This is a genomic window from Pseudoalteromonas sp. P1-26, from assembly GCF_001401795.1.
GTDB lineage: Bacteria > Pseudomonadota > Gammaproteobacteria > Enterobacterales > Alteromonadaceae > Pseudoalteromonas.
Genome location: NZ_LKDX01000006.1, coordinates 1 through 57,671 on the forward strand (window position 1 = coordinate 1; position 57,671 = coordinate 57,671).

At 41.8% G+C, this 57,671-nt stretch carries 48 protein-coding genes, 1 tRNA gene and 1 other RNA gene (1 of these 50 running past the window's edge); 32 read left to right on the forward strand and 18 right to left on the reverse strand.

The features are described from left to right. Positions 1-120: 120 nt before the first annotated feature. Positions 121-195: transfer RNA gene (locus AN394_RS04895), tRNA-Gln, on the forward strand. Positions 196-357: 162 nt separating this feature from the next. Here the strand turns inward: AN394_RS04895 and AN394_RS04900 are convergent. Continuing rightward, complete coding sequence (locus AN394_RS04900) at positions 358-1,527, reverse strand: FAD-dependent oxidoreductase (RefSeq protein ID WP_055020913.1); 1,170 nt, start codon at positions 1,525-1,527, stop codon at positions 358-360. Positions 1,528-1,785: 258 nt separating this feature from the next. On the opposite strand from AN394_RS04900, the gene miaB reads away from it, so the two are divergent. From miaB to lnt, 5 genes are read left to right on the forward strand one after another with little or no spacing between them, the layout of a single operon-like run. Continuing rightward, entirely contained in the window at positions 1,786-3,231 is a 1,446-nt protein-coding gene (gene miaB, locus AN394_RS04905; protein WP_054551657.1) for a tRNA (N6-isopentenyl adenosine(37)-C2)-methylthiotransferase MiaB, read from the forward strand. A 49-nt stretch (positions 3,232-3,280) separates the two neighbouring features. Further along, positions 3,281-4,333: a PhoH family protein gene (locus AN394_RS04910; protein ID WP_055020914.1), complete on the forward strand. Its 1,053-nt coding sequence runs from the start codon at positions 3,281-3,283 to the stop codon at positions 4,331-4,333. Beyond that, positions 4,330-4,785: an rRNA maturation RNase YbeY gene (ybeY, locus tag AN394_RS04915; RefSeq protein WP_054561820.1), complete on the forward strand. Its 456-nt coding sequence runs from the start codon at positions 4,330-4,332 to the stop codon at positions 4,783-4,785. The genes AN394_RS04910 and ybeY overlap by 4 nt, the downstream gene beginning before the upstream one ends. Before the next feature lie 22 nt (positions 4,786-4,807). Further along, complete coding sequence (gene corC, locus AN394_RS04920) at positions 4,808-5,692, forward strand: CNNM family magnesium/cobalt transport protein CorC (RefSeq protein ID WP_054551660.1); 885 nt, start codon at positions 4,808-4,810, stop codon at positions 5,690-5,692. Then, on the forward strand, positions 5,673-7,226 hold the full coding sequence (gene lnt, locus AN394_RS04925) for an apolipoprotein N-acyltransferase (RefSeq protein ID WP_200910009.1): 1,554 nt from the start codon (positions 5,673-5,675) through the stop codon (positions 7,224-7,226). Before corC ends, lnt begins: the two co-directional genes overlap by 20 nt. Positions 7,227-7,277: 51 nt before the next feature. On the opposite strand, the gene AN394_RS04930 is transcribed toward lnt, so the two are convergent. The 4 genes from AN394_RS04930 to AN394_RS04945 form a co-directional block, all read right to left on the reverse strand. Further along, complete coding sequence (locus AN394_RS04930) at positions 7,278-8,192, reverse strand: hypothetical protein (protein ID WP_055020916.1); 915 nt, start codon at positions 8,190-8,192, stop codon at positions 7,278-7,280. Positions 8,193-8,547: 355 nt separating this feature from the next. Beyond that, positions 8,548-9,024 (reverse strand): FKBP-type peptidyl-prolyl cis-trans isomerase, encoded by a 477-nt coding sequence (locus tag AN394_RS04935; RefSeq protein ID WP_055020917.1) that lies wholly within the window; start codon positions 9,022-9,024, stop codon positions 8,548-8,550. Continuing rightward, complete coding sequence (locus AN394_RS04940; RefSeq protein ID WP_055020918.1) at positions 9,021-11,423, reverse strand: Lon protease family protein; 2,403 nt, start codon at positions 11,421-11,423, stop codon at positions 9,021-9,023. The genes AN394_RS04935 and AN394_RS04940 overlap by 4 nt, the downstream gene beginning before the upstream one ends. 69 nt (positions 11,424-11,492) lie before the next feature. After that, positions 11,493-11,951, reverse strand: a complete 459-nt coding sequence (locus tag AN394_RS04945; RefSeq protein WP_054551664.1) for a zinc ribbon-containing protein — start codon at positions 11,949-11,951, stop codon at positions 11,493-11,495. Positions 11,952-12,137: 186 nt separating this feature from the next. Between AN394_RS04945 and leuS the strand changes: the two genes are divergently transcribed. The 13 genes from leuS to lipA all read left to right on the forward strand — a co-directional run bounded on the left by leuS (position 12,138) and on the right by lipA (position 24,847). After that, positions 12,138-14,726, forward strand: a complete 2,589-nt coding sequence (gene leuS / locus AN394_RS04950; RefSeq protein ID WP_055020919.1) for a leucine--tRNA ligase — start codon at positions 12,138-12,140, stop codon at positions 14,724-14,726. A gap of 1 nt (position 14,727) precedes the next feature. Next, positions 14,728-15,216: an LPS assembly lipoprotein LptE gene (lptE, locus tag AN394_RS04955; RefSeq protein ID WP_054561826.1), complete on the forward strand. Its 489-nt coding sequence runs from the start codon at positions 14,728-14,730 to the stop codon at positions 15,214-15,216. Continuing rightward, on the forward strand, positions 15,216-16,256 hold the full coding sequence (gene holA, locus AN394_RS04960) for a DNA polymerase III subunit delta (RefSeq protein ID WP_055020920.1): 1,041 nt from the start codon (positions 15,216-15,218) through the stop codon (positions 16,254-16,256). The genes lptE and holA overlap by 1 nt, the downstream gene beginning before the upstream one ends. Positions 16,257-16,268: 12 nt before the next feature. Next, a complete protein-coding gene (gene nadD, locus AN394_RS04965; protein WP_055020921.1) occupies positions 16,269-16,904 on the forward strand; it encodes a nicotinate-nucleotide adenylyltransferase in 636 nt (211 codons plus the stop codon). A gap of 56 nt (positions 16,905-16,960) precedes the next feature. Next, positions 16,961-17,278: a ribosome silencing factor gene (rsfS, locus tag AN394_RS04970; protein ID WP_054561829.1), complete on the forward strand. Its 318-nt coding sequence runs from the start codon at positions 16,961-16,963 to the stop codon at positions 17,276-17,278. Positions 17,279-17,305: 27 nt separating this feature from the next. Continuing rightward, positions 17,306-17,776, forward strand: a complete 471-nt coding sequence (gene rlmH / locus AN394_RS04975) for a 23S rRNA (pseudouridine(1915)-N(3))-methyltransferase RlmH (RefSeq protein ID WP_036967350.1) — start codon at positions 17,306-17,308, stop codon at positions 17,774-17,776. An 8-nt stretch (positions 17,777-17,784) separates the two neighbouring features. Next, positions 17,785-19,665 (forward strand): penicillin-binding protein 2, encoded by a 1,881-nt coding sequence (gene mrdA, locus AN394_RS04980; protein ID WP_054561830.1) that lies wholly within the window; start codon positions 17,785-17,787, stop codon positions 19,663-19,665. After that, complete coding sequence (gene rodA / locus AN394_RS04985) at positions 19,662-20,768, forward strand: rod shape-determining protein RodA (RefSeq protein ID WP_054561831.1); 1,107 nt, start codon at positions 19,662-19,664, stop codon at positions 20,766-20,768. Before mrdA ends, rodA begins: the two co-directional genes overlap by 4 nt. Beyond that, positions 20,768-21,535, forward strand: a complete 768-nt coding sequence (locus tag AN394_RS04990) for a septal ring lytic transglycosylase RlpA family protein (protein ID WP_055020922.1) — start codon at positions 20,768-20,770, stop codon at positions 21,533-21,535. Before rodA ends, AN394_RS04990 begins: the two co-directional genes overlap by 1 nt. 54 nt (positions 21,536-21,589) lie before the next feature. Beyond that, on the forward strand, positions 21,590-22,750 hold the full coding sequence (locus AN394_RS04995; protein ID WP_054551673.1) for a serine hydrolase: 1,161 nt from the start codon (positions 21,590-21,592) through the stop codon (positions 22,748-22,750). A 183-nt stretch (positions 22,751-22,933) separates the two neighbouring features. Then, the gene (gene ybeD, locus AN394_RS05000; RefSeq protein ID WP_054551674.1) at positions 22,934-23,212 is read left to right on the forward strand and encodes a DUF493 family protein YbeD; all 279 of its coding nucleotides are present in this window, start codon (positions 22,934-22,936) and stop codon (positions 23,210-23,212) included. Positions 23,213-23,231: 19 nt separating this feature from the next. After that, complete coding sequence (gene lipB / locus AN394_RS05005) at positions 23,232-23,885, forward strand: lipoyl(octanoyl) transferase LipB (protein ID WP_082389180.1); 654 nt, start codon at positions 23,232-23,234, stop codon at positions 23,883-23,885. Further along, positions 23,882-24,847 (forward strand): lipoyl synthase, encoded by a 966-nt coding sequence (gene lipA / locus AN394_RS05010; protein WP_054551675.1) that lies wholly within the window; start codon positions 23,882-23,884, stop codon positions 24,845-24,847. Before lipB ends, lipA begins: the two co-directional genes overlap by 4 nt. Positions 24,848-24,905: 58 nt before the next feature. On the opposite strand, the gene AN394_RS05015 is transcribed toward lipA, so the two are convergent. Beyond that, positions 24,906-25,499, reverse strand: a complete 594-nt coding sequence (locus AN394_RS05015) for a TetR/AcrR family transcriptional regulator (RefSeq protein WP_054561833.1) — start codon at positions 25,497-25,499, stop codon at positions 24,906-24,908. 175 nt (positions 25,500-25,674) lie between these two features. Between AN394_RS05015 and AN394_RS05020 the strand changes: the two genes are divergently transcribed. Together AN394_RS05020 and AN394_RS05025 are read left to right on the forward strand one after the other, a co-directional pair. Then, entirely contained in the window at positions 25,675-26,694 is a 1,020-nt protein-coding gene (locus AN394_RS05020; RefSeq protein WP_235576241.1) for an MBL fold metallo-hydrolase, read from the forward strand. A gap of 127 nt (positions 26,695-26,821) precedes the next feature. Then, positions 26,822-28,447 (forward strand): M28 family metallopeptidase, encoded by a 1,626-nt coding sequence (locus tag AN394_RS05025; RefSeq protein ID WP_055020924.1) that lies wholly within the window; start codon positions 26,822-26,824, stop codon positions 28,445-28,447. Positions 28,448-28,508: 61 nt separating this feature from the next. Here AN394_RS05025 and AN394_RS05030 read toward each other — a convergent pair whose 3' ends face one another. The 4 genes from AN394_RS05030 to fabB all read right to left on the reverse strand — a co-directional run bounded on the left by AN394_RS05030 (position 28,509) and on the right by fabB (position 37,044). After that, positions 28,509-33,206, reverse strand: coding sequence for a FimV/HubP family polar landmark protein (locus AN394_RS05030; RefSeq protein WP_055020925.1), 4,698 nt, complete (start codon positions 33,204-33,206; stop codon positions 28,509-28,511). Positions 33,207-33,526: 320 nt separating this feature from the next. After that, positions 33,527-34,543, reverse strand: coding sequence for an aspartate-semialdehyde dehydrogenase (locus AN394_RS05035; RefSeq protein ID WP_054551679.1), 1,017 nt, complete (start codon positions 34,541-34,543; stop codon positions 33,527-33,529). A 32-nt stretch (positions 34,544-34,575) separates the two neighbouring features. Further along, entirely contained in the window at positions 34,576-35,697 is a 1,122-nt protein-coding gene (locus AN394_RS05040) for a 4-phosphoerythronate dehydrogenase (protein ID WP_055020926.1), read from the reverse strand. A 132-nt stretch (positions 35,698-35,829) separates the two neighbouring features. Continuing rightward, the gene (gene fabB, locus AN394_RS05045) at positions 35,830-37,044 is read right to left on the reverse strand and encodes a beta-ketoacyl-ACP synthase I (protein WP_055020927.1); all 1,215 of its coding nucleotides are present in this window, start codon (positions 37,042-37,044) and stop codon (positions 35,830-35,832) included. A gap of 179 nt (positions 37,045-37,223) precedes the next feature. On the opposite strand from fabB, the gene mnmC reads away from it, so the two are divergent. After that, positions 37,224-39,272 (forward strand): bifunctional tRNA (5-methylaminomethyl-2-thiouridine)(34)-methyltransferase MnmD/FAD-dependent 5-carboxymethylaminomethyl-2-thiouridine(34) oxidoreductase MnmC, encoded by a 2,049-nt coding sequence (gene mnmC, locus AN394_RS05050; RefSeq protein ID WP_055020928.1) that lies wholly within the window; start codon positions 37,224-37,226, stop codon positions 39,270-39,272. 26 nt (positions 39,273-39,298) lie between these two features. Here the strand turns inward: mnmC and AN394_RS05055 are convergent, their stop codons facing one another. Further along, positions 39,299-40,756 (reverse strand): OmpA family protein, encoded by a 1,458-nt coding sequence (locus AN394_RS05055; protein ID WP_055020957.1) that lies wholly within the window; start codon positions 40,754-40,756, stop codon positions 39,299-39,301. A gap of 142 nt (positions 40,757-40,898) precedes the next feature. On the opposite strand from AN394_RS05055, the gene AN394_RS05060 reads away from it, so the two are divergent. From AN394_RS05060 to AN394_RS05070, 3 genes are all read left to right on the forward strand, one after another. Next, on the forward strand, positions 40,899-41,534 hold the full coding sequence (locus AN394_RS05060) for an SDR family oxidoreductase (RefSeq protein WP_055020929.1): 636 nt from the start codon (positions 40,899-40,901) through the stop codon (positions 41,532-41,534). A 93-nt stretch (positions 41,535-41,627) separates the two neighbouring features. Beyond that, positions 41,628-42,464, forward strand: a complete 837-nt coding sequence (locus tag AN394_RS05065; RefSeq protein ID WP_055020930.1) for an ABC transporter substrate-binding protein — start codon at positions 41,628-41,630, stop codon at positions 42,462-42,464. Between the two features lie 7 nt (positions 42,465-42,471). Further along, positions 42,472-43,950 (forward strand): methyl-accepting chemotaxis protein, encoded by a 1,479-nt coding sequence (locus AN394_RS05070; protein WP_055020931.1) that lies wholly within the window; start codon positions 42,472-42,474, stop codon positions 43,948-43,950. On the opposite strand, the gene AN394_RS05075 is transcribed toward AN394_RS05070, so the two are convergent. After that, on the reverse strand, positions 43,940-44,713 hold the full coding sequence (locus AN394_RS05075; RefSeq protein WP_055020932.1) for a sulfite exporter TauE/SafE family protein: 774 nt from the start codon (positions 44,711-44,713) through the stop codon (positions 43,940-43,942). The two genes, AN394_RS05070 and AN394_RS05075, sit on opposite strands and share 11 nt — an antisense overlap. A 205-nt stretch (positions 44,714-44,918) precedes the next feature. Between AN394_RS05075 and AN394_RS05080 the strand changes: the two genes are divergently transcribed. The 3 genes from AN394_RS05080 (at position 44,919) to AN394_RS05090 (ending at position 47,529) form a co-directional block, all read left to right on the forward strand. Next, positions 44,919-45,635 carry an enoyl-CoA hydratase/isomerase family protein gene (locus tag AN394_RS05080; protein WP_055020933.1) on the forward strand — a complete coding sequence of 239 codons (717 nt, stop codon included), beginning with the start codon at positions 44,919-44,921 and terminating at the stop codon, positions 45,633-45,635. Positions 45,636-45,903: 268 nt separating this feature from the next. Continuing rightward, positions 45,904-46,908: an alpha/beta hydrolase gene (locus tag AN394_RS05085; RefSeq protein ID WP_082422947.1), complete on the forward strand. Its 1,005-nt coding sequence runs from the start codon at positions 45,904-45,906 to the stop codon at positions 46,906-46,908. A 69-nt stretch (positions 46,909-46,977) separates the two neighbouring features. After that, entirely contained in the window at positions 46,978-47,529 is a 552-nt protein-coding gene (locus AN394_RS05090) for a hypothetical protein (protein ID WP_055020934.1), read from the forward strand. Positions 47,530-47,630: 101 nt separating this feature from the next. On the opposite strand, the gene ssrA is transcribed toward AN394_RS05090, so the two are convergent. Further along, positions 47,631-47,989, reverse strand: a transfer-messenger RNA (tmRNA) gene (gene ssrA / locus AN394_RS21615). Between the two features lie 277 nt (positions 47,990-48,266). Between ssrA and AN394_RS05095 the strand changes: the two genes are divergently transcribed. Next, on the forward strand, positions 48,267-49,892 hold the full coding sequence (locus tag AN394_RS05095) for a FapA family protein (RefSeq protein WP_055020935.1): 1,626 nt from the start codon (positions 48,267-48,269) through the stop codon (positions 49,890-49,892). Here AN394_RS05095 and rnt read toward each other — a convergent pair. Continuing rightward, positions 49,876-50,556: a ribonuclease T gene (rnt, locus tag AN394_RS05100; RefSeq protein WP_054561849.1), complete on the reverse strand. Its 681-nt coding sequence runs from the start codon at positions 50,554-50,556 to the stop codon at positions 49,876-49,878. The genes AN394_RS05095 and rnt overlap by 17 nt on opposite strands. A gap of 216 nt (positions 50,557-50,772) precedes the next feature. Here rnt and AN394_RS05105 point away from each other — a divergent pair, with 216 nt between their 5' ends. Beyond that, positions 50,773-51,651, forward strand: a complete 879-nt coding sequence (locus tag AN394_RS05105; protein ID WP_054561850.1) for an OmpA family protein — start codon at positions 50,773-50,775, stop codon at positions 51,649-51,651. Positions 51,652-51,672: 21 nt separating this feature from the next. Here AN394_RS05105 and AN394_RS05110 read toward each other — a convergent pair whose 3' ends face one another. Further along, positions 51,673-52,578 carry a DMT family transporter gene (locus tag AN394_RS05110; protein ID WP_055020936.1) on the reverse strand — a complete coding sequence of 302 codons (906 nt, stop codon included), beginning with the start codon at positions 52,576-52,578 and terminating at the stop codon, positions 51,673-51,675. A gap of 406 nt (positions 52,579-52,984) precedes the next feature. On the opposite strand from AN394_RS05110, the gene AN394_RS05115 reads away from it, so the two are divergent. Continuing rightward, positions 52,985-54,187 (forward strand): aromatic amino acid transport family protein, encoded by a 1,203-nt coding sequence (locus AN394_RS05115; RefSeq protein ID WP_082422948.1) that lies wholly within the window; start codon positions 52,985-52,987, stop codon positions 54,185-54,187. 57 nt (positions 54,188-54,244) lie between these two features. On the opposite strand, the gene ggt is transcribed toward AN394_RS05115, so the two are convergent. Both ggt and AN394_RS05125 read right to left on the reverse strand, forming a co-directional pair. Continuing rightward, positions 54,245-55,903, reverse strand: coding sequence for a gamma-glutamyltransferase (gene ggt / locus AN394_RS05120; RefSeq protein WP_055020937.1), 1,659 nt, complete (start codon positions 55,901-55,903; stop codon positions 54,245-54,247). A 76-nt stretch (positions 55,904-55,979) separates the two neighbouring features. Beyond that, entirely contained in the window at positions 55,980-56,525 is a 546-nt protein-coding gene (locus tag AN394_RS05125) for a GNAT family N-acetyltransferase (protein ID WP_055020938.1), read from the reverse strand. A 49-nt stretch (positions 56,526-56,574) separates the two neighbouring features. Between AN394_RS05125 and AN394_RS05130 the strand changes: the two genes are divergently transcribed. Continuing rightward, positions 56,575-56,943 (forward strand): hypothetical protein, encoded by a 369-nt coding sequence (locus AN394_RS05130; RefSeq protein WP_054551695.1) that lies wholly within the window; start codon positions 56,575-56,577, stop codon positions 56,941-56,943. Positions 56,944-56,984: 41 nt separating this feature from the next. Here AN394_RS05130 and AN394_RS05135 read toward each other — a convergent pair whose 3' ends face one another. Then, positions 56,985-57,671 carry the 3' end of a TonB-dependent receptor gene (locus tag AN394_RS05135; protein WP_055020939.1) on the reverse strand. The gene runs 1,536 nt beyond the window's last position, so only the last 687 of its 2,223 coding nucleotides appear in the window; its start codon lies off the right edge, out of view; the stop codon is at positions 56,985-56,987.

The window sequence follows — 57,671 nt, forward strand, 5'->3', positions numbered from 1 at the left end:
GGAGTGGCGGAATTGGTAGACGCGCTGGATTTAGGTTCCAGTAACTTCGGTTGTGAGAGTTCAAGTCTCTCCTTCCGCACCATGTTCTTAAGTAGAACTAAAACTCTTCAAGTTTAGCGTTGGGATATCGCCAAGCGGTAAGGCAGCAGGTTTTGATCCTGCCATTCCCAGGTTCAAATCCTGGTATCCCAGCCAACTACTTACTTCCCTTTCAAGTTTCAAGTTTCAAGTTTCAAGTTTCAAGTTTCAAGTTTCTCCAAAGTATATTCGGTAATTTTTAGCACAATTAGCACAAAAAAAACGGGCTAATTTTCATTACCCCGCTTCTTTATCTTTTGTACAATTAATTTTTTACGATTAACTTAATGTCCCGCTAATCGCATACTTTAAAACCCAGTTCTTTGCAGGGCCTGTGTTATTAGCAAGCTTTAAAAACTTACTGCGCACCCAGCTCAGTGGTTTAATCTCGTTTGAAAAACCAAAATAACATGCATCCATCATACTCATCATTAGTAAATTAGCGTGGCGGCGTTTTTTCTCGTAGCGTTTTAATAACGCTTGCTGACCAACATCAGGTTGATCTGCCAAAATATCTGCCAGTGCTACAACATCTTGAAACCCTAGGTTCACACCTTGCCCTGCGAGCGGGTTAATTGTGTGCGCCGAATCACCCACCAAAACTAAACGTCCGTGCGAGTAATCATTGGCATGTTGGCGTGCAAGTGGAAAAACAGCATGCTCAAGTAATTCAAAGTCACCCGGTAGTTCAGGAAAATGGTCAATGAGCTTTGCTTTGAGTTGCTCATTCGACAATTTTTGCCACTGCTTTAAAACTGCAGCATCGTGATAACAAATTAAATTAGCATAAGGCGCCTGCATCGGTAGAAACGCCACAGGCCCGGTTGGCGTAAATTGTTGCCACGTTTTTACCTGCTGCGGGGCATCTAATTTGATTAACACGCCCATGCAATGCTGGCCATATTGCCAACCCGTTACACCTAAACCAGCTTTAGTTCGCAATTGTGACTGTCCACCATCTGCAGCAACAACTAAATCAGCGGTATATTGAGTATCGCCATAATGTAAGGTGATTGAATCAGCCGTCTGAGTAATATCCGTGATGGCAGATAACTGCTCTATCACTTCGATGTTGTACTTGGCGAATTGCTGCCAAAGACTTGCTTGAATTAAATTATTTTCGATTAAATGACCTAAATGCGTTTCGCCAATCTCATGGCTATCAAACAATAAATTCTCGCCTTGTTGCTGGTAGGCCTCTAATTGTTGATAGGGTGCGATACGATTTTGTCTTAGTAACGGCATTGCACCAAGCTCATCAAGTAAATTCTCTGAAAAACGATTAATAGCCGAAATGCGAATATCTACCTTATCTGAGCTTAAAATTTGATCAGCATCGATAAGGTGCTTTTCAATAACGGTGACATCCCTACCCTGCTTGGCCAGTTTTACAGCAGTAGCAGCACCTACCATGCCGCCACCGACAACAATTACCTTATTTTTATTCATTTAATATTCGCTCATTTGGCTATTTAAATACGGGATAAATTGTAACTTAATTCAATATTGCGTGTCAGTGCATTTACTGCTTATGAATTTCAAAACAGTGACTTGTTTGATTTCACACCACAAAGATAAAAACTATACTTGGATCTGTGCGGGTATCCAGCTAAAATACGCGTCCTTTAAGTCGGCATACTTGCCACTTAATCCTGTTTCTAACACATTTTTGTGTCACTACCGAATTGAAAACGAGGCTATATTTCAATGAGTAAAAAGCTGCATATTAAAACCTGGGGTTGTCAGATGAACGAGTACGACTCTCAGAAAATGGCTGATCTACTAGATGCGACTAACGGCTATCAGTTAACTGAAGAAGCTGAAGACGCTGACGTGATCTTACTCAATACCTGTTCAATCCGTGAAAAGGCACAAGAGAAAGTATTCCATCAGCTTGGCCGTTGGAAACTATTAAAAGACGACAAACCTGAGTTAATCATTGGTGTTGGTGGCTGTGTTGCATCGCAAGAAGGTGACTCAATTCGTCAACGTGCGCCGTTTGTTGATGTAATCTTTGGCCCGCAAACATTACACCGCTTACCTGAAATGATTAAGCAAGTGCAAAGTGGCGACAGCAGCTCGGTAGTTGACGTTTCATTCCCTGAGATTGAAAAGTTCGACCGTTTACCTGAGCCAAAAGCGGAAGGCCCAACTGCGTTTGTATCAATTATGGAAGGTTGCTCTAAATACTGTACATTCTGCGTAGTTCCTTATACGCGTGGTGAAGAAGTAAGCCGTCCACTTGATGATGTATTACTTGAAGTTGCCCAACTTGCAGAGCAAGGTGTTCGCGAAGTAAACCTACTTGGTCAAAACGTAAATGCGTATCGCGGTGAAACTCACGACGGTGAAATTTGTTACTTCTCTGACCTACTACGTTATGTCGCTGCGATTGACGGTATTGACCGTATTCGTTACACCACATCGCACCCTGTAGAATTTACGCCAGATATTATTGATGCGTATGCAGACGTACCTGAGCTTGTTGACCACCTACACTTACCAGTGCAAAGTGGTTCAGACCGTGTTCTTAACCTTATGAAGCGTGGTCACACTGCACTCGAGTACAAGTCTACAATTCGTAAGTTACGTAAAATTCGCCCTAACCTAAGCATGTCTTCAGACTTCATCATTGGTTTCCCTGGCGAAAGCAAAGCGGACTTTGAAGCAACTATGAACCTTATCAATGATATTGGCTTTGATATGAGCTTTAGCTTCATCTACAGTGCGCGCCCTGGTACGCCTGCTGCTGATTTACCAGATGACGTAACAGAGCAAGAGAAAAAAGAACGTTTATACATTCTGCAAAACCGTATCACGCAAATGGCGCAGCAAATCAGCCGCCAAATGTTTGATACCGAACAGCGTATCCTAGTTGAAGGTCCTTCTAAGAAGAACCCAATGGAATTACGTGGCCGTACTGAGAACAACCGAGTGGTTAACTTTGAAGGCCCTCACTCAGTGATCGGTCAATTCGTTGATGTACGTATTACAGAAGCATTGCCAAACTCTTTACGTGGTGAATTAATTCGTACAGAATCAGAAATGAACTTACGCCGTGATGTGGCACCTTCAGCTATTTTAAATAAAGCTGCTGAAGCTGAGGCCGCTACGGCCCCTAACGAAATTGGCGTTGCTACTTTCGTACCTTAGGGTGACACTTGGTGCAGGCACAGCCTGCACCCATCAATAGGAAGCAATTTTGAGTAATCAGTTAAAAACATTAGAGATTTATTTAGAACCCGCCGACAACAAACGCCTTTCATCTTTATGTGGTCCGTTTGACGAAAACATTAAGCAAATTGAACGCCGCCTTGGTGTTGAGATTGCACATCGTGATAATTTCTTCAGAGTAACCGGTAAACTGCACCTTGCAGCTGCGGCTGTTGAGATACTAAAAAACCTCTATATTGAAACTCAACCTATTCGCGGCCTGATTGGCGAGATTGAACCTGAAGCCGTACATTTGGCAATTAGCGAATCAAATGCGCTAGAGCAAGATGAAAACCCAGGTGTATATGGCAAAGACATGGTGATTAAAACTCGCCGTGGCGTTATTAAACCACGCAATGATAATCAAGGCGTGTATGTTGCAAATATTTTGCATCACGATATTACCTTTGGTATTGGCCCTGCTGGTACAGGTAAAACTTATTTAGCGGTTGCTGCAGCCGTTGATGCCTTAGAGCGTCAAGAAATTCGCCGTATTTTGTTAACTCGTCCTGCGGTTGAAGCAGGTGAAAAGCTAGGCTTTTTACCGGGTGACTTAAGCCAAAAAATCGACCCGTATTTACGCCCTTTATACGATGCATTATTTGAAATGCTGGGTTTTGAACGAGTTGAAAAGCTAATTGAGAAAAATGTGATTGAAGTCGCGCCCCTTGCCTACATGCGTGGTCGTACGCTAAATGACGCGTTTATTATTCTCGATGAAAGCCAAAATACCACAGCAGAACAAATGAAAATGTTCTTAACTCGTATTGGTTTTAATTCAAAGGCGGTGATCACGGGTGATATTACACAAGTCGATTTACCGCGCGGTGCCCGCTCAGGCCTACGTCATGCCATCGAAGTATTAAACGGTGTCGATGAAATTAGCTTTAACTTCTTCCAATCACACGATGTGGTTCGCCACCCAGTTGTTGCCCGTATCGTTGAAGCTTATGAGCGTAACGATGAAGCAGAACGTTTAAAACGTGCAGAGAAGCAACGTCTGAAAGAAGCACAAGCAAACCAACAAGAAGCAAACTCGTGACCGAATTAGATTTACAAATAGCCTGTGAGTTTGACGACTTACCAAGCTTTGAACAATTCCAGCTATGGGCTGACAAAGCCCTTAGCAACTACCGTGAAGATGCAGAGCTGACTATAGTGGTCAGCGATGAAGCACAAAGCCAGCAGCTCAACAATGATTACCGCGGCAAAGATAAACCGACTAATGTCTTATCTTTTCCATTTGAAGCACCACCGGGCATTGAGTTACCTTTAGTAGGTGATTTAATCATTTGTCCGGCTATTGTTTTAGCCGAATCAATTGAGCAAGAAAAAACCTTTCACGACCATTTTGCCCATATGGTTATCCATGGATGCTTGCATTTACTTGGATTTGACCATATAAAGGACGAAGATGCACTTGAAATGGAAAGCATTGAAAAGCAATTACTTGCCGATCTGAACATCGCTGACCCATATCGAGACGATATTTAAATTAACGGAGCAATTAGACGCAATGAGCGACGACAACTCGCAAACTAGCCAGGGTTCTTCTGGCAAAACGTGGCTGGGCCGCATAGCCCAAATGTTGCAAGGGGAACCCCAGAATAGAGAAGAGCTGGTAGAAGTAATTGCCGATGCGCAAGAACGCGACCTTATCGACCCTGAAACCAAAGATATGATTGAAGGGGTGCTAGGTGTATCAGAGCTAAAAGTGCGGGACATCATGATCCCACGCTCGCAAATGGTAACCTTAGAGGTTGATACACCATTAGAAGAGCTATTACCTATGATGGTTGATTCAACACATTCACGTTTTCCTGTGGTATGTGAAGACAAAGACCATGTTGAAGGTATTTTATTAGCAAAAGATTTATTACCACTGATCATCAACAAAGATGAGCAACTGCCTTCTTTACGTGAATATTTGCGTCCTGCAGTTGTAGTGCCTGAAAGTAAACGTGTAGACACGCTGCTTAATGAGTTCCGTCAACAACGTTACCACATGGCGATTGTTATTGATGAGTATGGTGGTGTGTCTGGTCTTGTCACTATCGAAGATATCCTTGAAATCATCGTGGGTGAAATCGAAGACGAGCACGATGAAAGTGAAGACCTACAAGATATTCGCCAAGTTGCAAAACACGTTTACGCTGTGCAAGCGCTGACTGAAGTTGATGACTTTAATGAGTATTTTAAAACTGGTTACAGCACCTCAGATGCTGACACCATAGGTGGTATTGTTTTACATGCATTTGGCCACATGCCAAGCCGTGGTGAAACAATCGAGGTAGAAGGCTTACAATTTAAAGTCACTAACGCAGATAACCGCCGTATCTTACAATTGCAAGTCACCATTCCAAAGGCTGATGATAACGACAGTGAAGAAACTGCTAACTAACCTAAGTCACCTTGCAAAAGATAAAAAAGCCTGGCTCGCACTTGTTGCGGGCCTCTTTTTAACCTTAAGTTACGCACCCTATAACCTATGGTTTATAACTTTTCTTTCCCTTGGTGCTCTACTCTACTGCATTAACCCTCTCGCAAACGGTAAATTAGCCGCTAAACAAAGTGCTAAATATGGCTTTATATTTGGTTTAGGTTGGTTTGGTGCAGGTATAAGTTGGGTGCATGTATCAATAGCGACCTTTGGTGGCATGCCATTAATTGCTTCAATTTCGTTAATGGTGCTGCTTTGTGCTTATTTAGCCCTTTATCCTGCATTAGCTACTTGGCTGGCAACACGCCTTGCTAAAGGCCCATATAGCTTTATATATTGGTTCCTCGCCGCTATCGCAATCACAGAACACTTACGTGGCACATTACTAACAGGCTTTCCGTGGCTTAGCTTTGGTTACACGCAAACAGACAGTCCACTTAATTTTTTAGCCCCGGTAATTGGCGAGTTTGGGATTACGCTTGTATGTATGTTAATTGCGTTTGCTTTATATCGCACAGCTTACAAAGATGGCAAACCACTTATCGCCTCTGTAACCTTATTAGCTGGCTTATATACGATAGCAAGCAGCAGCCAGCTACACTACCAAGACAAAACCATTAAAACTGTACTGGTGCAGGGCAATATTAAACAGCATCTTCGCTTTGAGCCGTCTGAGTTTTGGACGACTATGAGCAAATACCAAGATATGACTCGCTTACATTGGAATGCTGATTTAATTGTTTGGCCAGAAGCTGCTGTGCCGGAGCTTGAAGCATTATCAACCGAGTATTTAACAGGCCTTGATAGTGCCGCAACCTTTAATGACACCGCGCTTATTACTGGTATCGTTGATTATCAATACGACACGCGTAACATTTTTAATACTTTAATAGTGCTTGGTAAAAAAGAACACGATGACAGTGAAGGCCACTATCAATATTTAGGTAAAAACCGCTATCAAAAGCATCAGTTATTACCTATTGGTGAATTTGTGCCGTTTCAGGACTTCTTGCGCCCAATTGCGCCACTGTTTGATTTACCTATGTCATCCTTTACCCGTGGTGATGAAGTACAAAACAATTTACGCGCAAATGGCTTAAATATTTTACCGGCTATTTGCTATGAAATTGCTTTTTCTGAGTTGGTTCGCGGAAATTATCACAGTGACTCCGATATTTTATTCACGGTGAGTAACGATGCGTGGTTCGGTGACTCACATGGCCCGCATCAGCACATGCAAATAGCGCGTATGCGCGCCCTAGAGTTACAGCGCCCACTAATTCGTGTTACTAATAATGGTATTAGCGCCGTTTACGACCCTATCGCTCAATCACAATTAGCTATGCCACAATTTAAAGCTGATGTACTTGAGGCCAATATCACTTTAATCAAAGGCGATAGTATCTATAGTCAATATGGCAATTGGCCAGTATGGGCGGTAGTGATATTACTCGGTACTGTTGGTGTGCTTGCTAGGATTAAAAATAACAAATAAAAGTTTAGACGACAGTTAAAGAGTGGTAACTCCACTCTCTAACTTATAACGCTAGCATTGATAAGTGTATATTTTTTTATTTCCCTTCGTTTTGGTTTCCACAACTCGGCAACTAACTCCTCCGTCTAGTGAGCTGGAGTATCTTTCAAACTTGGCGTGTTCATTTCTTTCGCTCTCATTTTTATCTTCGTTCTTAGCATTTGCGAATATAAAATCATGACCACTAATTTCGTCTTGGTTCAAAGGAATTGAGTTTTTAAATCCATCCCGCCCACCTAAAATATTAAATGACTTAATTACTGGGTTTAGTGTTACGCTAACAAAACCATTTAGGCTTTTAGCCAAATCATCACTATAAAAGTTTATACGAACATATAGCTTTAACTTATTCATATTCGGAAATTTAATTGTTCCCTTAGTTGGTAATAATATTTTTGTTAAAGCTAATGTCTCACCCGCAAAATAAAAGTCATAAACATCATTTCTAAAATAACTGGCAAGCAAAAAGTCATAGGGACTTCCCTTGACTTCAATCCCCTTTCCTATCGGAGAATTATCATTTACATTGGAATTAGTATACTTAGGAGTCGATATATTACGTTGAGTACTTTGCGCATTTTTAAGCATACTCTTTTCAGAAGCACGCGTTATTACACGTACTAACTCTTTGCGGTATTCATAGAGAAGGTCTAAATCAAAAGCTTCATCATTACTAAGCTCAGACAAAGAAACACTAACTACTGGCTCACCATAACGATCTTCAATGTAGTTAGTATCATATTTTAATGCTGTTTCATTAATCATATCGGCCACAATGACAGCTTTAGTACCAGAGTTAACGCTTAGCCTTGCAACCTTGTCTTTTTGACTTTGAGAGCAATTATTGCAGATTTCAACTTCTGCCTGACCAAAAGCAGGCAAGGATATTCCCGAAAAAATAATAAACAATAATATAAGTTTGTACATTCAAAAATCCTTTTATTAATGCAACTTTAAAATAACCAAAATACAAGAAACAACCTAATTTTCTGAAGGTTTTCTATGGGCTATAGAAGTTCATTTTAAAAAATGAGAAGAGGCTTTACTGCTTCAGTATAAATAAATACCCCAAAAGGGTACTATAGAACTTGTACAGCGACCGAACAATTTTGTCAACGCAAGATTAACTAGTTATTACACTGCAACGTGCATGTTCGAAAGAGCAAATTACTTTAAAAGTCTCAGCTACTTTACATTCAATAATGTTTGCATTGAGGTAAATCTGTTCAACTACTTTAGCAGGCAATTAAAAAAGGCTTCATGATGAAGCCTTTTTAACATTTTAAGATTCTATCTTAATCAACTCTACATCAAATATAAGTAGCGAGCCTGCTGGAATGCTGCCGACGCGTTTACGGCCGTAAGCAAGCTGAGGCGGGATATAAAAGGTAAACTTATCCCCTTCGTTCATTAGCTGTAAGCCCTCTGTCCAACCTGCAATGACTTGATTTAAACCAAAACTGATTGGTGAGTTTCTTACCACTGAGCTGTCAAAAACACTGCCATCCATGAGCGTGCCATGATAGTGAACCTTTACTTTACTAGTTGCACTTGGCTTTGTGTCATTACCTGAACTTTGCTCAATTTTGTATTGCAGCCCAGATGCGGTTTCATGAACATCATCGGCTTTACTGTTATTTGCTAAAAAGTCCGCGGCGAGCTTTTCATTTTCAAGGGCTTGTAGTTTCGCCTTTTTACTGTTTTTAAAAATTAAAAAACAAAAAATACCAATGATCAGTAAAAGTATTAAATTAATCATTCTGCGTCCTTCTCATCATCATTGTCACCATTTACGATATCTGCAATATTGGCAAGCCTTGCTAACGCAAGTGCATTAATAGAGCCTTCGGGATAACCTTCTGCGGTCATTTCACCTGCGTCTTTATCCATTAATAAACTCAGTGCTTGATCAACCGTTTCAACGGCATAAATATTAAAGCGCCCTTTTTCAACCGCATCGAGTACTTCGTCATCAAGCACTAAATTAACTTGGTTAGATTTAGGAATAATCACCCCTTGCTCACCGGTTAAGCCACGCATTTTACAAAGCTTGAAGAAGCCTTCTATTTTCTCGTTTACGCCACCAATTGATTGCACATCACCATGCTGGTTAATCGACCCCGTCAGTGCAATAGATTGGCTAATAGGTAAGTTCGTAATGGCTGATACAAGCGCGCACAGCTCTGCTAATGAGGCGCTATCACCGTCGATATAGCCATAGCTTTGCTCTATTGCGATATTGGCACTGAGCGTTAGACTAAATTGCTGAGCATACTTATTTCCTAAGTAACCGGTTAATAGCATCACTCCTTTTGAGTGAATGGCTTTACCCAGCTCGGCTTCACGTTCAACGTCAATAACGCCATCTGCACCTGCGTACACAGTGGCTGTAATGCGTGCTGGTGTGCCAAATGAGGTATCGCCAATATGCAGCACAGTTAAGCCATTTACTTTGCCCACTGCGTGACCTTCGGTTGCAATTAAAATTTGTCCTTCTTTGATATCACTCAGCATGGTTTCTGAAATTTGCCCTGTACGGTATTGCTTACCAACAATGGCTTCATCTATGTGATGAGCATCAATCACGGTTTGGCCATCTTGTTTGGCATAAAAACTGGCTTCAGCCACTAACTCTAATACATCAGCAAAACGAGCTGAGAGCTTGTTGTGGTGCTCAGCTTGGCGATAACTAAACTTTAATAACCTCGCCATTGCCGCTTCATTTACGGTGCAGTTGAGTGTTTGCTGACAATACTCTGTTACCTTGGTAATGAACTGATATTGTAGTTTATCGCTACTTGGCAAATAGTAATCAAAATCAGCAAGGACACGGAATAACTCTGCAAACTCTTCGTCATATTCACCTATGGTGTAGTAAAGGTCGCGAGAGCCTAGCAGCACTATTTTTACATCAAGAGGAATAAGCTGCGGACGTAACGTGAAGCTGCTTCCCACAGAGCTGTCTTGATAGGGTAAGTCGTTTTTGATTTGATGCGTTTTTAAAGAAAGCTTAAGGCCATCCCACACTTGTGGATTCGCCATGACTTTTTCAGCATCCATAATCAAGTAGCCACCATTAGCACGATGCAGTGCACCTGGCTGAATTGAGCGGTAACTGGTGATAAGCGAGCCTTGTGAGGTTGCATATTCAATTTTGCCGAAAATATTGCCAAAAGTCGGGTTTGGCTCATACACCACAGGGGCTGCATCGCCCTCTTTGTATTCGACTAGAATATTTGGTGCAAAGAAGTCTGTGAGCATCCCTTTACGGTCAAAGTCTTCTTTGTTTTCGTCGTTTTCATCATCGTCAAGCCATTCAAGTACCGCATCAATGATTTCTTCACGAATGTCTTTTAAATAACGTAATACACCAATGTGCGTAGCGTATTTATGTTCAAGGGCTTTAATGAGTGGCTTAGTGGCAAGCTCAGCAGTTGATTTTTTAAGGTTACGCAGTTTTTCAGATGACTCTCGTTTCCAGCGAGGAAGCTCAATTAATGCTTCGATTAACGCGTCTTCAAGCTTTTCGATAACCTCATAAAATTCAATACGCAGTGGCTCATCAAGGGCTGCAAATTCACTGTCGCTCAGTTGTTTACCATTCACTAAAGGCGCAAATCCCACAACACCATTTTCTTCAATCAATGCCACACTTTGCTCAAGTGCTGCAATTTCAACAGCAGTAATTGCCGCATCGTAAGTATCGGTAAACTCACGGTCGATTGACTTTTTCTTGCGCTGATAACCCGGGTTATCAAAAGCCGCTGGGAATGTATCGAGTACTTCGTCGATAAATGAGTCTATATCGTCAGCTAACTGCTTTGATTGACCCGCTTGCATGAATAACGCGATTGGCTCGCGGTGGTCATCATAGTTGTTAACATACAACCACTCATTAGGCGTTGGGCGGTCTTTTGAATGGGCTGTGAGTTTGTCTTTTACTAAGGTGTAACGACCATGAGCCGCTTCACCCATCACATAAACATTGTAACCCGGTAATTCCATTCCGAGTGAAAAGTCGAGGGCACTTTGTGCACGTTGTTGACCAATAAATGGCAACGCTTCTGGATATGGGTTTTGCATACAAGTCGCAACATGACTTGCGGCAATTTTAGGCGCTAACGCAGAAATAGGTAGAGGGATTAGTTTTTTTGTCATTCTAACTTCTTATTTCCCAGTCTTGACTGGGCATTATAGGTAACGCCCAGCACAAGCCTGCGTCACTGATTAAGGTTGTAATGCCTTACGGCGAAAATAAATACCGCCACATTCAGTACAAGGAGTAATTTGCGTAGCATGGTAAACATCGTAACTATGCTGACAATTTTTACATACTAATGTGCCCATGGCTATCCATTCTCCCTCTTGATAAACACCATTATGTTGAAAATCTTGGTTTAAGGCTTGCCATTCGAGCTGGGTTTTATCTTCAATGTGCGATAACTCATACCAAAGCGATTCTTTAAGCTCTAGCCATGCGAGTGAATCATAGTGACTGTCGTTTTCTTTAATGTGGTCGATATCGCGTTGTAGATAGTCACGATACTGATTGAGCTTTTCTTGCCCTAAGTCTTTAAGTGCTTGCTCTGACTCAACAAATTTTTCCATTGCATCTTTTAGCTCATGATCTTTTACGTCTTTAAGCCATGCACTTAAATCGCTAAGCCAAGATTTATAATCTGCCATCGTTTACTCCTTCAAAAATGATGAAAAATCAACCGTTATTCTAGTAGAGTATAGGTTAACCTGCCCTGAAAATATATTTCCTTGGAAAATTAACAAAAGCGCCTATTTGCCGCTGTGATTAGCATGTATTTTGGGTTATCCTTATCGACAATTTTTTATTAATTTGCAAGAAGTCTGGAATCGTAGATGCAAGAGCAATATAACCCGCAAGACATTGAGTCAAAAGTACAAGCCTACTGGGAAGAAAACCAAGTATTTAAAGTCACTGAAGATGAGAGCAAAGAAAAGTATTACTGCCTATCTATGTTCCCATACCCAAGCGGCCGACTCCACATGGGTCACGTTCGTAACTACACCATTGGTGACGTAGTATCACGCTTCCAACGCTTGCAAGGCAAAAACGTAATGCAACCTATGGGTTGGGATGCGTTTGGTCTACCTGCTGAAAATGCGGCAATCAAAAATAACACAGCCCCTGCTAAGTGGACTTACGAAAACATCGATTACATGCGCGACCAATTAAAGCAATTAGGCTTTGGTTACGACTGGGATCGTGAAATCGCAACATGTCACCCAGAATACTACAAGTGGGAACAGTGGTTCTTCACTAAGCTTTACGAAAAAGGCTTAGTATACAAAAAGATGTCAACAGTAAACTGGGATCCAGTTGACCAAACTGTACTTGCTAACGAACAAGTTATTGATGGTCGTGGTTGGCGTTCAGGTGCCATTGTTGAGCAAAAAGAAATTCCACAATGGTTCATCAAAATCACTGATTACGCACAAGAGCTACTAGACGATTTAGATAAGCTTGATCACTGGCCTGAGCAAGTTAAAACCATGCAGCGCAACTGGATTGGTCGCTCTGAAGGTTTAGAAATCGAATTTAAGCGTGCTGATAACGAAGATACATTCAGTGTTTATACAACACGCCCAGATACCTTTATGGGTGTGACGTACGTAGCTGTTGCTGCAGGTCACCCAATTGCACAAGAAGCCGCTAAAAACAGCGACGCTGTAGCTATGTTTGTTGATGAGTGTAAAAACACGAAAATCGCTGAAGCAGACATGGCAACCATGGACAAAAAAGGCATTGCAACTGGCTTTTATGCAATTCACCCATTAACAGGTAAGCAAGTACCAATTTGGGTTGCTAACTTTGTATTAATGGATTACGGCTCAGGCGCAGTTATGGCTGTTCCTGCACATGACCAACGTGACTACGAGTTCGCATCAGCTTATGGCCTTGAAATTGCCCAAGTTATCGCACCAGCTGCAGGTTCTGAAGAAACGGTTGATTTAGACAACCAAGCATTCACTGAAAAAGGCGTGTTAGTTAACTCGGGTGAGTTCGATGGTCTTGAGTTTGAAGCAGCGTTTAATGCCGTTGCAGACAAACTAGAAGCGCTTGGTGTAGGTGAGCGTAAAGTTAATTTCCGTCTACGTGACTGGGGTGTTAGCCGTCAGCGTTACTGGGGTTCTCCAATTCCAATGCTTAGCGACGAAAATGGTGATGAGCTTGCAGCAACAGAAGACATGCTACCAGTTCGCTTACCAGAAGACGTAGTTATGAATGGTGTGACTTCACCAATCAAAGCTGATCCTGAGTGGGCTAAAACAACAGTAAATGGCGCGCCGGCATTCCACGAAACAGATACCTTCGATACCTTCATGGAGTCGTCTTGGTACTACGCTCGTTACTGTAGCCCACGTTTTGACGAAGGCATGATCGAGCCAGGTGCTGCAAATTACTGGTTACCAGTAAACCAATACATTGGTGGTATTGAGCATGCGATCTTGCACTTACTTTACTCGCGTTTCTTCCACAAACTATTACGTGACTTTGGTTTAGTAAACTCAGATGAGCCATTTGAGCGCTTATTATGTCAAGGCATGGTACTAGCTGATACTTTCTATCGTAAAGATGAGAAAGGCGGTGATATCTGGATTTCGCCAACTGATGTACAAACTGAAACAGACGACAAAGGTCGTGTTGTTAAAGCGTGGCACAAAGAAGATGGCGAGCCGGTATTCTCTGCGGGCATGAGCAAAATGTCGAAATCGAAAAACAACGGTATCGACCCACAACAAGTTATTGCCGAATACGGTGCAGATACAGTTCGTTTATTCATGATGTTTACAGCGCCACCAGAGCAAACTCTTGAATGGTCTGATTCAGGTGTTGAAGGTGCAATGCGTTTCTTAAAACGTATTTGGAAATACGCTGTTGATGTAGAAACAGTAGGCTACCAAGCGCTTGATAAATCAGCATTAAACAACGACCAAAAAGTTCTTCGTCGTGAACTTCATAAAGCAATTGCAAAAGTGACTGATGACGTTGAACGTCGTCAAACATTCAACACTGCAATCGCTGCTATCATGGAAATCTCGAACAAGTTACTTAAAGCACCACTTGCTGATAAACAAGATGTGGCAATTGCTAACGAAGCACTTGAAGCATTACTTATCATGCTTGCGCCTATCACACCGCACATGTGTCACCAGTTATGGCAAGACCTTGGCAAAGAAGGCGACATCTTAGATGCAGCATGGCCAACAGTTGATGAGTCAGCACTTGTTGAAGATGAGAAGCTAATCATTGTACAAGTTAACGGCAAGCTACGTGCTAAGTTAACAGTGCCTGCAGATGCAACCAAAGAGCAAGTTGAAGCATTGGCATTTGCTGAAGAAAATGTGACTAAGTTCACTGAAGGCGCGACTATCCGTAAAGTAATTTACGTACCTGGCAAACTACTTAACGTGGTTGCTAACTAAGATGGCAGCGCTTCAAGCACTGAAAAACGGACTAGCCCTTGCGCTAGTCTGTTTACTGCTGACAAGTTGTGGCTTTCACTTAAAGAAAGCCTCTAACTTGCCTGACGACTTGAAAGTACTCACCCTTGTTGGTGATGATGAAAAGTCAGCCTTATTCGAATTAGTCGAAAAAGAACTGATTGCGAGTAAAGTTGAGCTTAACCAAGTTGGTAAACACCCTGAGTTAAAGATTCACAAAGACCGCTTAGAGCGTCAAATCTTGTCATTATTTGATAATGGTCAGGTTGCTGAATATGAACTTGCCTATAGCGTAAGCTATACCCTCAAGCGCCCTGGACAAAAAGCGATTAATCAAAGCTTTGAATTGTATCGTAACTACCAAGACGACCCAGACAATGCCCTTGCAAAAGCAAAAGAGCTTGATTTGCTATTAGGCGAAATTCGTAAGCAAGCGAGTCGTCGTATTGTTCGTGAGTTATCACAACTGTAATGCGTTGTTATGCAAACCAGCTTCCTAGCCAGTTAAAAAAAGGCCTCGCGCCTTTTTACATGGTGTTTGGTGAAGAGCCTTATCAAATTGCTCAGTGCATCTTGCAAATTCGTCAAGCAGCTAAACAGCAAGGCTTTGACGAAGTCATTAAATTTACCTTAATGCCGGGTTTTGATTGGCAAGAAATTGTTGCTCAATACCAAAGTATGTCACTGTTCAGCGCTCGTACCTTCATTGAGTTCGATTTAAACGAGCAAAAACCAGGTACGCAAGGCAGTCAAATCTTTAAGCAGCTTGTTGAGCTTGCTAATCCCGATACTATTTTGGTTTTAAAAGGTGCCAAAGCCAGCCAAGATATTCAGCGCAGTGCTTGGTTTAAAGCCCTCGATAAGCAAGGCTTATTTGTTCCTTGTTACCCATTAACAGGTAATCACCTGAGCCGCTGGTTAGATGAACAGTGCTATCGTTTAAACTTAAACCTTCATAACAACGCGAAACAAAGCTTAATTGATGCCACTGAAGGAAATTTACTTGCCTGTCATCAAGAGTTAGAAAAGCTATCTTTGCTTTATGGTAGTGAGCTAATTGACCAACAAGCTGTGATGCAAGGGCTACTAAATCAGTCAAAGTTTGATATTTTTGATTTGAGTGATGCTTTATTAAATGGCCACGCCGAACAAGCGGTTAAAGTAATGACTAAGCTGGCTGCCGATAACACTGAAGCCATGAGTATTTTTTGGGCCATCAATAAAGAAGCAGCTAACTTACTGGCAATGCAACACGGGCGCTTGAATGGTGCCAATATGGCTGATTTATACAAAAAGTATAATATTTGGAAAAACCAACAAGCTGTTGTACAACAGGCCTTAAACCGCTTGAACATCCAAGTACTCGAACAAATTACCAAACAATTAGCTCAGTTTGATGCTGCATATAAACAAGGCAACCTTGTAGCCCCTTACCAAGCATTAATGCAAATATGCTTAGCGTTTTGCCAACCAGTGGCGATACCTTTACCTTGCCACCCGGTCTTTGACTAAGAGTAACAATTCATGATTGCTATTTTTGGTGGCACCTTTGATCCAATTCACTTAGGTCATATTAATATGGCCCAGCAGTGTGTTCAGCAGTGCCAACTCGATACCCTTTACTTCATGCCTTGCGCTATTCCTGCCCATAAAGCCAAGCCAGGAATAAGTGATGAGCATCGCATTAATATGCTAAAACTTGCGATTGACAACAATCCGCATTTTGCTATCGATTACCGTGAGCTAAACCGAGAAGGTGCGTCTTATTCTTTGTTGAGTTTAGAAGAGCTTCGTGCAGAAAACCCAGCAGCGCCAATTATGTTTTTAATCGGCATGGACTCATTCAATAGCCTAGATAAATGGTTTAAATGGCAAGAGATTGTCAAACTTTGTCATATCGTCGTGTACCAGCGCCCGGGGCAGCACTGCCAAGTATCTGGTGAACTTGCAGCTTATAAAGAGAATGCCGTAACAGAGCAACTTAGCCAGCTACAACAAGCCCCTGCAGGTAAGTTATTCTTTTTAAATGGCTTACAAGTTAATGCCGCCTCAAGCGAAATCAGAAAAAAGCTGCATTTAAATAATGATATAGCGGAACTTTTACCTACCAATGTAAGTCAATACATTGCGCAGCATCATCTTTACCAAACAGATGAATAAATACTGCCTGCGTGATAAAATAACAAATTAAGATTATTTATTTTTGAGAAAACACTTTGGATTCTAAACAACTACTCGCATTTGCCCTTGATAAAGTCGACGATATGAAAGCCCGTGATGTGGTACAGCTTGATGTTCGTGGTAAGTCTGACATTACTGATTACATGTTAGTGTGCTCAGGTAACTCTAAACGCCATGTACAATCGATTGCTGATCACGTTGCTAAAGAAGCACGCCATGCAGGTGAAGAGCCTCTCGGATACGAAGGCCAAAACGAAGGCGAATGGGTGCTGGTAGACCTAGGTGATGTGGTAGTGCATGTAATGCAAGACCAATCTCGCGACTTCTATGATCTAGAGAAACTTTGGGGCTAACCCTTAGCAAGGACATAGGTAACCATTTTGAAAATACAATTGATTGCTGTTGGCACCAAAATGCCAGCATGGGTTGAAACCGGATTCACAGAATATCAACGTCGCTTCCCACGTGATATGCCCCTTGAGCTAATTGAAATCCCCGCAGGTAAACGTGGTAAAAATGCGGATATCAAACGTATTTTACAACTTGAAGGCGAAAAGACCCTTGCTGCTATTCCTAAAGGCAACCGCATTGTGACGCTAGAGGTCACCGGTAAGCCAATGGATACCCATCAGCTGGCAAAAAGTATGGAAAAATGGCAGCTTGATGGTCGCGATGTCAGCTTATTGATCGGCGGACCAGAAGGTTTAGCACCTGAGTGTATTGCAGCGTCTGAGCAAAAGTGGTCATTATCAAACCTGACACTACCGCACCCTCTAGTGCGTATTATTGTTGCAGAAAGCCTATACCGAGGCTGGAGCTTGAATAACAACCACCCTTATCATCGCGAGTAGTAAAGCCAATGCGAAAACACAGACCCACGATTCGAGACCACTCGGCTGAGGCAAACTTATTTGCTCGCCGAGCATTTGTGGGTTTTGTGTTTGTTACACTGTTAATTGGTGTGTTGTTATCTAACCTATACAACATCCAAGTTATCGAACATCAAGACTACCAGACACGTTCGAACGATAACCGCATCAAAGTTATTCCAATTGCCCCTAACCGTGGGCTTATTTACGACAGAAATGGCGTATTACTGGCTGAAAACAAGCCAGTTTATAATTTAGAAGTCATACCCGAGGAAGTTGATAACCTTGAAGAGGCACTGAGCGAAGTTGAAAAAGTTATCGAAATAACTGAGCAACAAAAAGCTGACTTTCTAGATGACATTAAGCACAATCGCCGCTTTAAAAGCCAAGTATTAAAAGCCCGTTTAGACGAAACCGAAGTTGCAAAGTTCTCGGTTAATCAGCATAAGTTTCCAGGCTTTAGTATCGAAGCACGTTTGGCTCGCTATTACCCTTATGGTGATACCCTTACCCATGCCTTAGGTTATGTTGCCAAACTTAACAAAAAAGAACTCACCAAACTTGAAGCAGAAGACCAAGCAACCAACTACCGTGCAACGCACGACATTGGTAAGCTCGGTATCGAAAAGTATTACGAAGAACTTCTTCATGGTGTGGTTGGTTCGCAGCGCGTTGAAGTGAATAACCGTGGCCGAGTTATCCGTACTTTAAGCCTCACGCCACCTGAGCCAGGTCACGACTTAGTACTTACTTTGGATATTGGCCTGCAACAAATTGCTCAACATGCCTTAAAAGATATGCGTGGTGCCATTGTAGTGCTTGATGCTAAAGATGGCGGCGTTTTAGCACTCTACTCTAACCCAAGTTATGACCCGAATTTATTTGTTCATGGTATCAGCAGCACAGATTATAAAAAGTTGTTAAACCCAGACCGACCGCTAATTAACCGTACCACGCAAGGGCGTTATGCACCTGCCTCTACAGTTAAACCTCATATGTCAATTCTTGCCCTTGAAGAAGGACTGGTAACAGAGCAAACACAAATTTGGGATCCGGGCTTTTTCCAAATTCCTAATGTGGAGCACAAATGGCGTGACTGGAAACGTTGGGGCCATGGTCATGTTGATGTTTATCGTGCTATTGAAGAATCATGCGATACCTATTTTTACGATGTTGCTTACCGTTTAGGGATCACCAAAATCAGTGACTTTATGACGCAGTTTGGCTTTGGCGAGCTCTCTGGAATCGATATTCACGAAGAAACATCTGCCATTATGCCATCGCGAGAGTGGAAAGAAGCCCGCTTTAGAGAGTCATGGTGGCGCGGCGACACCATTTCAGTGGGTATCGGGCAAGGTTATTGGACCGCAACACCAATGCAAATAGCTAATGCTACCAACATATTAGTGAACCGCGGGCTCGATCATCCTCCGCACCTTGTACAAGTCGCTAAAAAAGAAAACGAAGTAACGCAAATTAATAATGATGAAAAGCCACCTGTAGTATTAAAAAATCCTCATCATTGGCAAATTGCGCTAGATGCGATGCACAACACCGTACATAAAGTCACAGGTACTGCACATAAAGCATTTAAAGGGGCGAATTACGACCCAGCAGGTAAAACGGGTACTGCTCAGGTTGTGAGTATTGCTCAAGGTGAGCGTTATGATGCTAAGTCACTTAAAGAGCGTCAGCGAGATAACGCTATCTACGTTGGTTTTGCACCCTATAACGACCCACAAATTGTGGTCTCTGTGGTGGTTGAAAACACCGGTGGTGGTAGTACGGTTGGTGCGCCTATTGCGCGTCAATTAATGGATTACTACTTCTCAGCGAATCCGATTCAAATAGCCCAAAGTGACGCGCCATGATCCCATTAAATAAAAAACGCTCAATTTGGCAGCGCCTACACCTAGACTTACCGTTGCTTCTAGCTCTGATGACGATGATGGTAGCCAGCCTTGCCATTGTATACAGTGCCAGCGGCCAAGACTCAGCGATGATGATACGCCACGCAACACGTATGTTTGGCGCTATCTTAGGTATGTTTATACTCGCGCAGTTTTCGCCTAACACATTAAAAAGTATGGTCATTCCGCTCTACTGCGTGGGGCTTTTGATGCTGGTTGGGGTGTTGTTATTTGGGGTTAGTTCAAAAGGTGCACAGCGCTGGCTTGACTTAGGTGTGACACGTTTCCAGCCGTCAGAGTTAATGAAAATTGCCGTGCCAATGATGGTTGCATGGTATATCGGGCGTAACCATTTACCGCCAAGAATCATCCATTTAATTATTGGCTTTGCGATTGTAATGGTGCCAACCATTTTAATTAAAGAGCAACCCGACTTAGGTACCTCTATTTTGATTGCCAGCTCAGGGATATTTGTATTGTTTTTATCTGGACTAAGTTGGCGTCTTATTGGCTTTTTATCTGCTGCTGTTGGTTTGGCAGCATGGCCGTTTTGGCATTACGTGATGCTTGATTATCAAAAACAACGGGTATTGACCTTTTTAGATCCTGAAAGCGATCCGCTTGGCTCGGGTTACCACATTATTCAATCGAAAATTGCGATAGGTTCTGGTGGCATTGAGGGTAAAGGCTGGCTGCAAGGCACCCAATCACAATTGGAGTTTTTACCTGAGCGTCATACCGATTTTATCTTTTCTGTACTGAGCGAAGAGTTTGGCCTGTTTGGGGTTTGTTTATTACTTTGTATGTACTTGTTTATTATTGGCCGTGGCTTATATATTGCAGTCAATGCGCAAGATGCGTTTGGTAAACTGCTTGCCGGCGCATTAACACTCACCTTCTTCGTTTATGTATTTGTAAATATTGGCATGGTTTCGGGCTTACTGCCTGTAGTAGGTGTTCCGTTACCTCTAATAAGCTATGGTGGCACCTCAATGGTGACCTTGATGGCCGGATTTGGCATTATCATGTCTATCGCCACCGATAAAAGGATGCTTTTAAAATAATGACACAGCGAGTCAGTTACTTACTTATAGCGTTATTTTCTATGCTGTTAGCAGCATGTAGCTCTTCATCTCAGCAAGGCCGTTATGCTATGGAGCATGATGCAGCCCCGCTTCGAAAACCAACCGAACTTGAAATGCAAGATGCCATAGTCACCCCGGTTGTTAAAAGTGCAAGCGCTAGTCGCCCTTACGAAGTCCGTGGTAAACGCTACACGCCGATGCTAGATGAAACAGGCTATGCAGAAGAAGGGATTGCTTCGTGGTATGGTCGAAAGTTTCACAATTATCACACCTCAAACGGCGAGGTGTACGATATGTTTGCGATGACAGCAGCCCATAAAACGCTGCCGCTACCGAGCTTTGCCAGAGTAACAAATTTAGATAACGGAAAATCAGTAATTGTTCGTGTAAACGACCGTGGCCCATTTCATGATGACCGGATTATCGATTTATCTTATTCTGCGGCCTATAAATTAGGTTATTACCGACAAGGTACAGCCCGTGTTAAGGTTGAGGCTGTTACCCTTGCTAATTCTGCCCCTCGTTTAAGCTACATTCAGGTTGCAGCGGGAAGTACTCTTGCTAATGTTGAAGCGCTCGCGTTTCAACTTCGTCAGCAATATCATGTGCCAACAAACATTGTTGAAAAAGATGGAATCTATCGATTACGTCTTGGTCCAATAAAAGATGCCGCAGAAGCACAAGCAGTTTTAGAAAAGCTAAAACAAAACCAATTTCAGAACGCGTTCTTGCTTTACAGTGAGTAAGACCTTTAGAATAGGTCAACGCAACATGTTTAACTTTAACCATTAATGAGTACGATGAAATCTATAAAATATAAAATCTTAAGTGGCGTTTGTGGCCTTGTTTGCACTGCTAGCGTATTTTCTGCAACAGCCCAAATTATCCCTGCCCCACCTCAAGTTAATGCGAAAGGTTATTTCTTGGTTGATTTCACCACAGGTAAAGTGATTGCCGAAGGCGAAGCAGATACAAAATTAGCACCGGCTAGTTTAACCAAAATGATGACCAGTTATGTAATTGGTACTGAAATCAAAGCAGGTAATATTGCACCAACTGATATGGTTACAGTCAGCGAAAAAGCCTGGGCAAAGAATTTCCCTGAATCATCAAAAATGTTTATCGAAGTAGGTAAGCAGATCAGCGTTGATGACTTAAACCACGGTATCATTATTCAATCGGGTAACGATGCCTGTGTAGCAATGGCAGAACACATTGCTGGTAGTGAAAGCGCATTTGCTGATTTAATGAATGCCCACGCTGAAAAGCTTGGCATGACTAACAGCCACTTCGTAAATAGCCATGGTTTAGATACTAACGAACACTTCACGACACCACGTGATATGGCAACCTTAGGTGCTGCACTTATTCGCGATGTACCAGATGAGTACGAAGTATACGCGAAAAAATCATTCACTTTTAACGGCATCAAGCAATACAACCGTAACTCATTGTTATGGGATGAAAGCATGAACGTTGACGGTATTAAAACTGGCCATACATCAGAAGCGGGTTATAGCTTAGTAACTTCTGCAACTAAAGATGACATGCGTTTAATCGCGGTAGTAATGGGCACAGAAAGCGAACGTGCTCGTAAAGTTGAAAGCAAAAAGCTATTAAACTACGGTTTCCGCTTTTTCGAAACAATCACGCCATATAAAGCAGGCGATAGCTTTGCTGAGCAACGTATTTGGATGGGTAACAAAGAAAACGTATCGTTAGGTATCTTAGAAGATACGCCAATTACGATTCCACGTGGTCAGCGTAAAAACTTAAAAGCGAACTTCGAGCTTGATAAAACATTAGAAGCGCCGCTTGCTAAAGGTACTAAAGTAGGCACACTATTCTTACAGCTTGAAGGTGAAGAAATTGCACAATATCCACTAGTTACACTAGAAGAAGTGGAAGAAGGCAGCTTCTTTAGCAAGATCTACGATTACCTACGTTTACAAATTCAGTAATCTGGTCATAAAGTTTATAAACGCCTTGCACCGCAAGGCGTTTTTTTTTGTCTGAAAAATGATAGAATGCGCCCCATATCAGTCGCGCTGGGTCGAGTGCGTCGTAATCTAAGTTTGCTTAACGCCAAGAAATGGCAGAGAACACCTCTATTAAGCACACTCACTGTTTGAGGAGTCACCGTCGTGGTTCAACCTGTAAAAAATACTAAGTTTGATGAGTATTTAGATTTCCCTTGCCCATTCACATTTAAAATCATGGGCTTAGCTAACGTAAATCTAACAGATCAGATCCTAGAAAAGCTGCAACCAATTGCACCTGGCGATTATGCGCCAAAGGTAAAACCAAGCAGCAAAGGTAATTACGAATCTGTAACGCTTGTAGCAACTGTTACAAGTAAAGAGCACATCGAAGAAATTTATAACGTGATCAGCAACATCGATGACGTACGTCACATGCTATAGGCCGATTACGGAGTAACTCGTGAGCGAAAGAGAATTAATCGTTCGTCAATTAGGTCGTCAGCGTTACATGCCAATTTGGCAAAAAATGCAATCTTTTACCGACACCCGTGATGAGCACACAGCAGATGAAATTTGGCTTGTAGAGCACGAGCCAGTATTTACGCAAGGCCAAGCAGGCAAAGCTGAGCACTTATTAAATACCGGTGATATCGAAGTGATCCAAGTTGATCGTGGTGGTCAAGTTACCTATCACGGACCAGGCCAACAAATGATGTATGTGCTATTCAACTTACGTCGTTTAAACATTGGTGTAAGGGAGCTAGTAACCTGGCTTGAAGAGTGCATTATTGATACGTTAAAAGACTACGACATTGATGCCTACGCGAAAGCGGATGCACCCGGTGTTTACGTTAACGACAGCAAAGTTGCCTCATTAGGCCTTCGCGTTCGCCGCGGTTGCTCTTTCCACGGTTTAGCACTAAATGTAAGTATGGATCTAAGTCCATTCTTACGTATTAATCCATGCGGCTATGCTGGCATGAACATGGTGCAAACAACCGATCTTAACGGTCCGCAAAACCTCGAGCAAGCAGGTGCAGGGCTTGTAAAACACATGATTAAAAAGCTTAATGCTACTGTGGTTAAGCACACTGAAGGGTTTGAAAACGAATGAATAAACCAGTCAAAATGGAACCAGGCGTAAAACTGCGTGATGCAGAAAAAATGGCACTGATCCCAGTTAAAGTTTTACCGACTGAAAAAAACGAAATGTTGCGTAAGCCAGAGTGGCTTAAAATTCGCTTACCAAAATCAACTGAACGTATTGATGGTATTAAACAAGCGATGCGTAAACATGGTTTACACTCAGTGTGTGAAGAGGCTTCGTGCCCTAACCTATCTGAATGCTTCAACCATGGTACTGCGACTTTCATGATCTTAGGTGCTATTTGTACTCGTCGTTGTCCGTTCTGTGATGTTGCCCATGGCCGTCCATTAAAGCCAGACGCAGCTGAGCCAGAAAAGCTAGCGCTGACTATTAAAGACATGAAGCTAAGCTATGTTGTAATCACGTCAGTAGACCGTGATGATTTACGTGATGGTGGTGCACAGCACTTTGCTGACTGTATTCGTGAAATTCGTAAGCACAACCCAGAAATCACGATTGAAATTCTAGTACCTGATTTCCGTGGTCGTATGGACAGAGCCCTTGATATCTTAATCGAGACGCCGCCAGATGTATTTAACCACAATTTAGAAACAGCACCGCGTTTATACAAATTAGCGCGTCCAGGTGCTGACTATAAATGGTCACTTGAGTTGTTACGCCGCTTTAAAGAAGCACATCCAGATGTGAAAACTAAGTCTGGTTTGATGGTAGGTTTAGGTGAAGAAATTAGCGAAATCGAAGAAGTGTTACGTGACTTACGCGAGCATAACGTTGATATGCTAACAGTAGGTCAATACCTACAACCATCTAAGCACCACTTACCGGTTAAACGCTATGTGCCGCCAGCAGAGTTTGATGCTTTAAAAGATTATGCAGACGAAATTGGCTTTACACATGCGGCCTGTGGTCCATTTGTTCGCTCAAGCTACCATGCTGACCAACAAGCAGCTGGTAAAGAAGTGAAGTAAACCTTCTTGCAGATATTTAAAAAGCCCGCATTAAGCGGGCTTTTTATGTTCCAAAATATCAGCGCCCATAACGCGCTAAGAACATTTTTACAGTTTCGCTTATTACTTTGTTATCTGAGTCGCCTTCTTGGCGCTCAAAGCCATACAGCAACGGATAAAAGATCAGAGACTTTAACTGATACACAAACTGTTTTGCTGCAAACTCAACATCATCAATAGTTAAAACCTGTGCTTTCACACCTGCTTCTAAAAACGCCACCAGATCTTGCATACAGCCCATGTTATTACTGGCTAATGATTTTGCTAAATCAGGCTGCTGTAACATCTGCATGAAAGCGACTTTCGCTACTTTTAAAAACTCTTCAGAGGTCAAAAGTGCCACTTCTTGTTCAGCAATGCGTGTTAACTGCTGTGCAATTGGCACAGCGGCATCAAATACAACCGCTTGCTCTTGGCGGACTTTTTCAAACATAAACACTAGAATGGCTTGAAACAACACATCTTTATTTTCAAAGTGATTATATACGGTACGCTTTGAGGCACCCGCTAAGCTTGCAACCTGATCCATACTGGTATGCTCAACACCTTGCTGAAAAAACAATGTCTCAGCTGCATTCAAAATATCTAATCGTTTTCTCTGTGATAATTTCATGGACCCCTCCGATAAGGGTTACTAGTGTAACGCAAAAATAAAAAATGCACTAGATAGTTTACTTTTATAGCAAACCATGAAAAACTACACCGTGTAGTTTACTTATGGTGACGATATGAAATTTCTAAAATGGCTCGCAATCGCCACTCTCTGCATCGTGATAGGAGTGTTTATTATGAATAACCAATTAGCCGCTGAAGGCGTGAGTGATAACAGCCACTCTGCGCAATTATCTGATGGCAAGTTCCACAATACTGCTGAGGTAGAAAGACCCAGCTTTAAGAAAACGCTAGGTATCTTCAAACGCTTTATTACAGAAAAGAAAATTGATGCAGAGCCAAAAGGTGAACTGCCTATGCACTGTGTTTCTCATGCACAGCTTGAGCGTTTATCTAATGACACAGTGCATTTTGTGAAATTAGGTCACTCCTCTATTTTAGCGAAATTGTATGACGAATACTGGCTATTTGATCCGGTATTTTCAGAGCGCGCTTCGCCTTTTTCATTCATGGGGCCAAAGCGCTTTCAGCCAACACCTATCAGCATTGCAGAGCTACCAAACATTGCTAAAGTGTTTATTTCGCACAACCATTATGATCACTTAGATAAAGCAGCAATTAAACAGCTTGTTGATAAAACAGATTCTTTTTATGTGCCATTAGGAGTCGAAAACGACCTGAAAAAATGGGGCGTTGATAAACAAAAAGTCCATAGCTTTGATTGGTGGCAAGAGCAAAATATGGCAAATAGCCAAATTGTATTTACACCAACCCAGCACTTTTCTGGCCGAGGCTTAACAGACGGCAATAAAACTCTTTGGGGCTCTTGGGCTATTAAAGTAAATGACAAGCGCTTTTATTTTAGCGGTGACTCTGGCTATTTTGCTGGCTTTAAAGAAATTGGTAATCGCTATGGGCCGTTTGATATCACTTTTATTGAAACCGGTGCTTACGACAAAGATTGGGCTGACATTCACATGACACCAGAACAATCAGTGCAAGCTCACCTCGACTTACAAGGTGATGTGATGGTGCCAGTGCATAATGGTACATTCGATCTGGCCTTTCATGCTTGGTATGACCCACTTAAACGTGTCGCTAAAAAAGCAGGACAAGAGCAAGTATCACTGAGTACTCCGCTAGTTGGAGAGGTATTTAAAATTCAAGATACGGCGATTGATAAAGCGTGGTGGTAAAATTGACAGGATGAAAGGTGCATTATTATCCTTTCATCCTGAATAATTAGTTATTTGTAGACTCTTTCTGGACAGCCCCCCTTCGCGTCCCATATAGTGAAACCCTGTGCAATCAACCAGAAAAACTATGACAACTCACCTTAAGTATGCAAGCTTGGCACTTGCAATTGGTTTATTCGGCTGCTCTGAGCAACCAACAACAAGCACTGATAAACCAAACGCTGAAAGCAATGAAGCCGTAAACATTGCCAATGTACGCTCACATATTAAAACCCTCGCCTCTGATGAATTTTTAGGCCGTGGCCCTTTAACTGAAGGCGAAACGCTCACTATTAACTATTTAGCCGATGAATATAAAAAACTCGGCTTAAGCGGTAGTTTTAATGGCGAGTTTTTACAACCAGTTACTATGGCAAAACTCACTCCAGATCAAAACATGACCTTACAAGTGGGTGATTTGAGCTTTAATGCTGGCAGTGATTTTACCGCCCGTACCCAACAAATTAACCCTGAAATCAACATTGATGGCTCTGATGTTGTTTTTGTTGGCTATGGTATTAATGCACCTGAATATAATTGGGATGACTTTGCAGATATTGATGTAAAAGACAAAACAATTATCGTGCTTGTTAATGATCCTGGTTTTGCCACCCAAGACGACGCGCTTTTCACCGGTAATGCTATGACCTACTACGGTCGTTGGACTTACAAATATGAAGAAGGTGCTCGCCAAGGTGCAAAAGCAGTATTTATCGTTCACGAAACGGCTCCTGCCGCATACCCTTGGGGCGTTGTAGAGAGCTCGAACACGGGTAGCAAATATACTTTAATCGACCAAGATAAGAATGCTTCTGACATCCCTGTAATGGGTTGGATTGATGAGCAAGCAGCAAATGAAATTTTTGCTCAAGCAGGCCTTGATTATCAAACTGAAAAAGCCAACGCACTAAAAGCTGACTTTAAACCTGTCGACTTAAAAGCGAAAGCAGCGCTGACACTGAAAAGCGATATCTCTCAAGCGCAATCGCATAATGTTGTTGCAACGCTTAAAGGTAGCGAAACTCCTGATGAGTACATTGTAATTGGTGCGCACTGGGACCACTTTGGTACCAAGCAAACTGATGACGGCGTGAAAATCTACAATGGTGCTGTTGATAACGCATCAGGTAGCGCAGCAACGGTTGAAATAGCCCGTATTCTTACTGAAATGCATAAGAAAAAACCATTTAAACGCTCTATTATCTTTGCCAACTTTACGGCCGAAGAAACAGGGCTTATTGGCTCAGAGCAATTCGCAACTGGCGAGATTGTACCAACCAAGCAAATGGTCGCGCTGCTTAATATTGATGGTATGAACGTGCTAGACGGCGTTGACTACATATTACAATACGGTAAAGGTATGTCTGAAATGGAAGACTACCTTGCAGATGCAGCGAAAGCACAAGGTCGTCATGTAAAAATGGACCCGCGTCCTCAAAATGGTTTGTTCTTCCGCTCTGATCACTTCTCTCTAGCTAAGCAAGGCGTTCCTAGCTTACTATTTATGAGTTTAGGTGATACAGATCCTGATTACATCTCGCACAAATATCATAAAGAAGCTGACGACTATTCAGCAGATTGGTCTATGGGCGGTGTTGAGCAAGATATTGAACTGATCGTTGATATTGCCGCCAAACTTGCTGATAACGGCGATTGGCCTAAGTGGAAAGCCGAGTCTGATTTCAAAGCTCGTCGCTTACAAGACAAGCAATAACCTTCGCTTAGATACAAAAAACCGAGCTAGTTGCTCGGTTTTTTATTGTCAGTTTTACTTATTACTCGTTAATTTTAGCCTTAAGTGATTGTGCTTCTTCTTGCACTTCCTCTGGGCCATTGGCAATAACATCTTCAATGGCTTGCAACGCTGAGTCAAAGTCGTCTATTTCGATATATGCCCGAGCTAAGTCCAGTTTTGCTGAGTAACCACCACTTTCGGCATCAACATCAGTTGGGTTCTCACCCGCTAGTAAGTCATTAAAATCACTCAGTCCTACATCCATATCAACCTCATCATAAGGTTCGTGGTCGAGTGCTTCATCGTCACTTTGTTCAAGTAATGAATCAATATCTACAAACTCATCCGTTGAAGTAGTATGTTGCCCCTCGGAATCTAATGCCTGTACTTCAGGTTCAACTGGCTGTTCGCTTTCACCCTGTAAGTCTTCATTTAATAGTGCATTAAAATCAACGTCGAACTCACTGGCATCAGCAATATCAGCTTCATCTGGCTCTGCTAATTCATTTAACAGCGCATCAAAGTCTGTTTGAGTAAGGTCAGCCATAAAATCATCATCGATTTCATCGTCTGACAGCTCACTTAAATCAGCCTCGTCAGCTAAATTGGACTCGATATCAGCTAATGTTTGCTCTGCTTCTACGGCATCATCAAGTTCAATATCGTCCAATTCGAATTCAGGGAACTCTTCTAATTCGTCTTGGCTATCAGCCACCTCATCGTCAATTGGCGCTTCGCTCGTTAACTCTGTTGTGCCTTCACTTTGTGATTGATCCGATAAGTCGTCATCAGGATCAAGAATATCATCTTCTGTAAATTCATTATCAAGCAAGATCTCATCATCAAAATCATCGTCTAGCTGATCAAGCTCATTACCCGTTGCTAATGAATTAGCAAGGTCTTGCTCTGCCTGACTTAACTGTAATGGTGCATCTTCATCTAACTCACTAGAAGTGCCTTCATCAGACTCATCCAATTCAAAACCAGCTTCATCTAACTCAAGCTCTGGATACTCTTCCAACTCTTGGCTAGGAGTCACCGTATCTTGCTGTAATGGCTCTTCGTCGGCGGTTAAATCAAATTCATCAGTTAGGTCTTCATCTGCTAGCGGATCATCGCCTAAATCAATTTCAACTTCTTCTATGTCTTGCTCTGGTTCATCTATTGACCAGTCTGGTGCTTCGACATAGTCATCTTCTTCACCAATTTCATTTAATAACTCATCAACACTTTTCAGTGACGGATCAGCAAACTCGTCAAGGCTATCATCTTCATCTAATAGCTCATCGCTATCTTCATTAAACTCTTGATTGAGCGCTTCATCGATATCAACTTCATCTGTATCATCAACCAACTCTGATGCAATCGATTCAACATTCATGTCATCAACCGCTTGATCAGCATCGGCTAAATCTTCTAGCGATTCTTGTAGATTCTCATCATGCTCTGCACTGTCACTCTGTTCATGACTTAAATCTGAGATCTGGGCTTCAGTGTCTTGCTTCAGCTCATTTGTTTGCTGAATAAGCTCTTCGAGCTCATCATTAACGTCAGAGTCCTGCTCATCACTAGCGTCTTCATCAAGTAATGAGTCAATATCTGCTACATCGAGCTCGTCGTCTTGCTCAGCATTGTCATCAATATCTGAGCTACTTTCATCTGTTAACTCAGGTTCTTCTGACTCTGCATCAACCTCATGAAGTAGTGAGTCTATTTCATCAGTATCAAACTCATCGCTTAAATCATCCGTAATAGGCTCTTCGGTAAGCTCTTCAACTGGTTCTTGTTCTGGCTCTTCCTGCGCTTCATCCAATAATGAGTCGATGTCATCGACATCTAAATCATCATCAAGCTCATCTTCGTCAATTAAATCGTCTGCACTAGGTTCTTCGATTGACTCTTCAACCAGCTCTTCAGATTCAGGCTCTTCTTGAGCTTCATCTAATAGTGAGTCGATGTCATCGACATCTAGGGCATCATCAAGCTCATCTTCATCGATTAAATCGTCTGCACTTGGTTCTTCTACAAGCTCTTCAGGCTCTTGCTCTAATTGTGCCTCATCTAGCAATGAATCAATATCATCAACATCTAGTTCGTCATCAAGCTCGTCTTCGTCGATTAAATCGTCTGTACTAGGTTCTTCTATAAGCTCTTCAGGCTGCTCCTCTACAAGCTCCGCTTCAGGCTCTTGCTCTGTTTGAGCTTCATCTAGTAATGAATCAATGTCATCAACATCTAGGGCATCATCAAGCTCATCTTCGTCGAATAAATCGTCTGCACTAGGTTCTTCTACGAGCTCTTCAGGCTGCTCCTCAACAAGTTCCGCTGCAGGTTCTTGCTCTGTTTGAGCTTCATCTAATAATGAATCAATGTCATCAACATCGAGGGCATCATCAAGCTCATCTTCGTCGATTAAATCGTCTGCACTAGGTTCTTCAATTGAGTCTTCAACCAGCTCTTCAGATTCAGGCTCTTCTTGAGCTTCATCTAATAATGAGTCGATGTCATCGACATCTAGGGCATCATCAAGTTCGTCTTCGTCGATTAAATCGTCTGCACTAGTTTCTTCAACAAGATCTTCAGGCTGCTCCTCAACAAGCTCCGCTTCAGGCTCTTGCTCTGCTTGTGCCTCATCTAATAATGAATCAATGTCATCGACATCTAAATCATCATCAAGCTCATCTTCATCGATTAAATCGTCTGCGCTAGGTTCTTCTGCAAGCTCTTCAACAAGTTCCGGTTGAGGCTCTTGTTCTGCTTGTGCCTCATCTAATAACGAGTCAATGTCATCAGCATCAAGTTCATCACCGAGCTCGTCTTCGTCGATTAAATCGTCTGCGCTAGGTTCTTCTGCAGGTTCTTCTTGAACTTCATCCAATAATGAATCAATGTCATCAACATCCAGCGCATCATCAAAATCATCGTTTTCTAATGCATCGTTAGCTTCAGCTACTGGCTCTTCTGTTTGTGCATCATCAATTAAGCTGTCGATATCGAAATCATCTTCATCGATGAGCTCATCCGCGCTTGGTTCTTCGGCTGGCGCTTCTTCTTGAGCTTCATCTAACAGCGAGTCAATGTCATCAACATCCAGCGCATCATCAAGATCATCGCTTTCTAATGCATCGTTAGCTTCAGCTGCTGGCTCGTCTGTTTGCGCTTCATCAATTAAGCTGTCGATATCGAAATCATCTTCATCGATGAGTTCTGCTTCAACATTAGTTGTTGAGGCATCATTATTTTCATCGAGTAAGTCATCAATATCGTCTAGGTTTACATCTTGATTAGAATCCGTGTTGTTTTGCTCATCAATTAAGCTATCAATGTCAAAATCATCTTCAGCGTCATCTTCTGCAAGCTCTTCACTAAGCGCTGCCATTTCATCATTAGCGTTATCTAATGAGTCATCTTCATCTGTATCAAATAGGTCATCAATGTCATCAGCACTTAAAATATCACCCGATGAATCTGCTGGAGGCTGTTCGCTATCTAGGTCAATTTCATCACCTAAACTATCGTCATCGGTTTGATCGAAATCTTGCTGTAAAAATGCATCTAAATCATCATCGTCAGCACTACTTGAAGACTCATCATTAAACTCGATATCATCACTTAATAAACCTTCTAGCTCATCTTGATTTAAAACACTGTCGTCTTCATCAAAACTATCATCAATGCTGTCGTCAAAAATGATGTCATCATCTGGTAGCATGTCTTGGTCTAAGTCGTCATCTAACCGCACACTCAAGTCATCATTGTCTTCAACCGGATCTGGCACTAGCGGATCAGTTTCTATAATTGGTTCTAAATCATCATCAGCATTATAACTTGGGCTTTGAGGTAAAAATTCATCGTCATCGCTTGCATCTGTATCATCATTGGTGCTGTTGCGTTTTTTCAAAAACATCACAACCGCTGCAATGATCAGTAAAGCAGGAATAAACATTAATGCACCGAGAACAAATGGGTTGCTCAGTAAACTCGAAAAACTAAACCCACTGTCCTCTTCAATCTTTTTTGCTTTTTGCTGCTCTATGATTTCATTTTGTTTAGTGATCAGTTCTTTCAGCTGCTTTTGAATTTCACTGTCTTGGCCAAGTTGATCACGAACGGTTTCAAGCTCTTTAGAAATACCGCTCAGTTGTTTTTTGAGCTTGTTGTTCTCAGCTAGGATTTCTTCAACATTTTCAACCGACGATTTAAACTGCTTTTGTAACTCTACTAGCTGCGTGCCCTGCTCTGTTTTAATGGTGTTGATTTCTTGCTTAAGTTCTTGTTTTGCTTCGTCTACATCAACTTTACGGGCTTGAGTTACTTTCTTTTGCGATTCATTAATTTCAGCTGTAGTCAGCGTACCATTTTTCTTTTTTTCCCACAGCTCATCATCTTGTTCAGAACGCGCTTTTGCTAATGTCGGGTTGACCGCACGCATTTCTGCAATGGTTGGAATTTTTAGGTATGCGCCATCACGCATATGATTTAGGTTTTGATCTAAAAATGACGATGGGTTTTTGTCATACAGAGCTTGCATGACCTGATAAATGCTTACAGAGTTGTCAGGGCGAATTTTAGCGGCAATACGCCATAATGTATCGGTCGGTTTAATTGGACCAATAGATCGCCCCTGCGCACCGTAATCGACACCTTTAGGGCCTTTAAGTGTGGTGCCTTCATCAGAGTATGTCGGTGTTACCACCAATGCAGACGCTAATATGAAGAGTGTTGCTAAACCGCGCATGCTGATCCTTTATGTTTTAAATGTTAACGCAGCAACCTTGGTTGCTTAAACATCAAGTAATTCTTGCAGAATTGATTCTTAATTATGTTTTCTTGCAAGCTCTATTCCAGCTGCAAACTATAACTTAGTTGCCTTGCAATATCTATTGCAACACCTTGATAGTAAATAGCTTAAATAATAGCGGCTGAGAGGCTTTTTTATTGTTATCGTTAAGTTTATACGCTTTTACAGCGTATGCGGCAATAATTTGGCAGTGAATTCACAAAAAAAGCGGCAAATTGCCGCTTTTCTTAAATTTAGCTCAGCCTAAATCATCAGATTTATAAATAATTTGCGATAAGCTCTTCAGCAATCTGCACACTATTTGTTGCCGCACCTTTGCGCGTGTTATCGCTAACAACCCACATGTTTAAGCCATGTGGGTGCGAAATATCAGCACGTAAACGACCTACGTATACAGTATCGTTACCACTTGCGTCTGATACTGCAGTTGGATAATCGGCTAAGTCTTCAATAAACTCTACACCAGGTGCATCGTTTAATAGCTGCTTCACATGTTCGATATCTACTGGCATACGCGTTTCAATATTAATCGCTTCACTGTGACCAAAGAACACGGGAACACGAACACAAGTAGGGTTAACCACGACACTATTATCACCTAAGATTTTTTGTGTTTCGTTGACCATTTTCATTTCTTCGCGGGTATAACCGTTATCTTCAAAGCTGTCGATTTGTGGGATCACGTTAAAAGCAATTTGTTTAGGGAAAACGGCATTATCCATCGGACGCGCATTCATTAAGTTTGCTGTTTGCTTAGCTAGTTCATCAACGGCTTCTTTACCCGCACCCGATACAGCTTGATAAGTTGATACGTTAATGCGGTCAATGCCATAAGCATCATAAATTGGCTTTAGTGCCACCAGCATTTGAATCGTTGAGCAATTAGGGTTTGCAATGATGTTGCGGTTTCTGAAATCCGCTAAGCTTGATGCATTCACTTCAGGAATAATTAGTGGCACATCGTAGTCATTACGAAAGTGTGAGGTATTATCAATTACCACACAGCCTGCGTCCGCCGCAATCGGTGCGTATTTTTCAGAGACACTGCCGCCTGCTGAAAATAAACCAATGTGAGCTTGGCTAAAATCAAACTCTTCAACATCGATTACTTCAATGCTCTCACCGCGAAATTGAATTTCTTCTCCAGCACTACGGCTGCTTGCGAGTAAAAATAATTGGTCTACCGGAAACTTACGATCTTCTAAAGTTTCGATAATCTGACGACCCACTAAACCTGTGGCACCTAATACGGCTACATTAAATTTTTGCGACATGTGTTTTCCTCTTTTGAATAAAGCAAATGGCTTTATTCGTTAATTCTAAATCCCAGTGCAGCTAATGCGCCTTCACATGCACTGTTGGCAGCCACCGACAAAGTACTAAATTCGCGTCGTGGCGGGTAATTCTTGCGTAAACTATCAAAGCCTTCGCTTGCTAATTTACTTCGTAAAATGCCATCGTCGCGACGCACATCATAAATTAAGTGCACTAAGCGACCTATATCATCTAGGTTGAAGGTTTCACCTAGCGTGACAGAGTGGCTAATTGGTTCTGGCAAAAAATCGTCCAGAGACTTAAGCGCTGCGATGCCTTCAAGCTCACATACTTGCTGATACAGCATTTGTGTACCGCGGGCTTTGCCTTCAAGTGTATGCCCTGCAATATGCACACTGGCATAACGTACATAATCAAGCAGAGGTGTCAGTATATTAGGTTCGTTTTCCCAAACATCAAGCACACAATCTAATTTTGTGCCTTGCTCAAACAATGCTAGCAATGCTTGGTTATCAATCACATCACCACGGCTTGCATTGATAATTGTCATACCCGGCTTAAGTGCTTTTAAGCGTATTTCGTCTAGCATGTGAAAGGTTTTATGTGGTCCTTGCTTAACTAATGGCACGTGAAAAGTCACAATATCGGCTTGGGCTAGTAATGTGTCTAACTCAATATGCTCTGCAAGCTCACCGGCTTCATGTTTTGGTGGATCACATAACAATACATTCATACCAAGCAGGCTAAGCTTATCACGTAAACAGCTACCTATACTGCCAACACCCACTATGCCGATGGTTTTACCTTGTAATGAACTGGCATTTTCTTGGCTCAAGGCATACAAGCAGCTAATAACATATTCAGCAACCGCCACGGCATTACAACCTGGTGCGCTGCTAAATGCGATATTTCGCTCAGCAAGTAACTCGGTATCAATGTGATCAACACCTATGGTTGCTGTGCCCACAAATTTTAATTTATCTGCTTGAGTGAGTAAGGCTTTATCTACATTGGTAACAGAGCGGGTTAACAAGATATCAACCCCGACTAGCTGCTCGGGTTGAAGATTACGGCCATCAAATCGCTCAACATCACCAAAATCGGCAAAGTACTGCTCAACCAATGGCATATTTTGATCTGCAAGAATTTTCATTTGTGTGTCCGAGAGGCAGAAAGTGGCGCTATTGTAGCGAATTTATCAGTATTCGGATAGGTAACAACTAAGACTTTATAACAAATGAAAAAGCCGAGCTATTGCTCGGCTTTAAGCAAATACTGGAGAGGTTTAACCTTTATATTTGCTCATTACTAATGTGGCGTTAGTGCCACCGAAACCGAAGCTGTTAGACATAACTGTATTTAGTTCAACGTCTTTACGCTCAGTTACAATATTTAGACCTTCAGCTTGCTCATCTAGTTCATCAATGTTGATAGATGGAGCAACAAAGTTATGCTCAAGCATTAATAGCGAGAAGATTGCTTCATGAACGCCTGCCGCACCTAGAGCGTGACCTGTCATCGCTTTGGTTGCACTGATCATTGGCGAGTTACCACCAAATACTTCTTGAATAGCGCCAAGCTCTTTCACATCACCAACAGGTGTTGAAGTACCGTGAGTATTTAAGTAATCAATGCCGCCTTCAAGATCTTGCATTGCTTGCTTCATACAACGTACAGCGCCTTCACCTGATGGAGCTACCATGTCGTAGCCGTCAGACGTTGCACCGTAACCAGTGATTTCTGCATAAATGTGCGCGCCACGAGCCAGTGCATGCTCAAGTTCTTCAACAACAACGATACCGCCACCGCCAGAGATAACGAAACCGTCACGGTTTGCATCGTATGTACGTGATGCTTTCTCTGGTGTTTCATTGTACTTAGTAGACAATGCACCCATTGCATCGAATTCCATTGCTAGCGTCCAGTGAAGCTCTTCACCACCACCTGCAAAGATTACGTCTTGCTTGCCTAATTGAATTTGCTCAACCGCATGACCGATACAGTGTGCAGATGTCGCACATGCAGAGCTTAATGAGTAGTTAACACCTTTAATTTTAAATGGTGTTGCAAGACACGCCGAAGTCGTACTAGCCATAGTACGTGGTACCATGTAAGGACCAACACGTTTTACGCCTTTTTCACGTAAAATGTCAGCCGCTTCAACTTGCCATTTAGATGAACCACCACCTGAACCCACTAATAAACCAGTGCGCTCGTTTGAAACTTGCTCTTCACTAAGGCCAGCATCTGCAATCGCTTGTGACATTGAGATATAAGCGTATGCAGCAGCATCGCCCATAAAGCGCATTGCTTTACGATCAACAAACTCTTTAACATCAATATCGATTTTGCCAGATACGTTACTACGTAGGTTGTAGTCAGCAAACTCTTGGTTGAACGCGATACCACTACGGCCTTGTTTTAATGATTCTAATACTTCTTCTTTGTTGTTACCGATGCTTGAAACAACACCGATGCCCGTAATAACGGCTCTTCTCATGGGTAATTACCTTAGCTCTATACTAAATTGTGTTCTATTTTACGCTGAAATTACTTTCGAAGTGGTCAGCTTTCTAGCGTACACATGTACTCTGAATGTCTAGCTTATAAATAACGCCAGACTATTTCAAAGAAAACACGTAAAATAATGAAAAAAGTTTGTAGTTAATTAGTTAAACCATGATCAAAAACGCACATATTCATTTTAATCACCTTGGTACCCCTGTCGCCGATCAGTTTGACGATGTTTATTTCTCTAATGACGATGGCTTAGCCGAATCACATTATGTGTTTTATCAACAAAACCATATCCCGCAACGATTACAAAATCATGACCGTGACCACTTTGCAATTGCTGAAACAGGCTTTGGTACCGGGCTTAACTTTTTAAATACATGGCAGCACTTTGCTGCTCACCTTGATAGGCAGCATGCAGAGCAAGAAGTTCAAAATCAACCCGACCATAGTGGTAAAAAAAGCGTGACCCGCTTGCACTTTATCTCTTTTGAAAAATTTCCTATTAAGCGTGATGACCTTGCTCAAGCTCTCAAAGCCTGGCCTAGTTTAAGCAAGTATAGTGAGCAACTAATTACTCAATACCCAATTAATTTGGCCGGCTGTCATCGCCTTGAATTTGCAGGCGGCAAATTAATACTCGACCTTTATTTTGGTGACGTACAAGACAGTATTGATGCCATGAGCTACCCAAGTGAAGGAGTTGTCGATGCGTGGTATTTAGATGGCTTTGCTCCGAGCAAAAACCCAGATATGTGGCAACAGAGTTTGTTCAACAAAATGTGTGCTATCTCAAGAGCAAATGCCACACTCGCCACTTTCACTGCCGCAGGCTTTGTCAGAAGAGGACTCATCGAAGCTGGCTTTAGCATGAGTAAAGCAAAAGGCTATGGTAAAAAGCGCGAAATGCTGATTGGCGAGCTCTCTGAGCCTAATGAGCAACAGTCAGGACCTGCCTATTTTGCTCATCAGCAAAGTGAACTGAGTAATGTTGCTGTTATTGGCGGTGGTATTGCCAGTAGCAGTGTACTGTATTCACTGGTAAAAAGAGGCCTAAAAGCCACGCTTTTTTGCCAAGACGAAGCGCTTGCCATGGGCGCTTCTCACAATGTACAAGGGGCTGTGTATCCGCATTTACAAGCGAAAAATTCACCACACAGTGAAATGTTCGCCCATAGTTTTTTATATGCGATGCGTCTATACCAACAATTACTTGATGATGGTTTTGACTACCCTCACCAGTGGTGTGGTGTATTACAGCACGCGGTTAAACAAGGCCTAGCTGATAAACATCAAAACCTTGCCGATAAAGCACTTTGGCCAGCAGAATTAATGCGTAATGTAAGCGCCGAAGAAGGTGACGAAATTGCCGGTGTAGAAACAGGCTACTCAGGTGTATTCTTTGCAAAAGGTGGCTGGGTAAATCCACCAGCACTGGTTACAGCATTATTTAATGCGGCAAATTCGTTAAGTGCAACTACCAATAATAAAATGGACAGTCACTTTAATTGCCATATTGAAAAGCTTGAGAAAACCGCTGATGGCTGGTTACTACACAGCAAAGAGCAAACTTTCGGGCCATTTAGTGATGTGATTAATTGTGCAGGTGAACACAGTGACCAGTTTAGCCAAACTCAAGCGCTACCTATTGTTGGTGTGCGCGGCCAAGTCTCGCATGTGCAAGCAAGCGAGCAGTCAAAACGCCTAAAGACCGTGCTTTGCCATAAGGGCTATTTTACTCCTGAATATCAGGGCCATCATTGCATGGGCGCGACTTTTGAAAAAAACTCAAAAAGCCGTGAAGTTAAAGAGCAAGACAACCACACCAATCGCGAACAACTATTAAACTTTTACCCCAACTGCGAGTTTGCAACGACCTTAGGTGAGATAACTGCAGCGAAAGCAGCTGTAAGGTGTACCTTCATTGACCATTTACCTATGGCTGGTGAATGGGCTGAACAAAGTGATTATGTAAGTGCGTTTGCTAATTTAAGATTAGGTAAGCGTTATCAGTACCAAACGTTAACGAAACCTCAGCAAGGCTTGCATCTACTCACAGGCTTTGGTGCAAGAGGCCTGTGCAGTGCCCCCCTTTGTGCTGAAAATTTAATTGCTTGTTTAAACAATGAACCAAGACCATTTAGCGAACGTGTGAGTCAGGCTATTCACCCCGCCCGCTTTATTGTTCGTGACCTAATTCGTAATAAAATTTAAAGGGGCTAAAAAGCCCCTTTTGATTGTTAATTACTTAATCGCTCAACTAGCTCTACGCGTCGGTTTAGCTGACGACCCAAATCATTTTTATTATTGGCAGCTGGCGCATAAGGGCCTACACCATAACCAATTAAACGCGACTCTTTTATGCCGTATTGACTCACGAGCGCTTTAACAACTGCTTTAGCTCGCTTAGATGACAGCCCTAAATTATATTCTGGGCTTCCTTTATCATCTGTATGACCAACGACGTACAAGTTTAAGCTGTTATTTTTATTTAAAACATCCGCAATCACTTTTAATGACTCGGCTGACTCTGGCTTAATGTCTGATTTATCATGATCAAAATAAATACCATAAATGGCTGCTTTACCTTTTTGCTCTAGTTGCTTTAACACCTGATCCGGATTGGTTATAACTAAATCGCCTTGTAAAGGCTCTGTTCGAATTATAACAAGCTGCACTCGCGAAGTGCCTTGGTAATTGCCAACAAAGAATGCGACATAAGTTGTTTGATTTTCTGTGGTGCTTTTCATTAACTGATAGCGCGGCTGACGATAATAGTTATAAACTTGTTTTACCGACAAGTGATCACCGAGTGCTTGTATTGCCTTTCGGTCGTCACCACATGCTTGACGTTCGCAACTAAAAACCGTTTCGAAGCCTTCTTTTGTTAAGGCAGACACATAGTTATGAAAGACCTTAAGGGTTGATACTTTTCTAATTTCATAAGTAATACGAGTAATATCACCAGTCACATCTTCAACAGGTAGCGCTTTGTTTTTACGGTTAAATATTCCTGTTGGTAGTGAAAATTCTTCGTAATCAATTTGCTCGTAGTCTTCAATAAAACTACCAGGATAACGGCTAAGTAATGGGTGATCGCTTGAGCCTCTAATATCGTCTTTAGGTGCTTTGGTAACGGGATTTGTTTGCTGTTTTGCAAAAGCAGCTGTGTTGGCTTTTATCAGACCTGTTTCAAGCTCTTTAATCGCAATTGAGCTACTCATAACACGCGTTTTACTGTTGTACTGGCCAACAAATAATGACACAGCAAACTCAGGCTTTTCACCTTTAGTGGCAAGTAGATAATATGGCTTACGATGATAATTATAGAGCTGAAAGTAACCGACTTCCTCTGCAAAATCACTGCTGTCACCGCAAGCGTCTAGCTGACAAGAATAAACAATATTAAAACCATCTGTGAGTAAAGCGTGTTTATAGTTTTCAAATACTTTGAGAGTGGCAACATTGTTTATTTCGTACAATGTGTGGGTTACATCGCCAATAAAGTCTGTGTAACTAAATCGCTCTGATGACTTTTTACTGCCATCAAACTGATTCATTAATTGTGTTTGTTCGCCACTGAGTTTAACCGACTTTTCAACCTCACTATTTGGATAAGGTGATAACCATTGATTAGCAGATACCGCGTTGCAAAATGCTAATGTTATCACCATCAAAAGATTAGAATATATTTTCACTTTAAGTCCTTTTAATTGAATTTGTACCCAATTCAATACTATGCCAAATAATACTTTTTTATTCAAAGTTTGCTTGTACCCCTTTAAAAATAAATCCACACCCCAAGGTCTTTACTTACACAGCAATTAGAAGGAGTTTGATATGAAGACCTTAATCATTGGCGCAACGGGCCAAATAGGTAAAATGACCACCGAAAAAATGCTGGCAAGTGGCCATGACGTAGTGGCTCTAGTTAGAGACAAAAGCAAACTGAGTACACTTGAAAGTAGTCATTTAACGATTGTAGAGCAAGACCTCGAAAACGATTTTAGTCGCGCCTTCGAAGGGGTTGAGCAAGTGATTTTTAGCGCGGGATCCGGCGGCGCTACGGGTGCTGATAAAACCTTACTTATAGATCTATGGGCCGCTGTTAAAGCGATTAATTATGCGGTAGATGCCAAGGTTAAGCACTTTATAATGGTGAGCTCTATTGGTGCTGATGCCCCAGATAATATTGAAAGCAGTATAAAACCGTATTTAGTTGCAAAGCACATGGCTGACCAACATTTAATCAATAGCGAATTAAATTACAGCATTGTCAGACCTGGCACGCTATTAAATGATGCAGCAACGGGATTACTAACCACCACGCGCCCTGCAACACGCCAAGATGCGGTGATCAACCGTGAAGATGTGGCAGATACCCTGCTATACCTTGCTGAACATACACCGAAAAAACCACAAGTGTTTGAATTATTTAATGGTGATAAGTCAATCGACAGCCTACTAGGCGATTGATTAGGTATGAATACGTATGCATAAGAAATAAGATTGAGAAAGCGCGTAAAGCACTTTAGTTTATTGTTTACATAATAATAACAAAGGTGCTTTATGCGTCATTTTGCTTTTCTTTTTTGCTTTGCTTTTACGTCAGCTTGTTTCGCAGCTCCGGTAAAAGTTCAAAGTTACAGTGGCGATACCTCCCTTCCCCACAAATTATTGATCAGCGCCATCGAACGGGCTGACTTAGAGTATGTTCACCCTTACGAAACCAATAAAGATATCTCTAACGCACGTATCTTAAACGATGTAAAAAACAACCAGCTGGATGTGATGTGGAGCATGACATCAACTCAGTTAGAGCAAGATTATAAAGCCGTTTATATACCTTTGTTTCGTGGCTTACTTGGCATGCGAGTCGCGATTGTGAAAGCACAAAATCGCGAACTGTTTAGCTCGGTAACTAACTTACAAGATTTAAAACGTTTCACCGCTGGGCAAGGTAAAACCTGGCCAGACACTAAAATATTAAAAGCAAATCAACTACCCGTTGTTACCACATTAAAATACCCTAATTTGTTCCCAATGCTTGAAGGCGAGCGCTTTGATTACTTCCCACGTGGGGTGAATGAACCTTGGGATGAAATTGCCAATCACTCAGAGCTTAACCTCACTGTAGAGCCGCATTTGGTGATTAAGTACACCGCACCACTTTACTTTTTCGTCAACAAAAACAACCACACACTTCATAAACAGCTAAATGATGCGCTAAACGAGATGATTGCTGATGGCACATTTAACGCCATGTTTTTGGCAGACAGCCAAGTACAAACGGTTTTATCAAAAGCCAACTTAAGCTCGCGTCGCGTTATTGAGCTAGATAACCCAACGTTATCGTCGAACACACCTAATAAAAATAGCCCTTTGTGGTTTAACCCATTTCAATGAGCGCACAATGAAATCATTAAAATATAAAATGACCTTGGCACTGTCTTTGTGCCTTTTACTGAGCGTGATCTTCGTGATCAGTGCAAACTACCTGCTGGCAAAGTCGAGTCAAACACAACAATGGCAAGACGACATCACGGCTCTTAATGAGCAAATGCAGGTTATTTTAGCCGAGCCGGTATTCTCTTATGATGAACCGTTAATCAATCAGATTATTAAAGCCTTTTCGCAAAACAAACATGTACATAGCATTTCAGTGACAGATCATCGCAATAAGCCACTGGCCGCTATTACAAAACAAAGCAATAACGCATCGGTTAGCAAAACTATTGATTTGCACTATTTAGATAATTTAATTGGTCACATAAAAATTGGTTACTCACAACAAGCACTGCATAGCACCATTGCTGATTCGACACGCACCATGTTTATTACCTTGCTGGTCTCTTTTATCGCCTTGGGTGCGGTGATTATTTATATCGTGCGACTGTTAGTGATAAAACCAATCGATAGCGTAAATAGCCTTGTTGATGAAATTGTCAAAGGTGAAGGCGACCTTACAAAACGTATTAGCTATCAATCTAATGATGAAATAGGCTATTTGGTTGATGGTTTCAATCGATTTATAGCGCAAGTACAAGAAATAATTACAGAGCTAGGCAGCACAGCCAGTGAACTTGAAATGATAGCCAGTACAGTAAACGAAGCATCTGTGCGCTCTAAAAACGAAGCCGAGCTTGAGTATAACCGCACTGATTCTGCAACCAATGCGCTTAGTCAGTTAAGTGAAGCAACCAAAGAGATTGCGCAAGGGGCTAATCAAACTGCACAGCAAACAACCGACGTACATCGCTTATGCCAACAAGGCGAACAAAATATGAATGCCAATGGCAACATGGTTGACGAATTAGCTGCACAACTCGACCATACATCAAACGTAGTTAAACAATTAAACGCCAGCAGTAATGAAATTAGCCAAGTGCTCGATGTTATAAAAAGTATTGCCGAGCAAACCAATTTACTGGCTCTAAATGCTGCTATTGAAGCGGCTCGTGCGGGTGAATCAGGCCGTGGCTTTGCTGTGGTAGCCGATGAAGTAAGAGCGCTTGCTAGTAAAACCTATGATTCAACGTCTGAGATTGAATCAATTATTGTATCGCTACACAACAATACCTCTGACTGCGTAACGGCAACGGAGCAAAGTAAGTCACTCAGCGATAAAGTGAGCAAAGCGAATCAAAAAAGCCAAGCGGTGTTTAAAGATATTGCTAAACAAATCAATACCATTAATCAAATGAACGAGAGCGTGGCGGCAAGTTCTGAAGAGCAAACCAGTGTGACCGCTGATATCTTAAATACCATGCAGCTCATTAACCAAGGCGCTAAGAGCCTATCGCAAGAAGCTCAGCACCTTGATAACACCATAGGCCAGCTCAATGAATTAGAACGCGGCATCGTTGCCAAACTGGGTTTGTTTAAATACTAAAAGCCATAATTCCCTGCCACGCAAGTTGCAGGGAAAGCACCGTTAACACTAAACGAAAAATCTTTTTAAATTTATCTGACGAAATGCGGTGCAGTAACTTAAGGCCAAGCCAAGTACCTAAAGCACCGCTCAATATCATGAGCATAACCAGCGGCAACCACTGCCAAAATGCAAACCCCACAGCCCCATATAAAATCGCTTTTAAGGTATGTTGTACTGTCATGCAGCTTGAAAATGTGGCAGTAAACTTAAGCTTATTATAATTATTGACATATAAGCAGCTGCCAACCAAAGGCCCACTTGCCCCTACAAACATCGAAATGAACGTGGTCCAAAGCCCAGCAAGAACACGCCATAACTTTGAGGTTTCTCTGAGCTTTGGCGTCACACCCCACAGTAAATAAAGCACAAAGGCAGCGACCACTATTTTCATTAATTCAAGGGGAATTGATGTGACAATCGTTGAGGCAACCAGCGCTCCTATGACTCCCCCTAAAGAGAAGTACACAAACATAGCGCCATCAATATGTTTAAACGTAAATAAAAAGCGGTTTGCGTTAGAGCCTAACTGTACTAACCCATGGACAGGAATAACCACACTCATAGGAAGCATAGATGCCATGATCACCAGCAGCATTAAGCCGCCACCCGCACCAAAAGCTGCTGAAATCATAGAAGTAAAGCCCGCAACCACAATGAGCATTATAGTGCTGATCGGACTTAATAAATCTCCACCCAAAAACTGCCAACTGATCAAATCCATTGTTACGCTTTAAATAGTGTGTTTGAGCTAACGCTATCATGGCTCACCACTATTAGCGACTATTTGAAAAACCCTTTCGACTAAAAGACCATATCAACCAAAAGAGAAGTGCCCCTAAATTCACAACTGGTCAGACTTGTGGTTTATTTTGTTAAACCTATGGGTTATAACTATGCCCACAACACTATAAAATTGAAGGCACAGCATGACACTGATGAATGTAAGCACACAAGGTTCTGTTGCTATCTTAACTATGACAACAGCTGAAAATCGTCATAACCCTGCTTTTGCAGAGGCTTTTTTAAATTGCCTTGACGAAATCGAACGCAATCCTGAACACAAAGCACTGGTGATCACTTCAAGCAGCGAAAAATCATGGAGCTTGGGCATAGATACCGATTGGCTTATGCCGGCATTAAAAGCACAAGAATTTGCAGAAGTAAGTGGCTTTATGCACTCGATGGATGCGGTATTTAAACGCCTATTACTCTTCCCAATGCCAGTAATCGCAGCGATAAATGGCCACGCATTTGGTAATGGCGCTATTTTATCGTGCGCTTGTGATTTTAGGTTTATGCAAAGCGACCGTGGTTTCTTCTGCTTCCCCGAAGTGGACTTATCGATCCCGTTTTTACCGGGCATGCTCGCTTTCATTAAAAAAGCCATTCCAGACTATCGTTTTAACGAAATGATGCTAACTGGCCGCCGCGTTACCGCTGGCGAACTTGCCACAGATCATGTTATTGAACAAGCTTGCCCAAACAACGAAACCTTGTTGAATACCGCCCTCGAATTTGCCAGCCAGTTCGATAAAAAGCGCGCGATTTTCGCAGAGCACAAAAAGCGCCTACACAAACACATCATCGACACCATCGATACCGAAAACAAACCGATTATTGATGCCGTTCAGTTGGTTGTTTAGGAAACAAACGCTGTAACTGGGCAAAGGTGTCTTCGAGTTGAAGGCACCTAAAACCATATCATTAAAAATATAAAAACAACCAAATTAACCCAGATAAAACTCAAAAACGGTTTTAAAAAACCCAATAAAAAGAAACTAGATATTCTTTAAAAAACCTCCAAATTCACCATAAATATTACTTATTTTAATAATAAAACACCAAAAAAACTTGATCAAAAAACAAACAGCGACGACTTTTATATTTACCAATATAAAAGGAGTTATGATTATGCTTTCGAATTTAATCATTTGCACTAGAGATACCAAAAAGAAAGGTAAAAAAGAGTATTTCATTTCAGAACCTGGTGCTACTAGATATCTGGAAGTAAGCGATGGAAATTTTAATCCCCACCCTATTGAAACAGCTTTAAATAGAGGTGACTGGCTTGAAAAGGTAATTAATAGGGCAACTAATAATAGGAAAAGAGTTCACCCAAAGGGGCATCCACTTGAAGGGTATACCTACGGTGACATCCTAATATTTGTACATGGATATAATAATAGTATTAAAGATATTCTGATTCGCCATGACTTATTACAAAAGAACTTAAACAAGCTAGGGTTTAAAGGTGCGATAGTTAGTTTCGATTGGCCCAGCGCCAACGCTGCACTAAACTACTTAGAAGACCGAAGCGATGCTCTCAAAACAGCTGAGAGTTTAGTAAAAGATGGCATTATGCTTTTAGCTATGAATCAAGCTAATGAGAATAACCTGAAGTGCGATGTAGATATCCATTTGATTGGCCATAGTACTGGTGCTTATGTAATCCGAGAAGCATTCTACAAAGCAGACCAAAACAGAAAACTAGAGCGTATAAACTGGAATGTCAGCCAGGTAGCTATTATTGGTGGCGATATTTCAAGAAAATCAATGCAAAGCGATGATAAAAAATCCAGTTCTTTATTCACTCATGCGACAAGAATTACTAATTACCAAAATCCAAGAGACTCTGCTTTAAAGCTTTCAAATGTTAAACGCTTTGGTACGCAACCGCGAGTTGGCCGTGTTGGAGTACCTGATAACAGCCCTTCCAATGTAGTAAATGTTGATGTAGAGAAGCACTGGTTAACATTAGAAAAAGTTAAAAGTAGTGCTAACTGGTCACACTCTTGGCATTTCTATGATGAGTATTTTTGCGAAGACCTGCTCTTTACAATTAATGGTGACTTAGATAGACATTCAATACCAACAAGAGTTTTTGAAAATGGGAAGCTTTATCTAATAAAAAATTAAAAAGCACTTATATTTTAAACTACCTCATAACATAAGCTGCAAACTTCTTACAATTTAAAAGAGTATATAGTGGACAAGAAAAATAAAGTTTGGAATAGCCTCGAAATAGCAAAATTAATTGTTGGAATTGCCATGCCAATTTCCATAGCTTCTTTTGGAGTAATAACTAATATGACATTACAGGAAAGTAATCATAACTTTAGCTTGAATAAAATTATAATAACCAAGAGAGCAGAAATATATGAAAAAATCGGAAAAAAGCTAAACAATATATATTGCTATATTGAAGAAGTGGGCGAATATAAAGATATGACTCCAGAAACAATCTTAAAAGATCGCAGAGACTTAAATAATAAAATGCATTCACATAGAGCTTTTTGGTCACCTGAAACATTTGACTTGTACTTAAACTATATGGACAGGGAAGCTTTTGCTCTATGGCAAGGAGAAGTAACAGATGCTCGTATAAAAGATGACCCAGGACAAAAAAGGTCTCTGCCCTCTTGGCAAGAAGATTGGAATAATAGATTTACAGGGATGGAAAGTCCGACTCACAAACAATCGTATGAGTTACTTTTAAACTCCATCGCAAGTGATTTAGGAATAAATAACTCTCGTTAAAATAGTCCAACGAATCTGGCCCTTAATTTAAACACCTTAATGATAATTTAATTTCTAAATACAATAAAAAAGGCCGCTCAGAGAGCTGCCTTTTTCATATTTGGTGGAGCTGGGGGGATTTGAACCCCCGTCCGAAAAGCCTCGACCTTTGGTACTACATGCTTAGTATCGTCTTTTAGTTAACCTTATACAGCTCGGACGAACACGATCTGCAAAGGCGAGGCCGCTTAGTTTTAGCCCTTCAACCCCGGCCAGGGTTTCCGTAGCGAGTCCGTGTAGGGTGACACTTCAGAACCGGGTCCACAGACATACACCGGAGAAGTGCTAGCGGGCTATTATGCCGCTAGAGCGTAGTTATCGTCGTTTGCGATTACTTTAAATTGCGGCTTTTTTACGAGGCCAACCGCACCTCGACATGCACCTCGGGCGTCTTGAATTCCGTCGAATCCTAATCAGCCCCTGAATTTGGTATCTCATTCAGAGTGTTCAAGCAGTATAACTGAGTAGCCTATTCATACTCAAGGCATTAATCAGGAAATTTTTGCTAAGTGCCTTTGAATGCTGAATTTTCAAGCAAGAAAAATCAGTTTTTATACATATTTTTACATTTAATGCATACATTATCTTAACATAGTACAAAAGTTGTGCTGAAATAGGAAACGTTGTTACCCTTCTTCAAAATAACCTGTAACAACACATAACTATAATAACAGGCAGTTTTTTACAGGGCTTTTCAGATGTCGATGTTTTCATTCGATGAACAAAGTGGCTATGTCTCTTTGTGTGAGCATCCTCGGGATGCGGGTTTTCCCACTACAAGTTCTCAGTTAATTGAACTACTTGAGCAGTCTCCTTATGCCTGCTACGAATATATTGATGCCAATATCGGTAAGTTATTTATACCTAGCAGCCAATATCAAAGCCAATCTTTAGTGGTTGCTAAAGCGGTTGATGCTCACCTCGAAGTAAAGGTCGATGCTAAAAACATGGTGGTTGAAGCAAGCCTAACAACGGCCCGTGGCGGTAAGATTGTCAGCATGGATATGGCGCAAGAAGTGCTTGCAGAGGCGGGCGTGATTAAAGGCATTAGTTTACGAGCCCTTGATACCTTTTTAGGCCAACAATTTAAGCAACCACCCGGCGCCCATTACACCGCAATTGTTGCCCATGGCAGAATGCCTAAAGAAGGCACTGATGCTAAATTTGTACGCTTATGCTCTACAGCACAAGACCGCGTTCTTAGCCCGCAAGCGACCTCTGGCGGTAAAGTCGACATGCGTAATTTAGGTGCCATTATTACCGTTAAGCCGGGTACACCATTAATGCAACGAGTTCCTGCAACACCCGGTGAAGATGGCTTTACTGTGTTTGGTGATGTGATGCCAGCTAAGCCCGGTAAAGACTTACCCCTAGAGCCATTCGAAGGAACGCGTATTGACCCTAATAATAGCGATATGTTGATTGCCGATGCGAAGGGGGTGCCTGTTGCCCTACCCCGCGGTATGCGCGTTGACGACGTATTGTGTTTTCATCATGTAGATGTGAGTACGGGCCATGTCGAATTTGATGGCAGTGTTATTATTAGTGGTGATGTAAAAGATGGTATGCGCGTCAAAGCCACGGGTGATATCACTGTATTAGGCTTTGTTGAATCAGCCACAATTGAAAGTAAAAGTGAAGTCACCGTCATGCTTGGGGCTGTTGGCAGAAAACGTGAAAACGTCGAAAACTTTACCTGTAACATCACGGCTTCGCGCACTATCTCAGTGGGTTATGCTCAGTACTGCCATATAAAAACAGAGCAAGATTTATTCATTGAACGCCAAGCTTTACATTGTGATTTAAGCGCTCGCCGCCTTATTCGAGTCGGCAAAGCCAATAACCCGCGAGGCAAAATTATTGGTGGCAATATTTTAGATGCGATGCGAATTGAAACTGGCGAGCTTGGTGCGCCATCAGGCACTAAAACACGGGTTTTCATTGCTCAGTACTGGCATGATTTACGCCAAAAGCAGCAGCAAATTAATGACTTTGAAAAGTTATTAGCGACAAAAGCAGCTGCCTTACAACAAGCTCGCAAAAAGGCCAATAAAATACCCGACCCAGCTCAACGGGCGCATTATATTAAAAAGATCACTGCCAGCGAACAGCAGATTAAAATTAAAACGGCCAATACTAGGAAAAAGAAACACTTAGTGAAAATTAAGATTGCGCGCTTATTGGCAACAAGCCGCTTAAAAGTGAATGAATTAATGCATCCAGGGGTGGAGCTTAAGATAGCGCAAGAGAGTAAACAGTTTTCACGTATTTACCCTCCTAACATGGTGCGTTTTTTTGAAGGTAAGATCACTCAGTCGTTTTAACGGCTGAGTCTTGCTCTTCTTCACTTGCTTCAGTTTCAGGCAATGGCCAACCGCCGAGTTGTTGCCAGCGATTAACGATTAAACAAAACAGTTCTGCTGTGCGTTCGGTATCATAAAGTGCTGAGTGAGCTTGTTTATTATCAAACTCAATACCTGCCGCCCTACACGCTTTAGCTAATACTGTTTGCCCTAGTGCAAGACCTGCCAATGATGTGGTATCAAAGCTAACAAATGGGTGAAATGGCGTGCGCTTAATTTTACAACGCTCAATGGCGGCATTTAAAAAGCCGTGATCAAACGCTGCATTATGTGCTACTACCACTGAACGCTGACAACCCGCTGCTTTTTGTGCCTTGCGCACAACTTTACAGATTTCTTTAATCGCTTCTTCTTCAGGCACTGCACCACGCAGCGCAGAGAATGGATCAATACCATTAAACTCAATGGCCGCTTGTTCAATATTCGCGCCTTCAAATGGCTCAACATGAAAATGCACAGTATGATCAATACTTAACACGCCGTCGTCATCCATTTTAAGGACAGATGCAGCGATTTCTAATAACGCATCGGTCTCTTTGTTAAAACCTGCGGTTTCAACATCAATCACAACAGGAAAAAAGCCACGAAAGCGTTTTGCGAAAAGAGTTTGTTCAGTATTTTCCATAGTCTTCTTGGTTTGCCAGTGTAAGCTGGCTATTATGTCAAAAACCACGGCTACTCTGCTAGAGTAAATAGTGTGAAATCGCAGATTCTTACTGAGTTTTTAGGCACATTACTTGCTTTATATTAATCAGCTAGCCCTGTGTTTAGTATGCTGATGCAATTAAACACAAAAATTGCCAATTATTTGGCATTGATGATTTGTTGGAGAATTACCGTGATGAAGCTTTCATTACTTCCTTTAAGCCTAGGCCTATTAACCTCAGTTGCAAGTATAAATGCGCATGCAGCCATGCGTGAGTATACCGCTAATGCTGATATGTCGAACTGGCAAATGGTTAAAACATCTCGCTTAGAATGCCAATTAAATCATGAAGTTCCTTACTATGGTGAAGCAATTTTCAGCACCACTGCCAGTAAAAATAAAGACGTAAACTTTAACCTTGATATGGTCGTACGCCCAGACAACTACAGTATTGCTGGTCTAAAAGCCGTACCACCTAGTTGGCGTGCAGGTATGCCTGCTCGAGACTTAGCGAATATGAAACTATTACGCAAATTTGACGGCGAGCTTGGCAACAAAACTGCTTGGGAAATGCTCACCGAACTTGAAAAAGGTTACCAACCGACATTTTATTACCAAGACTGGCAAAACAGTGCCGATAAAATTGCCGTTGGTTTATCGAGTGTCAACTTTAAGCAAGCTTATTGGGCGTTTTTACAGTGCCGAGATGCAATGCTGCCTTACAGCTTTGAAGATATTTCGTTCACAGTGATGAACTATGAGCCTAATACCAGCAAGCTGACTAAATCATCACAAAAACGCTTAGATAAAATTGGCGAATACTTAAAGTACGACACAAATATCGAATCTATTTCAATATCTTCTTACACCGACAGCTACGGTGGTCGCTGGAACAACCTCGAATTATCAAAAAAACGCGCTAAAGCGATTAAGGATTACATTGTTAGCTTAGGGGTCGATGAAAGCAAAGTAGATACCGATGGTTACGGTGAAAAGCGCCATGTTGCTAGCAACGACAACATTTTAGACCGAAACAAAAACCGTCGTTTAGTCATTCAAATTGCAAAAATGTAGCCGCTGCAGCGGCTACTAACCTTAACTCATTTCTACCGACTTCACGCCTTTAAAGCGCTTTAGCCACTTATCGCCAAACTGAAAAAATGCGAGGCTAATCATAATGATGGTCGCGTCAACAATCAGTGCTTGGTCAATGGGCTCATCATTAAGTAAACCACCAATCGCGATTGCAAAACTTGGTGTGATCAGGGTTGTTAATGCGACCGTGCTGGCGTTCAACTGTTGCAATACATGAAAATACGCCAGCGCACCAATTAATGAACCAAACACGCCTAAGTAAACAATTGAGTACAGTGATTTTGCACTCCACATCTGGCTATTAAGTTGGCCATCTACAAGCAACCAAGTAATAAAAAACAGTGGGGTTACAAAAACCAACGCACCAAATGTGGTGGCCATTGGATGAATAGCAATTCTTACCCGTTTGATCATCACACCGCTCAAACTAAAAAAGCACACCGCCATAAATACATATAACAGACCACTAAGCTGCTCTACCCCACCTTGAATATGGCGTTGGCTTACTAAAAATAAACCGATTAAAGCACAGCCAAGTGCGCCAAGCTTAATGGCGCTAAACTTAGGTTCATTCAAGATCTTTTGCGCAAGTAAGCCCGATAAAATTGGCGCAAGGCCAAACATCAATGATATTAACCCTGAAGGCACTGTTTTAGCAGCCATGTAGCTTAATAACATGCCGCCAAAAATACCTATGCTTGAATAGCCATAAAGGAATAAAGCACGGCGATGCCATGGCACTCGGATATTGGCAACAGCAACGACAAACGAAGCCAACACCAGCCCCACCAGCATGCGTAAAAACACAGCCAGAGTCGGCGCTACCGTTTCACTACTCCAAACAATACCCAGTGGTGTTGTTGACCAAATCACCACCATTAAAAAATATGAGGCTTTAACAGGCACAAGCTTATTCCTTTAAAAAGGCGAAAAAAGCGGAAGAGAATTTAAAAGGGAAATAACCAACCGCTTAGAACGCGGTTAGTAAAACTTACTTAATTAACCGCAGCACATAACAGACCATACGACTGATGAGGTCAGGCGCATACAATTGTTTGTTGGTCGTTGGTTTAGCTGCATCATGGTATTTAATAAAGTAAGTTGAAGAAGCTTAAGAATCCGCCTAAATGGTGATTTTGTCAACACGAATACTCATGCTATTTGGCAAAAAGTTATTTGCTGATTTCAACAGCCTGTTTGCACATGTAAATCATAGGTTACATTTAATTTCTTTGATTTATAACAAAACTATTTAAGTTTTGTTAAACAAGTTATATCTTGCTTGCCTCTCACGAAGTTTAAGGGGCAAAAAGTGCTTAAAAATAAAACAATAGGTAGCATGTTAATTGTTGCTGGCACCACCATAGGTGCAGGGATGCTGGCATTGCCTATCGCCTCCGCAGGGCTTGGTTTCACAACAGCGTTATCACTAATCTTTTTAACTTGGGTTTTAATGACCTACACAGCATTGCTGATGCTAGAGCTCCATCAATATGCCGACAGAGATGCAACCCTCAATACGTTAGCTAAGTCATGGTTGGGTAAACGTGGGCAATGGGTCGCTAACTTTTCGGTGATGTTTTTGTTTTACGCATTATGCGCTGCCTATATCGCAGGTGGCGGTGCGCAATTACAAGAAAAGCTCAACAATGGTTTATCGCTTTCTTTAGCGCCGCAAGTTGGCTCAGTTATTCTGGCTGTTGTGATTGGTACTGTGGTGACACTAGGTACTAGCAAAGTCGATAAACTTAACCGCGTACTGTTCACCATTAAAGTGTGTGTATTAGCCAGCTTATTTTATATGCTGACGCCTTATGTTCACGGTCAACACTTACTTGAAATGCCGATTGAACAAGGTCTAATTTTATCTGCAATCCCAGTGGTGTTTACCTCATTTGGTTTTCATGGCTCTATTCCATCGATTGTGAAATACGTGGGTTTAGATATCAAAACACTTCGTAAAGTAATGGTGGCAGGTGCGGCACTACCTTTAGTCATTTACATTTTTTGGCAGTTACTTAGCCAAGGCATAATGAGTCAAAACGACTTATTGCAAAGCCAAGGCTTACCTGGATTTGTAAGCAGTGTTGCTAGCATTGCTCACAGCCCACATGTTGCTACTGCTGTGAACATTTTTGCTGATTTAGCGTTAGCCACATCTTTCTTAGGGGTGAGTTTAGGTTTATTCGACTTTTTTGCTGATGCATTCAAAAAAGGTGATGGCAGTAAAGATCGAATCAAAACAGCCTTGATCACCTTTATTCCACCGCTAGGCTTTGCGCTATTCTATCCACAAGGGTTTATTATGGCACTTGGCTACGCCGCCATTGCGCTGGTTATTTTAGCGGTGTTTTTACCGGTTGCTATGGTCTATAAGCAACGAAGCAGCAATCCTGATGCAGGTTACCAAGTTAAAGGTGGTAATATTGGCTTAGCACTGGCCGCCCTGTTTGGTGTGCTTATTATTAGTGCTCAAGGTTTACAAATGGCGGGGCTTATTCCAGCGATTGGTTAAACAGCTCATCAAAAAAAGCACCCGAGGGTGCTTTTTTGTGTCTGGTTTAAAGCTTAATTAAAACACCATTGCTTTACCACGGCCAGATGCTTCAGAGGCTGCATCTAATTTACCGTCTTTATTGATGATCACATGCATATCACCAAAATGGCGTTCATCAAGTGTATAACCCATCTTCTCAAGCGCTTTAACAACCTTTGGTTCAAGACCTGTGTGGTATCTAATCACATTTTTAGGCCATAGCTGGTGATGAAAACGTGGGCTGTCTACCACTTGCTCTGCAGTCATATCAAATTCAACCGCATTTAAAATAGACTCATACACAGAGCTAATAATCGTGGTGCCACCCGGAGAGCCAGTTACCATTTTAACTTTATTATCCTGAAGTAGAATGGTCGGTGTCATTGAGCTCAACATACGTTTATGAGGTTGAATTTCGTTAGCTTTACCACCAATTGCACCAAATACATTCATCACACCTGGCTTGGCACTAAAGTCATCCATTTCATCATTCAAAATAAATCCTGCGCCCGATACAACCACGCCACTGCCAAAGCTTAAGTTGATGGTCGTGGTATTAGCAACGGCATTACCCCACTTATCTAGAATAGAAAAATGCGTTGTTTGCTCACTTTCGTGTAAACCTGGTTTGATGTTCTCGGTAGTTGAAATGGCATCTGGATGGATTGTACTTGCACGCTTGGCGAGATAATCATCTGCAAGTAGAGCTGTTTTTGGCACCTCATAAAAATCTGGGTCGCCTAAATATTCTGCTCTGTCGGCAAATACGCGTTTACCTACTTCAGCCAAAATATGAACATAGGTGGTCGAGTTGTGCTCAAGCTTTCCTTCTGGCTTTGCCAAGTCGTACATTTTTAGCCATTGTAAAATAGCAATACCACCTGAACTTGGCGGTGGCGATGTGAGCACTTCGTAACCGCGCCAATTACCTTTAATCGGTGTACGCGATTTAGCTTGATAAGCTTTTAAGTCTTGCTCAGTAATAATACCGCCGTGTTGCTTCATAAACGTCGCAATGATCTTCGCTGTCTCACCTTCGTAGAAACCTGCTTTACCTTGATCACGAATACGTTTTAGTGTGGCGGCAAGTTCCGGCTGTTTAAATACCTTATTTGCTTTGGCATCAGCAAAGTAATCGGCAAAGTTAATGTTTACCGATTTTTTGGCCATTCGCGCAATGTAACGCTCGATACTTGCGGCTAGCTTAGGATGCACAATAAAGCCCTGCTCGGCTAATTTAACCGCAGGCTCTAGCAGTGTTTTCCACTCTAAGCTTCCGTGCTTTTGATGGGCAAGCCACATACCAGCAACACTGCCCGGAACTCCACTTGCGTGAATACCGTACACAGACATGTTATCAATAACATCGCCTTTATCATCAAGATACATATCGCGATGAGCCGCAGCAGGGGCTGTTTCGCGGTAATCAATAAAGTCACCTTTGCCATCTTTTTGGATCAGCATAAAACCGCCGCCACCAATGTTTCCGGCTTCTGGTAAAGTAACAGCTAATACAAACTGTGCCGCAATTGCCGCATCAACGGCGTTACCGCCTTGCTCTAAAATAGCGCGCGCCGTATCACTGCTGTAACTATCTGACATCGCGACAGCTGCTTGCTTTGCAAAGCTTGACGGATGAAAGAATATAGCGGTAACGATCAACAGATGTGCCGCGTATTTGACTAAATTTGCCATGGTACTTCCTTTTTCTTGATGTTATTTTGACCATTTAGACATGCGAAACCCTTAAGGTCAATTAGTTACGATTAACTTAGCTAAGCTGCTCTTTAGGACATGAATAAAGTACTGCAGGTAATTCACCTTGCTCATCTTTATGGATATAGTTTTTTACAAACTTAAGGCCTAGTTTTTCCATCACCTTTATTGAGCCTAGGTTATCTTGAAGTGCTGTGGCACTGAGCGACTTTATTTCTTCTGGCTCGCTTACGGCTTTAGCAATGGCAAGTGCTGCCTCAGACGCATAGCCTTTGCCCCAGCTCATTTTTTTAAAGCGCCAGCCAATTTCTAAATCACTAAAATCAGGCTGTTCAAAAAAGCCCATAGGCCTGACTAATACCCAACCAATAAATTCATTGCTCTCGATGATGTTTACTTGCCAAAGCCCCCACCCTTTTTGCTCATTTTTATAGGCATTCAAGCGTGGAATAAACACCTCTTTAATGGTCTGCATACTGGATACTTTGCCACGAGTTAAGTGTTTCATTACCTCAGGGTCGTTATCGAGCTCATAAAGTAGCTCGGCATCATTTTCATCCATTAACCGAAAACTTAATCGTGCTGTTCTAGCTATATTCATTTTTTATTGCTTATACTGCTTAAGAGTTGATTAACCATTAGAGAAAAATATGAACAAATTAGCAAGCTTAGTTTTATTAGGCTGTATTGCCTTAACAGGTTGTGATGACGCAGAGCAAGCCAAAAAAGATGCCAGCGAAGCAAAAGAGGAAGTAAAGCAAGCCCTAAATGATGCTTGGAGCGACGTAAAAGACGCCACCAATGAGTTTAATGACGACTCACTGCAAGAGTTACTCGAAGAGAGTAAAAAGATGGGATTAAGCATGTATGACGACGGTAAAGAAATTGCCTTAGATGCATGGATTGAGAGTAAAGAAGCGGCTGGTGAGCTGTCTGAAAAAACCAAGCAAAAAGCAAAAGAACTGGCTGAAGAATTAAGAGAAGCGCGCGAAAAGCGAGAACAAGAGAAAAATAATTAAAAAGAAAGGGCAAGTATTTACTTGCCCTTTTTTGTTAGTAATTAAAGCTCAAATTCTTTTTTGAATTTTAAGCCAAATTCACTGCGGTCATTGCTGCGCATTACGCCAACAAAACCAGATTGTTGTAAGCGACCTACATCGTATACTTCGTTTAACACGTTCTCACCGTAAAGAGTCACTTCAAAGTCACCGTTCGGGTTTAAGTAAGAAATGTTGAAGCCCACTAATTCACGAGAGTCAATATGTTCACTTTGGTTGTAAACCGACTGACCTTGCATATCGCTGCGGTATGAATAGTTAGCGTTTACTGCCACTGTGCCACCGTTACTTAAATCAATGAAATAAGAAGGTGCGACCATCACAGTCCAACGTGGTGTTAGTGCTGGTGAGTCACCTTTACCAATACCTAATACACCGTCATCTACTTCTGTGATTTCTGAATCTAGGTAACCAATTGCGCTACGTAGCGTAAAGTCATCAGTAAATGCAATTGTTGTCTCAAGCTCGATACCTTGTGCTTTAGATTCACCGGCATTTTCTACGATAGTAACAAAACCGCCACCTGCAGTTGGATCTGAGAATGGTAATGCCAGGTCTGTGTAGTCAGTAACAAACACAGCAAGCATCATAGATACATCTTCATGTACTTGACCTTTTAGGCCAAGCTCATAGTTAATTGCTTTTGTTTCATCGAAAGAAACAAATTGATCAGGACCACCAAATGGACG

Excerpts from the sequence above, each read along its gene's own strand:
- AN394_RS04900 (WP_055020913.1), bottom strand. The coding sequence starts at position 1,527 with ATGAATAAAAATAAGGTAATTGTTGTCGGTGGCGGCATGGTAGGTGCT.
- miaB (WP_054551657.1), top strand. The coding sequence starts at position 1,786 with ATGAGTAAAAAGCTGCATATTAAAACCTGGGGTTGTCAGATGAACGAG.
- corC (WP_054551660.1), top strand. The coding sequence starts at position 4,808 with ATGAGCGACGACAACTCGCAAACTAGCCAGGGTTCTTCTGGCAAAACG.
- AN394_RS04930 (WP_055020916.1), bottom strand. The coding sequence starts at position 8,192 with ATGTACAAACTTATATTATTGTTTATTATTTTTTCGGGAATATCCTTG.
- AN394_RS04935 (WP_055020917.1), bottom strand. The coding sequence starts at position 9,024 with ATGATTAATTTAATACTTTTACTGATCATTGGTATTTTTTGTTTTTTA.
- AN394_RS04940 (WP_055020918.1), bottom strand. The coding sequence starts at position 11,423 with ATGACAAAAAAACTAATCCCTCTACCTATTTCTGCGTTAGCGCCTAAA.
- AN394_RS04945 (WP_054551664.1), bottom strand. The coding sequence starts at position 11,951 with ATGGCAGATTATAAATCTTGGCTTAGCGATTTAAGTGCATGGCTTAAA.
- leuS (WP_055020919.1), top strand. The coding sequence starts at position 12,138 with ATGCAAGAGCAATATAACCCGCAAGACATTGAGTCAAAAGTACAAGCC.
- lptE (WP_054561826.1), top strand. The coding sequence starts at position 14,728 with ATGGCAGCGCTTCAAGCACTGAAAAACGGACTAGCCCTTGCGCTAGTC.
- holA (WP_055020920.1), top strand. The coding sequence starts at position 15,216 with ATGCGTTGTTATGCAAACCAGCTTCCTAGCCAGTTAAAAAAAGGCCTC.
- nadD (WP_055020921.1), top strand. The coding sequence starts at position 16,269 with ATGATTGCTATTTTTGGTGGCACCTTTGATCCAATTCACTTAGGTCAT.
- mrdA (WP_054561830.1), top strand. The coding sequence starts at position 17,785 with ATGCGAAAACACAGACCCACGATTCGAGACCACTCGGCTGAGGCAAAC.
- rodA (WP_054561831.1), top strand. The coding sequence starts at position 19,662 with ATGATCCCATTAAATAAAAAACGCTCAATTTGGCAGCGCCTACACCTA.
- AN394_RS04990 (WP_055020922.1), top strand. The coding sequence starts at position 20,768 with ATGACACAGCGAGTCAGTTACTTACTTATAGCGTTATTTTCTATGCTG.
- AN394_RS04995 (WP_054551673.1), top strand. The coding sequence starts at position 21,590 with ATGAAATCTATAAAATATAAAATCTTAAGTGGCGTTTGTGGCCTTGTT.
- lipA (WP_054551675.1), top strand. The coding sequence starts at position 23,882 with ATGAATAAACCAGTCAAAATGGAACCAGGCGTAAAACTGCGTGATGCA.
- AN394_RS05015 (WP_054561833.1), bottom strand. The coding sequence starts at position 25,499 with ATGAAATTATCACAGAGAAAACGATTAGATATTTTGAATGCAGCTGAG.
- AN394_RS05020 (WP_235576241.1), top strand. The coding sequence starts at position 25,675 with ATGAATAACCAATTAGCCGCTGAAGGCGTGAGTGATAACAGCCACTCT.
- AN394_RS05025 (WP_055020924.1), top strand. The coding sequence starts at position 26,822 with ATGACAACTCACCTTAAGTATGCAAGCTTGGCACTTGCAATTGGTTTA.
- AN394_RS05030 (WP_055020925.1), bottom strand. The coding sequence starts at position 33,206 with ATGCGCGGTTTAGCAACACTCTTCATATTAGCGTCTGCATTGGTGGTA.
- AN394_RS05035 (WP_054551679.1), bottom strand. The coding sequence starts at position 34,543 with ATGTCGCAAAAATTTAATGTAGCCGTATTAGGTGCCACAGGTTTAGTG.
- AN394_RS05040 (WP_055020926.1), bottom strand. The coding sequence starts at position 35,697 with ATGAAAATTCTTGCAGATCAAAATATGCCATTGGTTGAGCAGTACTTT.
- fabB (WP_055020927.1), bottom strand. The coding sequence starts at position 37,044 with ATGAGAAGAGCCGTTATTACGGGCATCGGTGTTGTTTCAAGCATCGGT.
- mnmC (WP_055020928.1), top strand. The coding sequence starts at position 37,224 with ATGATCAAAAACGCACATATTCATTTTAATCACCTTGGTACCCCTGTC.
- AN394_RS05060 (WP_055020929.1), top strand. The coding sequence starts at position 40,899 with ATGAAGACCTTAATCATTGGCGCAACGGGCCAAATAGGTAAAATGACC.
- AN394_RS05065 (WP_055020930.1), top strand. The coding sequence starts at position 41,628 with ATGCGTCATTTTGCTTTTCTTTTTTGCTTTGCTTTTACGTCAGCTTGT.
- AN394_RS05070 (WP_055020931.1), top strand. The coding sequence starts at position 42,472 with ATGAAATCATTAAAATATAAAATGACCTTGGCACTGTCTTTGTGCCTT.
- AN394_RS05075 (WP_055020932.1), bottom strand. The coding sequence starts at position 44,713 with ATGGATTTGATCAGTTGGCAGTTTTTGGGTGGAGATTTATTAAGTCCG.
- AN394_RS05080 (WP_055020933.1), top strand. The coding sequence starts at position 44,919 with ATGACACTGATGAATGTAAGCACACAAGGTTCTGTTGCTATCTTAACT.
- AN394_RS05085 (WP_082422947.1), top strand. The coding sequence starts at position 45,904 with ATGCTTTCGAATTTAATCATTTGCACTAGAGATACCAAAAAGAAAGGT.
- AN394_RS05095 (WP_055020935.1), top strand. The coding sequence starts at position 48,267 with ATGTCGATGTTTTCATTCGATGAACAAAGTGGCTATGTCTCTTTGTGT.
- rnt (WP_054561849.1), bottom strand. The coding sequence starts at position 50,556 with ATGGAAAATACTGAACAAACTCTTTTCGCAAAACGCTTTCGTGGCTTT.
- AN394_RS05105 (WP_054561850.1), top strand. The coding sequence starts at position 50,773 with ATGAAGCTTTCATTACTTCCTTTAAGCCTAGGCCTATTAACCTCAGTT.
- ggt (WP_055020937.1), bottom strand. The coding sequence starts at position 55,903 with ATGGCAAATTTAGTCAAATACGCGGCACATCTGTTGATCGTTACCGCT.
- AN394_RS05125 (WP_055020938.1), bottom strand. The coding sequence starts at position 56,525 with ATGAATATAGCTAGAACAGCACGATTAAGTTTTCGGTTAATGGATGAA.
- AN394_RS05130 (WP_054551695.1), top strand. The coding sequence starts at position 56,575 with ATGAACAAATTAGCAAGCTTAGTTTTATTAGGCTGTATTGCCTTAACA.